General features: G+C 60.9%; 43 protein-coding genes and 1 tRNA gene. 18 read left to right on the forward strand and 26 right to left on the reverse strand.

Features of this window, described 5'->3' with window-relative positions:
• Positions 1-204 precede the first annotated feature (204 nt).
• Positions 205-1,164: an L-lactate dehydrogenase gene (locus HMPREF2879_RS08040; RefSeq protein ID WP_070635232.1), complete on the reverse strand. Its 960-nt coding sequence runs from the start codon at positions 1,162-1,164 to the stop codon at positions 205-207.
• 276 nt (positions 1,165-1,440) lie between these two features.
• Complete coding sequence (locus HMPREF2879_RS08045) at positions 1,441-2,982, reverse strand: amidohydrolase (RefSeq protein ID WP_070635235.1); 1,542 nt, start codon at positions 2,980-2,982, stop codon at positions 1,441-1,443.
• A 340-nt stretch (positions 2,983-3,322) separates the two neighbouring features.
• Between HMPREF2879_RS08045 and HMPREF2879_RS08050 the strand changes: the two genes are divergently transcribed.
• Complete coding sequence (locus HMPREF2879_RS08050; protein WP_049362194.1) at positions 3,323-4,408, forward strand: 2,3-butanediol dehydrogenase; 1,086 nt, start codon at positions 3,323-3,325, stop codon at positions 4,406-4,408.
• Positions 4,409-4,610: 202 nt separating this feature from the next.
• Here the strand turns inward: HMPREF2879_RS08050 and HMPREF2879_RS08055 are convergent.
• Positions 4,611-4,696: transfer RNA gene (locus HMPREF2879_RS08055), tRNA-Leu, on the reverse strand.
• Between the two features lie 222 nt (positions 4,697-4,918).
• On the opposite strand from HMPREF2879_RS08055, the gene pepN reads away from it, so the two are divergent.
• The gene (gene pepN, locus HMPREF2879_RS08060) at positions 4,919-7,591 is read left to right on the forward strand and encodes an aminopeptidase N (protein WP_070635236.1); all 2,673 of its coding nucleotides are present in this window, start codon (positions 4,919-4,921) and stop codon (positions 7,589-7,591) included.
• A gap of 388 nt (positions 7,592-7,979) precedes the next feature.
• Positions 7,980-9,236, forward strand: coding sequence for an HIRAN domain-containing protein (locus tag HMPREF2879_RS08065; RefSeq protein WP_049362196.1), 1,257 nt, complete (start codon positions 7,980-7,982; stop codon positions 9,234-9,236).
• Between the two features lie 191 nt (positions 9,237-9,427).
• On the opposite strand, the gene HMPREF2879_RS08070 is transcribed toward HMPREF2879_RS08065, so the two are convergent.
• From HMPREF2879_RS08070 to HMPREF2879_RS08095, 6 genes are all read right to left on the reverse strand, one after another.
• Entirely contained in the window at positions 9,428-10,615 is a 1,188-nt protein-coding gene (locus HMPREF2879_RS08070; RefSeq protein WP_049358335.1) for an LCP family protein, read from the reverse strand.
• 325 nt (positions 10,616-10,940) lie between these two features.
• Complete coding sequence (locus tag HMPREF2879_RS08075) at positions 10,941-11,195, reverse strand: type B 50S ribosomal protein L31 (protein WP_005506069.1); 255 nt, start codon at positions 11,193-11,195, stop codon at positions 10,941-10,943.
• A 250-nt stretch (positions 11,196-11,445) separates the two neighbouring features.
• Positions 11,446-12,324, reverse strand: coding sequence for a TrmH family RNA methyltransferase (locus tag HMPREF2879_RS08080; protein WP_049358336.1), 879 nt, complete (start codon positions 12,322-12,324; stop codon positions 11,446-11,448).
• On the reverse strand, positions 12,321-13,109 hold the full coding sequence (locus tag HMPREF2879_RS08085) for an ABC transporter ATP-binding protein (protein WP_005506071.1): 789 nt from the start codon (positions 13,107-13,109) through the stop codon (positions 12,321-12,323). The genes HMPREF2879_RS08080 and HMPREF2879_RS08085 overlap by 4 nt, the downstream gene beginning before the upstream one ends.
• Before the next feature lie 226 nt (positions 13,110-13,335).
• A complete protein-coding gene (locus HMPREF2879_RS08090; RefSeq protein WP_012903562.1) occupies positions 13,336-14,079 on the reverse strand; it encodes an SDR family oxidoreductase in 744 nt (247 codons plus the stop codon).
• 72 nt (positions 14,080-14,151) lie between these two features.
• Positions 14,152-14,868, reverse strand: a complete 717-nt coding sequence (locus HMPREF2879_RS08095; protein WP_005509097.1) for a beta-ketoacyl-ACP reductase — start codon at positions 14,866-14,868, stop codon at positions 14,152-14,154.
• A gap of 286 nt (positions 14,869-15,154) precedes the next feature.
• On the opposite strand from HMPREF2879_RS08095, the gene HMPREF2879_RS08100 reads away from it, so the two are divergent.
• Both HMPREF2879_RS08100 and HMPREF2879_RS08105 read left to right on the forward strand, forming a co-directional pair.
• On the forward strand, positions 15,155-15,382 hold the full coding sequence (locus HMPREF2879_RS08100) for a hypothetical protein (protein ID WP_012903564.1): 228 nt from the start codon (positions 15,155-15,157) through the stop codon (positions 15,380-15,382).
• A gap of 155 nt (positions 15,383-15,537) precedes the next feature.
• The gene (locus tag HMPREF2879_RS08105) at positions 15,538-16,266 is read left to right on the forward strand and encodes a metal-dependent hydrolase (protein ID WP_012903565.1); all 729 of its coding nucleotides are present in this window, start codon (positions 15,538-15,540) and stop codon (positions 16,264-16,266) included.
• A 787-nt stretch (positions 16,267-17,053) separates the two neighbouring features.
• Here the strand turns inward: HMPREF2879_RS08105 and HMPREF2879_RS08110 are convergent.
• A complete protein-coding gene (locus HMPREF2879_RS08110) occupies positions 17,054-18,652 on the reverse strand; it encodes an ABC-F family ATP-binding cassette domain-containing protein (protein WP_070635238.1) in 1,599 nt (532 codons plus the stop codon).
• Between the two features lie 291 nt (positions 18,653-18,943).
• On the opposite strand from HMPREF2879_RS08110, the gene HMPREF2879_RS08115 reads away from it, so the two are divergent.
• The 3 genes from HMPREF2879_RS08115 to HMPREF2879_RS08125 are packed head-to-tail and all read left to right on the forward strand — an operon-like array spanning position 18,944 to position 21,173.
• A complete protein-coding gene (locus tag HMPREF2879_RS08115; RefSeq protein WP_070635240.1) occupies positions 18,944-19,585 on the forward strand; it encodes a biotin transporter BioY in 642 nt (213 codons plus the stop codon).
• 30 nt (positions 19,586-19,615) lie between these two features.
• Positions 19,616-20,497 carry an energy-coupling factor ABC transporter ATP-binding protein gene (locus tag HMPREF2879_RS08120; protein WP_049334157.1) on the forward strand — a complete coding sequence of 294 codons (882 nt, stop codon included), beginning with the start codon at positions 19,616-19,618 and terminating at the stop codon, positions 20,495-20,497.
• Complete coding sequence (locus HMPREF2879_RS08125; protein WP_049346992.1) at positions 20,487-21,173, forward strand: energy-coupling factor transporter transmembrane component T family protein; 687 nt, start codon at positions 20,487-20,489, stop codon at positions 21,171-21,173. The genes HMPREF2879_RS08120 and HMPREF2879_RS08125 overlap by 11 nt, the downstream gene beginning before the upstream one ends.
• A gap of 105 nt (positions 21,174-21,278) precedes the next feature.
• Here HMPREF2879_RS08125 and HMPREF2879_RS08130 read toward each other — a convergent pair whose 3' ends face one another.
• The gene (locus tag HMPREF2879_RS08130) at positions 21,279-22,133 is read right to left on the reverse strand and encodes a DUF4253 domain-containing protein (RefSeq protein WP_049346994.1); all 855 of its coding nucleotides are present in this window, start codon (positions 22,131-22,133) and stop codon (positions 21,279-21,281) included.
• Positions 22,134-22,710: 577 nt separating this feature from the next.
• Here HMPREF2879_RS08130 and HMPREF2879_RS08135 point away from each other — a divergent pair.
• Entirely contained in the window at positions 22,711-23,211 is a 501-nt protein-coding gene (locus tag HMPREF2879_RS08135) for an HD domain-containing protein (RefSeq protein ID WP_049346998.1), read from the forward strand.
• 101 nt (positions 23,212-23,312) lie between these two features.
• On the opposite strand, the gene HMPREF2879_RS08140 is transcribed toward HMPREF2879_RS08135, so the two are convergent.
• From HMPREF2879_RS08140 to HMPREF2879_RS08165, 6 genes are all read right to left on the reverse strand, one after another.
• Positions 23,313-23,882: an Ltp family lipoprotein gene (locus tag HMPREF2879_RS08140; RefSeq protein ID WP_070635241.1), complete on the reverse strand. Its 570-nt coding sequence runs from the start codon at positions 23,880-23,882 to the stop codon at positions 23,313-23,315.
• 274 nt (positions 23,883-24,156) lie between these two features.
• Positions 24,157-24,486 carry a metal-sulfur cluster assembly factor gene (locus HMPREF2879_RS08145; RefSeq protein ID WP_049342815.1) on the reverse strand — a complete coding sequence of 110 codons (330 nt, stop codon included), beginning with the start codon at positions 24,484-24,486 and terminating at the stop codon, positions 24,157-24,159.
• A 40-nt stretch (positions 24,487-24,526) separates the two neighbouring features.
• The gene (gene sufC / locus HMPREF2879_RS08150; RefSeq protein ID WP_049334152.1) at positions 24,527-25,285 is read right to left on the reverse strand and encodes a Fe-S cluster assembly ATPase SufC; all 759 of its coding nucleotides are present in this window, start codon (positions 25,283-25,285) and stop codon (positions 24,527-24,529) included.
• A gap of 18 nt (positions 25,286-25,303) precedes the next feature.
• Complete coding sequence (gene sufD / locus HMPREF2879_RS08155) at positions 25,304-26,578, reverse strand: Fe-S cluster assembly protein SufD (protein ID WP_049342816.1); 1,275 nt, start codon at positions 26,576-26,578, stop codon at positions 25,304-25,306.
• Positions 26,578-28,035, reverse strand: coding sequence for a Fe-S cluster assembly protein SufB (gene sufB / locus HMPREF2879_RS08160; protein ID WP_070635243.1), 1,458 nt, complete (start codon positions 28,033-28,035; stop codon positions 26,578-26,580). Before sufB ends, sufD begins: the two co-directional genes overlap by 1 nt.
• A gap of 197 nt (positions 28,036-28,232) precedes the next feature.
• The gene (locus HMPREF2879_RS08165) at positions 28,233-29,087 is read right to left on the reverse strand and encodes a helix-turn-helix transcriptional regulator (RefSeq protein WP_070635245.1); all 855 of its coding nucleotides are present in this window, start codon (positions 29,085-29,087) and stop codon (positions 28,233-28,235) included.
• 177 nt (positions 29,088-29,264) lie between these two features.
• Between HMPREF2879_RS08165 and HMPREF2879_RS08170 the strand changes: the two genes are divergently transcribed.
• From HMPREF2879_RS08170 to HMPREF2879_RS08210, 9 genes are all read left to right on the forward strand, one after another.
• Entirely contained in the window at positions 29,265-30,398 is a 1,134-nt protein-coding gene (locus HMPREF2879_RS08170) for an ABC transporter ATP-binding protein (protein WP_049356997.1), read from the forward strand.
• Positions 30,395-31,345, forward strand: coding sequence for an ABC transporter permease (locus HMPREF2879_RS08175; protein WP_049353109.1), 951 nt, complete (start codon positions 30,395-30,397; stop codon positions 31,343-31,345). Before HMPREF2879_RS08170 ends, HMPREF2879_RS08175 begins: the two co-directional genes overlap by 4 nt.
• Positions 31,346-32,047: 702 nt before the next feature.
• Positions 32,048-34,150 carry a transketolase gene (gene tkt / locus HMPREF2879_RS08180; RefSeq protein ID WP_070635247.1) on the forward strand — a complete coding sequence of 701 codons (2,103 nt, stop codon included), beginning with the start codon at positions 32,048-32,050 and terminating at the stop codon, positions 34,148-34,150.
• A gap of 171 nt (positions 34,151-34,321) precedes the next feature.
• Complete coding sequence (gene tal, locus HMPREF2879_RS08185; protein ID WP_070506337.1) at positions 34,322-35,422, forward strand: transaldolase; 1,101 nt, start codon at positions 34,322-34,324, stop codon at positions 35,420-35,422.
• 393 nt (positions 35,423-35,815) lie between these two features.
• Positions 35,816-37,363 carry a glucose-6-phosphate dehydrogenase gene (gene zwf, locus HMPREF2879_RS08190; protein WP_070635249.1) on the forward strand — a complete coding sequence of 516 codons (1,548 nt, stop codon included), beginning with the start codon at positions 35,816-35,818 and terminating at the stop codon, positions 37,361-37,363.
• Complete coding sequence (locus HMPREF2879_RS08195; protein WP_070635251.1) at positions 37,360-38,346, forward strand: glucose-6-phosphate dehydrogenase assembly protein OpcA; 987 nt, start codon at positions 37,360-37,362, stop codon at positions 38,344-38,346. The genes zwf and HMPREF2879_RS08195 overlap by 4 nt, the downstream gene beginning before the upstream one ends.
• The gene (locus tag HMPREF2879_RS08200) at positions 38,339-39,430 is read left to right on the forward strand and encodes a 6-phosphogluconolactonase (protein WP_049357007.1); all 1,092 of its coding nucleotides are present in this window, start codon (positions 38,339-38,341) and stop codon (positions 39,428-39,430) included. Before HMPREF2879_RS08195 ends, HMPREF2879_RS08200 begins: the two co-directional genes overlap by 8 nt.
• A 129-nt stretch (positions 39,431-39,559) precedes the next feature.
• Positions 39,560-39,811 (forward strand): toxin HicA, encoded by a 252-nt coding sequence (locus HMPREF2879_RS08205; protein WP_049337750.1) that lies wholly within the window; start codon positions 39,560-39,562, stop codon positions 39,809-39,811.
• Entirely contained in the window at positions 39,804-40,148 is a 345-nt protein-coding gene (locus tag HMPREF2879_RS08210) for a type II toxin-antitoxin system HicB family antitoxin (protein WP_070635253.1), read from the forward strand. Before HMPREF2879_RS08205 ends, HMPREF2879_RS08210 begins: the two co-directional genes overlap by 8 nt.
• Positions 40,149-40,307: 159 nt before the next feature.
• On the opposite strand, the gene HMPREF2879_RS08215 is transcribed toward HMPREF2879_RS08210, so the two are convergent.
• From HMPREF2879_RS08215 to HMPREF2879_RS08255, 9 genes are all read right to left on the reverse strand, one after another.
• Complete coding sequence (locus tag HMPREF2879_RS08215) at positions 40,308-42,926, reverse strand: hypothetical protein (protein WP_070635255.1); 2,619 nt, start codon at positions 42,924-42,926, stop codon at positions 40,308-40,310.
• Positions 42,927-43,430: 504 nt separating this feature from the next.
• The gene (locus tag HMPREF2879_RS08220; protein ID WP_070635257.1) at positions 43,431-46,394 is read right to left on the reverse strand and encodes an endonuclease; all 2,964 of its coding nucleotides are present in this window, start codon (positions 46,392-46,394) and stop codon (positions 43,431-43,433) included.
• A 78-nt stretch (positions 46,395-46,472) separates the two neighbouring features.
• The gene (locus HMPREF2879_RS08225) at positions 46,473-49,244 is read right to left on the reverse strand and encodes a DUF6493 family protein (RefSeq protein ID WP_070635258.1); all 2,772 of its coding nucleotides are present in this window, start codon (positions 49,242-49,244) and stop codon (positions 46,473-46,475) included.
• A gap of 69 nt (positions 49,245-49,313) precedes the next feature.
• Positions 49,314-50,723, reverse strand: coding sequence for an SWIM zinc finger family protein (locus tag HMPREF2879_RS08230; protein ID WP_070635260.1), 1,410 nt, complete (start codon positions 50,721-50,723; stop codon positions 49,314-49,316).
• A gap of 190 nt (positions 50,724-50,913) precedes the next feature.
• Positions 50,914-51,171 (reverse strand): preprotein translocase subunit SecG, encoded by a 258-nt coding sequence (gene secG, locus HMPREF2879_RS08235; protein WP_012903590.1) that lies wholly within the window; start codon positions 51,169-51,171, stop codon positions 50,914-50,916.
• A gap of 108 nt (positions 51,172-51,279) precedes the next feature.
• Entirely contained in the window at positions 51,280-51,744 is a 465-nt protein-coding gene (locus HMPREF2879_RS08240) for a hypothetical protein (RefSeq protein ID WP_060824834.1), read from the reverse strand.
• Positions 51,745-51,971: 227 nt separating this feature from the next.
• On the reverse strand, positions 51,972-52,748 hold the full coding sequence (gene tpiA, locus HMPREF2879_RS08245; protein WP_005509126.1) for a triose-phosphate isomerase: 777 nt from the start codon (positions 52,746-52,748) through the stop codon (positions 51,972-51,974).
• 244 nt (positions 52,749-52,992) lie between these two features.
• On the reverse strand, positions 52,993-53,550 hold the full coding sequence (locus HMPREF2879_RS08250) for a hypothetical protein (protein ID WP_070635262.1): 558 nt from the start codon (positions 53,548-53,550) through the stop codon (positions 52,993-52,995).
• Between the two features lie 64 nt (positions 53,551-53,614).
• The coding region (locus HMPREF2879_RS08255; protein WP_246822937.1) for a DUF6318 family protein at positions 53,615-54,174 on the reverse strand (560 nt) is incomplete at its 5' end.

Here is a 54,174-nt window from a genome sequence, read left to right on the forward strand (position 1 = left end):
GCACACATGGCACGCACCCAGCCCGTACCCCCGCATAGAAGACCTTACAGACACAGCGAACCCGCCGTCCCCAGCTCCCCCACTCCTCAAGGGAGCAGGTGCCGGGTGCGGCGGGTTCTTCTGTCGGTTAGCTCAGCTTGACGCTGCGCCTACTGAATGTTTGCTTCTTGCGGGTTGAGCCCGAGAGAATGAGAAGCCGGGTTTTTAGAAGCCCAGGGAAGCTGCGGATGCGCGGATTGCCTCAGCGGATGCCTTCAGCTGTGCCAGCTCAGCCTCGTTCATGGGAACCTCGAGCACGCGCTGGATGCCCTGACGGTTCACGATGGTGGGCAGGGACAGTGCAACGTCCTTGAAACCGTACAGCTCGCCTGCAATGGTGGTGGAGACGGGCAGCACTGCGTTCTGGCCGCCGAGGAATGCCTCAGCGATACGTGCGCCGGAGATACCGATTGCGTAGTTGGTGGAACCCTTGCCCTCGATAACCTTGTATGCTGCGCGCATAGCTTCGGTTGCGAGCTCTGCACGGACCTCTTCGGTGAAGACAGGCTTGCCGTCCTGCTCCCACTCGGTCAGGGGAACCATACCGATGTTTGCTGCGGACCAGACGGGGAACTCGGAGTCGCCGTGCTCGCCAACAACGTTTGCGTGAACGCTCTTGATGGAGACGCCAGCCTTGTTAGCAATCAGCCAACGCAGGCGGGAGGAGTCCAGAACGGTACCGGAGGACAGCACGCGGTTTGCGGGCAGGCCGGTAATCTTCTGGGCCACAACGGTGAGAACGTCACAGGGGTTGGTGACGAGCATGATAATCGCGTTGGGTGCTACGGACAGAATGTTCGGCAGCAGCTTCTCGAGGATTGCGACGTTTGCGCCTGCCAGTTCGAGGCGGGGCTGACCCGGCTTCTGGCGAGCACCAGCGGTGATGATGACCATGTCGCAGTCGCGCAACAGCTCGATGTCGTCGCCACCGGTTACGGTTGCTTCGTGTGCGAACATTGCACCGTGTGCGATGTCCAGTGCTTCAGCGTGTGCGCGCTTGCCGTCGATGTCGTACAGGACGATTTCGTCTGCGGAGCCGCGGACCATAGCTGCGTATGCGGTTGCGCTACCGACGCCGCCTGCACCGATGACGCCGAGCTTGGTGGGGTTGTTGACACCGTTCATTGCTGTATGCCCTCTTTTCGTGAGAGTTATCCGTGTGGTGCGAGAGGATTCTCGCGTGGTCTATAAGGAAGCGGGTGTGTGCCTCGGGGTTGAATTTCCTTGGGCGGGCGTCCTTCCCCGGTGAGCTTGCTTCGTTATGTTCTATTATGCCGCAGATTTTGCGTTTTGTGTTGGGTTATTTTGCTTTTTTCGATGGGTGCTGGTGACTTTATGGGCTATGAGGGGTGTTTTTCACTCACAAAACCAAATAATGACGTTCTGACCTTTTGAGCAAGCTCACATGCCGCTAAAGTAGCCCTCCACATCCACGGCGCCGCCGGAAGCCTCAAAATCAGCACGAACCGCATCCGCCAGCTCGTCGTCGACCAGGAAGTCCAAAGCCACAGACGCCAGACCGAACGCCGCATCCAGAGCAGCATCCACCGCCGCCGGAGTGTCAGCACAGTGCGCGAACTCCACCGTGTGCATACCGGTACCCTCGGGCGCAATCTGAATCAGCGGGTGAATACCGGGCACGCGCAGGCTCACATTACCGAAATCAGTAGAAGCCGCCAGGGTGTCACTGACCGTTCCGGGCGGGTACGGGTGGCGACCCACCGAACGCTGAGCCGAAACCCAACGCTTCAACAGCGGACGGTTCGTACGCACCGGCATGGTCATCGGCGAAGAATCCCACGTCACCTCCGCACTCACGCCAGCCATGAGCGCCGCACCGCGCAGCACCTCCTCAACCCGTCGCGACAGCGCACGCAAAGTCGGCGCGTACTTAGAACGGATATTAATATGCAGGCTCGCGGAGGCAGGAATCAGATTCGGGGCGTCCCCGCCGTGGTCAATAATCGCGTGAATACGGTCAGAACCAGGAATCTGCTGACGCAACAACCCCAGGCCCTGATACGCCAAATTCGCCGCATCCAGTGCGTTACGACCCATAAACGGGTGCGAGGAAGCGTGCGCGCTCACGCCCGTATAGGTCACGCGACATTCACGGCGACCCAACCACGCCTGATCAGCCACATCCATAAAGTAGGGGTGCACCATGATGGCGGCATCCACCTGCTCGAACGCGCCGGCGCGTGCCATCAGCTCCTTACCGGCGTCGGATTCCTCGGCGGGCGTGCCGTAGTAGAGGATCCTGCCGCTGAACGCCTCGGGGCCGGTAGCGAGCGCATCCGCCAGGGCAAGGAAAGCGCCCAGCCCGGATACCGCGATGACGTTGTGGCCGCAGCCGTGACCGATGCCCGGCAGCGCGTCATATTCGGAGAGAATCGCGATGGTGCGGTGTGTGGCGGGGTCGTAGTCGGCACTGGTGAGCTCCACTTTGAACGCGGTATCCAGACCGAAGGCGGGGTACTCGATCCTGAGGTTCGGGTAGGCTTCGCGGACCGCATCAACGAGCGTGCGGGAGGCAAAATACTCCTCGTAGGCAGTCTCAGGGTGCGCGTGAATCGCCTTGAGAATTGCGGTCAGGGAGTCCGCGCGCGTGGCTACGGATTCGGCGAGGTCGCGGCGAATATGCGCCAGCCCGCTGTCTTCGTCGAGGCGGTGCCCGTGATGCTTGCCGTGACTACGTTCCTGCTCGGGATGCGCATGGTCGGGGTGCTTGTGCCCGTGCTTGCGGCGGTGCTCAGCGGCACGCTTACGCTGCTCGGTTTCGAGGGCGAGGATTTCGGAGTACTCGCTACCGCGCACGCAATCAGCGTCGGGTGCGTCGTAGTGGCGGGTTGTTGCGGCGGGTCGGTTCGGTGCCGTTCGACCGGAACTGTCAGAAGTAGGCTGGGTGTGGGCGGCGGTGCCCTGTGCGTTCGCGTCAGTCATGCTTCTACGCTACCGTCTGCGCTCGCCGGGCGCTAGATGCTCGGGCGTGATGGAGTCGAAAACACCCAAAAAGAAATATCTGTCACATAAAAGAAATTTTGTATATATCCTAGGAATCTTTGATTTATAGGAGTAGCGTTAAGCACATGGGAGCGACAATCCAGCCGCACCCGTCACCATCCGGCGCTAGCGATGCGAATGCCGGCAGGACAGTTCACAACCGGTCCAAACCATGTCGTTTGGGCCTCTGTCAATACAGTGACAGACCCAAGGACGCGAACCGTACCGGCAAGCACACACCGCAGTGAGCGCCACAACCACGCTAAGGAGCTCCAATCCCATGAAGGCAGCACGCTTCTACGACCGTAACGACATCCGCATTGAAGACATCCCCGCACCCGAAGCAGCTGCGGGCGAGGTTCTGATTAAGGTCGCCTGGTGCGGCATTTGCGGTACCGACCTGCACGAATACCTGGACGGCCCCATCTTCTGCCCCCAGCACGGTCACCCCCACCCCATTTCTGGCGAGGACTCCCCCGTCACCCTCGGTCACGAATTCTCCGGTGTTGTTGAGGCACTGGGCGAAGGCGTAGACGACCTTGAGGTTGGCGACCACGTTGTCGTCGAGCCCTACATCATTCGTGATGACGTCTACACCGGCCCCGACTCCAAGGACTACCACCTGTCTAAGGACATGAACTTCATTGGTCTGGCAGGTCGCGGTGGCGGTCTGTCCGAGAAGGTTGCTGTCAAGCGTCGCTGGGTTCACAAGATTCCTAACAACATTCCCCTGGACGAGGCTGCACTGATTGAGCCCCTGAGCGTTGGCTACCACGCTGTTGAGCGTGCAGGCGAGTTCGAAGAGGGCGCATTCGCACTGGTGACCGGTGCTGGCCCCATCGGTCTGCTGACCTCCGCAGTTCTGAAGGCTAAGGGCGCTAAGGTTATCATCTCTGAGCTGTCCCCGCTGCGCCGCCAGAAGGCTCTGGACTCCGGCGTTGCTGACTACGCTTTCTCCCCCGCAGAGGTTGACGTTCTGGCTGAGATTCACAAGCTGACCGACGGCCGTGGCGCTGATATCGCGTTCGAGTGCACCTCCGTTCAGCCCGCACTGGACCTGATTCTGGATGCTCTCAAGCCCACCGGTAAGGTCGTCATCGTCTCCATTTGGGGCAAGCCCGCTTCCCTGGATGTTCAGAAGGTTGTGCTCAAGGAGCTCGATATCCGCGGCACCATCGCATACGTGAACTCCCACCCGGAGACCATCAAGCTCGTTGAGTCCGGCAAGATTGACCTCAAGCCCTTCATCACCGGCAAGATCGCTGTGGAAGACCTGATTGACAAGGGCTTCGACACCCTGATCAACCACAACGAGACCGCTGTGAAGATTCTGGTCACCACCGACCCGGAGCGTCTGGCTGAGTAATCTCTCTGAGTGCTGAGTAATTCAGTTTCAGCTGATGCAGCTACTCTTCTAGCTTCCTTAGCGTAGCTAGTGTGGGGTGAGGTTCCTTTCGAGGAGCCCCACCCCACTACTTTTTTGTACGCTTTTTACCGGGTGCACAAAACCGGGAATACAAAACCGAGCATACAAAAATCCCCGGTTCCGAAGAACCGGGGATTATCTGTGCGCGAGGGGGGACTTGAACCCCCACCCTCTAATACGAGGACTAGCACCTCAAGCTAGCGCGTCTGCCTATTCCGCCACCCGCGCAGGTGACTTTCGAACGTTTTCCTTTCGGTGCCGTTCGAAGCAACACGTAATACTATACGGGCTTTCTGGATACTCCGCAAATCGAAAGAGTATGTTCTGCATCACATATTCGAGGTTGGTTAGTTCCCCACACCCCGGGTAATCTTCTCGCACCTTGAGTAATATGACCGGCACGCCCACTCAACTGCCATATTTGCGGTCATAACGACTAGAATAAAGAGCATGAATAATGAGAACCTCTCCCGCGAAGAAGCCGCAGAACGTTCGGCTCTCATCAGTGTCGACACCTACGACGTGCATGTTGACCTGACTAACGCCAAGGACCCCGAATTCGAGTCCTACCCCACCGTCACCACCGTCCGATTCTCCTGCGACACCCCCGGTGCAGAAACCTTCATCGACTACATCCACCACAGCGTCGACTCCGTTAAGCTCAACGGCACCGAACTGACCCTGGCCGATGTCGTCAACGGCGCACGCATCACCCTGCCCAACCTGCAGGCAGAAAACGTGCTCACCATCCACGGTCGCTCCTACTACTCCCGCTCCGGCGAAGGTATGCACCGCTACTTCGACCCCTCCGATGGTCGCATCTACCTGTACACCCAGTACGAGCCCTCCGACTGCCGCCGAGTCTTCCCGAACTTCGAGCAGCCCGACCTGAAGGCAGTCTTCAACTTCCGCATCACCGCACCCAAGGACTGGGTCGTCAGCTCCAACGGCGTACTCGAATCCCAGGTCGTAGACCCCACCGACGACTCCATCACCAAGCGAGTCTTCTCCCCCACCGCAAAGATCTCCACCTACATCACCGCAATCGTTGCCGGCGAATACTTCACCGCAACCACCACCTACAAGCCCAAGAGCAAGGTCAACAACGGTGACATCCCCCTGGTTGTCTACTGCCGCCAGTCCCTCAAGCCGCACTTCGACTACGACCACATCTTCAAGGTCACCGAAAACGGCCTGGACTTCTTCCAGGACCTCTTCGACTACCCCTACCCGTACCCCAAGTACGAGCAGGCATTCGTGCCCGAATACAACATCGGCGCAATGGAGAACCCCGGCCTGGTCACCTTCACCGAAGACTACATCTTCGTCTCCGGCGCAACCGAGGACGACCTCGAAGGCCGCACCAACACCATCTGCCACGAAATGGCACACATGTGGTTCGGCGACCTCGTCACCATGAAGTGGTGGGACGACCTGTGGCTCAAGGAATCCTTCGCAGACTTCATGGGCACCCTCGGCGCCAAGGAAGCCAACAACTTCAACGACGCCTGGGTCACCTTCGCGAACAACCGCAAGGCATGGGCATACATGCAGGACCAGCTGCCCACCACCCACCCCATCGTCGCTGACATCCCTCACCTGGAAGCAGCATCGCAGAACTTCGACGGCATCACCTATGCAAAGGGCGCATCCGTGCTCAAGCAGCTGGTCGCCTACGTCGGCTTCGACACCTTCATCGAGGCAGCACGCGTGTACTTCAAGCGCTTCGAGTGGGGCAACACCTCCCTGAACGACTTCCTGCAGGTACTCAACGAGGTATCCGGCCGCGACATGCAGGCATGGGCTAACGCATGGCTGCAGACCTCCGGCGTGTCCGCACTGGGCACCAAGCGCGTCTACGGCGAAGACGGTCAGCTCACCAACCTGGTCCTCACCCAGGAACTGCCCGCACAGCAGCCCGCAGGTCTGGGCCGCCCCCACGTGGCAAAGCTGGAAACCTTCGCGCTGACCGACGGCAAGCTCGTCTCCACCGGCCTGCTCTCCCTCGAGTACCCGGCAGAGCCCGTCTCCGAGTACCGTGTGGAGCTCACCGACGAGCAGAAGAAGCTCGTTGGCGAAGCAGACCTGCTCATGCTCAACGCAGAAGACCACACCTACGCCAAGGTTGCCCTGACCGACGAAGACGGCCTGCAGGCAGCTATCGAAGGTGTCTCCACCCTCGAATCCGCACTCTCCCGCGGCCTCATTTGGGGCTCCCTCTGGGAGAACGTGCGCGATGCACGCCTGCCCGTCACCACCTACGTCGACGCAGTCGTCCGCAACGTCTCCAAGGAACCGAGCGCATCCCTGCTGGGCACCATGGTCAACAACGCACAGGTCGCTATCGCAACCTTCTCCGCACCCACCGGCCGCGAGCGCCTCTACGACGCCCTCTACGACGCATTCGCAGCCGCACTGGCGCAGGCTAAGCCCGGCTCCGACGAGCAGCTGATTCTGCTGCGCGCCCTGATTTCGGTCTCCACCAACGCGACCAAGGGTGAAGAGCTCTGCCGCGATATTGCCCGCGGTGCTTTCGAAGACACCACCGGCGATATTGCTGACGCAACCGGCATTCCTTACGACCAGAACCTGGGTTGGAGTGCACTGGGTGCGCTCGCAAGCCGCAACCTGGTGACCGTTGAGGAGCTGGAGCGTGCCTCCAAGTACAGCCCCTCCTCGATTTCCTCGAACGGTTACGCGTACGCAATGGCCGCTCTGCCGAACGCCGAGCGTAAGGCTGCCGCGTACAAGACCATCATGGAAGACGAGTCGCTGTCGAACGACGCTCTGGCTTCGACCATTAACGGTTTTGCTCGCGGTCCGGTTGAGCTGCGTGAGTCCTACTACGACTCCTACTTTGAGGCTCTGCTGCCCATTTGGGCGTCCCGTTCGATTGGTATGGCGACCCGCATTGTGCGTGGCCTGTACCCGAAGGCTCCGTACAACACCGGCTCCACCGAGGGTCTGGGCGTTGAGGGTAACCCCTCCGTTGCGCTGGCTCAGAAGTGGCTGGAGGCGAACCCCGAGGCTCCTTCGGCTCTGCGTCGTCTGGTTCTGGAGGCTCAGGATCACGGCCACCGTTCGATTGTGGCTCAGAAGTTCAACGCCTCCCTGCAGGACTAAGCTGCATGGTTTGAGGGCTTGTGGCGGGGTGTGAGCCGGTATCTAGACTAGGTTCCGCTCTCCCCCGCTAGATTCTCTAGCCTCTTTGAGAGACTGCCGTTCGGCACGCCCCCGGTAACGTACCGGGACGCGCCGGGCGGTGGTCTTTTTCTGGCTCATCTATAGAATTCATAGCGGCGGTATGCCGTCTAAATATTTCCCTCATACAGTGGTTCACATACTGACAAGGGCACTTATTACCGGGGCAGTTTCACCAGGGCACAAAACTATATGCACCCGGTGCTAAAAGACAGATAAATGTCACCCGTTTTTGTGAGCTGTCCGCTCTGAAAGCATGAGAGAATAGACTAGGTATCCGCTCGCTTAGACATATCAGAAGGAGTTTTCAGTGGTCGATTACGCACTCGGTGACCGCGGTAGCGTTGACATCGTCACCGATGATTACTACGAAGCAGAAACCCTCCAAATTTTCGAGGAACTGCACATCGACCGTGAACGGATCTGGTACGGTGAAGCGCGCCTGGTTCCCGAACCGGATAACCCCTACGAGCCCAATAGCATCGCCGTCTACATTGACGAATTCAAGGTAGGCCGCATGAGCGTGGAGGACTCCGCCGCGTACTGGGATTCCATTACCCGCGTGGTCGCCTCCGGCTACGAACCTATCGCGCATCTGCAGCTCTCCGCTGTTGCCGTACGCGCTGAAGGCGGCAGCATGCACGTGAAGAGCACCGGTGTGCTCTCCCTGTCCGCACCCGGTTCTCTCTTCCCCCTCAACGACGCACCGACCCGCGCAACCCTGCTGCCCCAGGGCCCGTCCATGAAGGTGCTCGACGAGAAGGAACACTCCGAATACCTGCACAGCATCCTGCCGCCCAGCGGTGAAGGCCGCGTGATCCTGACCCTGGAAGCGAACCAGCTCAAGACCTCCGACGGCCGCGTTGTTGACAGCGTGGAGGTGCGCCACGACCGTAAGCTCGTGGGCCGCCTGAGCACCCAGATGTCTGAGCAGCTCGCACCCGTGATTCGCTACGCGTTCGAGAACGACCGCCTCACCAGCGCATGGGGCACTATTCGCGGTAACACCCTCGAGCTGTCCCTGACCGTTCAGGCTGCACGCCCTGCCGATATTCCGCAGGAATGGTACGAGACCCTGCCCAACAACGTTCCGGCTCTACTGCCCGTTGGTGAAGACTACGAGGTGCCCCCGGCATTCGTGCCCACCGAAGGCGAACGCCACTACCTGGAGTCCTCCGCACAGCAGGCGCCGAAGAAGCGTCGCGGTTTCATGAGCTCCCTGACCGGTGGTTCCTCCGCCCCCGAGCCGACCCGCAGTGAACCCGCCGCAGAGAAGCCGGTTATCGAGTACAGCATTGAGGAAGAGGAATACTACGAGCCCTCCGAGCGCGAGCGTCTTCTGAACCTGGTTAAGGGTGCAGGCCTCGCAGTTCTGGTCGCCGGCCTAATCTCGATGCTGTGGACCCCTATGCTCGGCATCCTCATCGCGATTCTGGGCGGCGCTGTCGCGGCAGTTGCCTTCTACTTTGGTCGCCAGCCCTACTACGAGGACTACGAAGAATACGACGAGTACGAGGAAGAATACGAAGAGACCGACGAGGCTGAAGAAGTAGACTCGAAGGCATAAACTCCTCCACGACAGAGCGTAAAGATACAACGCAAAGATACAAAAGGGGCGGCTACCCCACCATCACGGTGAGGTAGCCGCCCCTTTTGTGTGCCTACCATCCTGAGCATCATGAGCTACGCGTGGAGAGCCGATTAAAACCAGCGGGGGTGAAAGCCTCATCAGCTTTCACCCCCGTAAGGAGTCAGATCTTAGTCCTGACCATAAGTTGCCATGAACTGATCCATGCTGTCATGTTGCAAAGCATAGGACAGGTTAGCGTTCGCAGCCTGGTTCACGATAACAATCGACTGACCGTCGTAAGACCAACCCGGACCCGCGTTCGGCAGGGTAGTCATGCGCATCGTGGTGTCACCACTGGTCAGCACCGGAGCCGCAATCTGAGCAATCTGTGCAGCATCCAGACCGGAGTCCACACGCATGTAACCAGCGATGGACTCAACAGCAGACTGGAACGAACCCACGTTGCTCAACGCGCCCTTCGCCTTCATCGTGTTGTACAGGCCGCGCAGGAACGCACGCTGGTTACGAACACGCTGGTAGTCACCATCAGCGAACTGGTAACGAGCACGCACGAAGGCAAGTGCCGCGCCGCCGTCCATGTGCTGCATACCCTGCTTGAAGGACCAAATGTTGATATCAAAGTTGAAGGGGACCTGAACGTCCACGCCACCAACAGAATTCACCAGAGCCTTGAAGCCCTCGAACTCAATCTCAGCCACGTGATCAATCTTGATGCCCAGCAGGTTCTCAACGGTTGCCACCTGCAGAGAAATACCACCGTAGTTCAGCGCCGCGTTAATCTTTGCCGAACCGTAGCCGGGGATGTTCACCCAGGTATCACGCATAATCGAGACCAGGTACACGCCCTTGCCGTCAGCCGGGATGTGCATGAGCATGATGCTGTCCGCACGGGAGCCGCTCACCTGAGCAGCTTCAGAACCGGAACGGGTGTCACTACCGAGCAGCAGGATGTTCTTACCGGGGCCCTTCACGACATCGTAACTGTAACCGTCATCCAGGATGCCGTCGCCATCCTTATCGTGTTCGCTGGCGTTTGCTGCAAGAGCCGCAGCAGCATCGGAGCCGTTAGCGTTGGTACCGTTCTTGCCGGTATCCGAGTTGGTGACGGTTGGAGCCTTCAACTCCGTCACGTTCAGGGGCTTAGCTTCGCCAAGCTTTTCCTTAATTTTGGCCTGATCTTCATCCACCTTAGTGATGGAGTCGAACTTCTCGGTCTTGCTATCCCAGGTATGGCCAGCACGCCAGATAAAGAAACCAATACCGAGAGTAATAACCAGCAGAAGAATCAGCAGAATCAGCAGAATACGCTTGACCCATTTCTTCTTCTGCGACGGTTCAGAGTGAGCGTCGCTCATAGGTTGTCCTTTGTTTGAGGTGGTGATACGCGAGGTGCACAGCGCATCCAGCGAAGTCTCTAGAGTGCAGAGAGCCGGAAAATAACCCGCCGATATGGGGCGGCGCTGGAGGGCACAGAAAATGCACAGCTCGCAAAATACTTTCCCATTGTAACGCCGTCAGCGGGTCTACGCACCGGTGAACGAAAGGTTTTACATTACAACTTTCCTCACGTTCACGCGAACCATTCTGCTACCCGCATAGAACGCGCAATGCCCCGCCTCCCTGAAAACCAAGGAGAACGGGGCATTGATCTCGCTAAAAAGCAAAACTGGGAAAGAAGATTTACTTCTTGCCGAAGTTGCCGAAGCGTGCGTTGAAGCGCTCGACGCGACCTGCGGAGTCCATGATGCGCTGCTTACCGGTGTAGAACGGGTGCGACTCGGACGAGATTTCAACCTCGACGATCGGGTACTCGTTGCCGTCTTCCCACTTCTCGGTCTTGTCCGAGGTCATGGTGGAACGGGTCAGGAAGACCTTGCCGGATGCGAGGTCGCGGAACAGAACCAGGTTGTAGTCCGGGTGGATTTCTGCCTTCATTGATTACCTTCTTCTGCTACTGGATTTTGCCAGTAGCCCTTATATAGATGGAGTAGGTTTTCGATGTGCAGCTATCGAGAAAATCTCAGAGCGCATCACCATTGTGCCCGCATAGGGCGTGCACAACCCATTAAGGGTACCACCTTCACGGATTAAATCCCAGTACGTTCCCTCACAGGCACCAACCCACACACCGCAAGGCACCCGAAGAAGGCACTCACGCGGGTTTAGAATCAGGTGAGAACTCAGGTTATGAACGCGGGCGGGTCTCCCAGAACGCCACGGCACTCGCCGCCGCAACATTCAAAGAATCCACGCCGTGCGACATCGGAATCATCACCGTATCGTCACACGCCGCCAAGGTGCGGGGTGACAGGCCGTGCCCCTCCGTGCCCAGAATCAGCGCAAGCTTCTCATCTCGGCGAGCAGACAGCTCCTCCAGGGTCAGCGAGTCCTCCTCCAAAGCCAACGCCGCGCTCTTAAAGCCCAGCTCGTGCAGGGTCTGCAGGTCGGCAGGCCACGACTCCAAGCGAGCCCACGGCACCTGAAAAACAGTACCCATCGACACGCGAATCGAGCGGCGATACAGCGGATCAGCGCACCGCGGAGTCACCAGCACAGCATCCACGTTCAGCGCGGCAGCCGAACGGAAAATAGCTCCCACATTCGTGTGGTCCACAATATCTTCCAAAATCGCCACGCGAGAGGCACCCTGCAGCAACCGCTCCAGAGGCTGCGGCGCCGGACGAGCCATCGCCGCCAACGCGCCACGATGCAGATGAAAACCGGTCACCTGCTCCAGCTGCTCCTCACTGCCCACATACGCGGGAGTGTCAGGATGGGCGCACAGAACATCCGCCAAATCATCAGCCCACTTCTCACTCATCAGGAAAGAAACGGGCTGATGACCGGCAGCGAGCGCACGACGAATCACCTTCGAGGACTCCGCAATGTAGATACCCCACTGCGGCTCCATGGCGCTACGGAGCTTCACATCGGTCAGCTGCGTGTAGTAGCGCAAAGCCTGCTCGGGTGCCTGCGCCAGAGCCGTGACCGACTCGATGGCGTAGACACGCTCGGCACGCTCAGCGATCTGTTCGGCGCTCAGCTGCTTCGGGGCACGGCTCATGCGCGCTTGAACGCGGAGTAACGACCCGCGGAGGTGACGGTCAGAGCCAGGTCCATGTCGTAGGTTGCGGCGAGGTTCGCCTCGGTAATGGTGGACAGGATCGGGCCGGCAGCAACCACGCCACCGTCACGGACCAGCAGAGCGTGGGTGAAGCCCGCCGGGATTTCCTCGAGGTGGTGGGTGATGAGCACGGTAGCCGGTGCGTAGGGGTCAGCGGCAAGTGCGGTCAGACGCTCGACCAGGTCCTCACGGCCGGAGATGTCCATACCTGCGCCGGGCTCGTCCAGCAGCAGCATTTCGGGGTCGGTCATGAGGGCGCGGGCAATCAGTGCACGCTTGCGCTCGCCGTCGGAGAGGGAGCCGAAGGTGCGGTCAGCGAGGGTATCGACACCCCATTCAGCCAGTAGCTCGGTTGCACGCTCGTCGTCCATGACGTCGTATTCTTCCTTCCAGCGGCCGGACACAGCGTACGCTGCGGTCACGACAACGTCGGAAACCTTCTCGTTGGCGGGAATCTGGGTAGCCGAAGCACCGGAGGACAGACCAATGCGCGGGCGCAGGTCGAATACGTCAACAGCGCCGAGGGTCTCGTCAAGGATTTCAACCTCGCCGCTGGTCGGGTGCAGGCGGGCTGCCGCAATCGAAAGCAGAGTGGACTTACCGGCGCCGTTGGGGCCCAGAACGACCCAGCGTTCACCTTCGTTCACAGTCCACGAAACGTTGTTAAGGATGGGGCGGCCGCCGCGAATCACGGAGACATTCTGAAGGTTGAGTACGGTGCTCATGGTTCTTCTTCCAGTGAGTTAGATGGATGGGATGCGCCCCCACCCCGCAACCCGTGCCGGGTTATCGGAGTGGTTGGCGCATAGTGCGCGGGTACCCCACATTGGGTTCCTCGCGCGAAGCCTTAGGGCTATAGGTGCCGCCGCGTCAGGGGCGGCGCGCCTCATCAAATGTACCTTGTCAGAGGGGCGGGCGCATCCGCGACGGCACCTATAGCAGCTGAAGTTATTAGTCGATGAAGCCGCGTGCGCCGCCGACCAGCTCAACGTGGCCGGTCTCAACGTCTGCGGTGACCATCTTCGCGATTTCCTGCGCGAACTCGTTGACGGTGTAGAGCTTGCCGGCGGTCTCACGGCGCTGCTCAATAGCGCCGGGGTGCAGGCGGTTCAGCAGGGTTGCGGTGACGGTACCTTCAATCATGTCAGCGGACACGACGACCAGGGAGATACCCTTCTCGGAAAGTGCGGGAATCTCGGCGATCAGTGCGTCTTCGCCTGCGCGCTTGGACTCTGCGACGGGCTTGTACTCGTCCATGGTCTCAACCTCGCGGATGAAGTGCGCCTGGTGGCTGGTCACGAACACGATGCGTGCGCCTTCGGGCATCTTCTCTGCAGCCAGGCGTGCCAGGTTCAGCTGTGCGTCACGGTTCAGGCGCATTGCGTAGTCTTCGCCCATGCCGGATTCCATGCCGCCCGAAGCGTTCAGAATCAGGTAGTCCAGGGAGCCGAAGGTCTCCACGGCGGTGTTGACGAGGTTCTGCAGGTCCTCATTGTTGGTCACGTCAGCCTGTACTGCGATTGCCTTGCCGCCAGCCTCTTCAATAGCCTTGACGATCTTGTTCGCGCGCGGTGCCTTGGAGCGATAGTTCACCACAATGTTCGCGCCCTCAGCGGCGAGAATCTGTGCGGTGTCTGCGCCAACACCGCGGGAGGAGCCGGTAATGATAATGGTCTTGCCGGTCAGCTGTGCCATAGTTTTATGTCCTTAAAGTCTAGAAAGGGTGCGCCCACGCTCAGGCGCTTCGTGCAGTCCGTACGGGTGGGGTTAGTGACCCATACCCAGGCCGCCATCAACGGGGATGACAGCGCCAGAAATGTAGCTAGCCTCATCGGATGCGAGCCAGCGAATCACGCGAGCGACCTCTTCTGCCTCCGCGAAACGACCAGCGGGGATGGACGCCAGGTAGTTCTTCTTGGTTTCCTCGGGCAGAACCTCGGTCATTGCGGTGTTAATGAAGCCCGGTGCCACCACGTTAGCGGTGATGTTACGGCCGCCCAGCTCACGGGTGATGGAGCGTGCCATACCGACCAGTGCAGCCTTAGATGCGGAGTAGTTGACCTGGCCGGGGGAACCGTACAGACCCACCACGGAGGAAACCAGGATGATGCGGCCGCGCTTGAGCTTCAGCATGCCCTTGATGGCGCGCTGAACCACGCGGAAAGAACCGGTGAGGTTGGTGTCGACCACGTCGGTGAAGTCGGATTCCTTCATGCGCATCAGCAGCATGTCGCGGGTGATACCTGCGTTGGCGACCAGCACCTCCACGGGGCCGAACTCTGCTTCAATTTCCTTGAATGCTTCGTTAATGCTGTCGGCATCGCGTACATCTGCCTTGACGGCGAAAAATTCTTCGGGGGCTTCACCGCTACGGTAGGTGATGCAGACATTGTGTCCTGCTGCCTGGAATTCCTTGGCAATTTCGTAGCCGATGCCTCGGTTGCCGCCGGTGACCAGCACGGTCTTGGGAGTGTTCTCGCTCATGAGCTTCCTTGATGAGTCGACCCCTCGCGATCGGAGCCGATGCAGCGGCTACGCGGTTGGGGTGTGGACGGATGGACAGACAAACCCTATTTTACCGCGTTTTAGCGCAAAGGTGCCGCAGGCTACACTCCGCTCTTGAACACTGAACACCCGCTCCCCTTCTTTTACATGCCTCATCGGGCGCGTACACTAGCTGAAGCGGAACAGCCCGCACCCCTTTTCTGCCCGGTCTCGCGGGCACGGAATAACACCGCACGTCGAGGCGCAATAGTAAGGATAAGAAGACATGGATCTGCTCGGTTCACTTTCTCAGGATGCACAGCCTGAGTACGCCAAGTGCTCCCGCAAGGGCTGCCAGCAGACGGCAGAATTTCAGCTGCTCTGGAACAACCCGAAGGTGCACACCCCCGAGCGCCGCAAGATTTGGTTGGCGTGCTCCGAGCACGTGGGCTGGCTGGAGAATTACCTGCGCGAGCGCGAATTCTGGAAGCAGACTCTTCCGTTTGAGAGGTAGTGCCGATTGAGAAGTGATGCCGCTTGAGGGGATAACCCCACCTATCGAAAGTAATTTCGATATATGCTATATTTGTTCTAATTAGTTCGAGTGAACATCCCGGAACCCAGGCAACCACACTCGCAGGGCAATCACATTCAAGGAGGCACCTCCCCATGATGGGCTATTCGCACACCGTCAGCGCCGCAGCTGGCTGGCTAGTGCTCGTCGAGACGGGAGTGGTGCAGGTTCCCGATACCCCCACCCTCATCGTGACCACCCTGGCGTGCGCCGGTGCGGGCATGCTCCCGGATATTGACCACCACAACGGCAGTATCGCCAACTCCATCCCACCCCTTTCACGCTGGGTAGCACGTATTGTCGGGGCGGTCAGCGGCGGACACCGCAAGGGAACGCACTCCATTTTGGGTCTGATAGCTTTCTGGGCGGTTGCCTATTTCAGTGCCAACCTGAGCTACAACGGAATCCCCTGGGCTTCACTGCTTCTTGCCGCATTCTCGGGCGGTCTAGCCTTGCGCGTGCTCGGCGCACCGGGTGGATGGATCGGTGCCGTTGCCCTTGGATACGCAGCCTATACAACCGATTCGCTGGCGCTGCTCCCCTGGGCTATTTCAGTTGGCGCCACCATTCACCTGATTGGCGACCTGCTGACAACCCGCGGCCTGCTGCCCCTCTACCCCATTGTCATCAAGCCCCTGGTGGCATCCCCCCTATGGAAAAAGAGCGGCTACATGGCGCTGCCACTCCTGGGTGATGCCGGCAGCGTACGCGAGAAGGCACTCGTTCTAGCACTGACCGGGTACATCGCCTGGTACGCGGCAGCCATGATGGGCTTTACCGAATACCCCCTACAAATGTTCGGACTGGGTATTCACGCCGCATAACTAAATTCTCACTGAGGACAGCAAAGCGCCCCGTCACTTCCCTATGGAAGCGGCGGGGCGCTTTTCTAATCCTTATCCCGACCTATCGGGGTGAGAGATTAAGCGTCCTGGATGGGCCAGAAGACGTCAACCTCAACGTTCTCTTCACCGGAGGTGGGGTACTTCTCGAACTCAGTGTTGTGCATTGGCAGTTCTCCTTCGTGAGCGGGCGGGAATCTCTTCTCCCCCGCGCTAGCTCACCATCGGTAGTGAGCCCTAATGTTTCGCGTTTGCGTCCTCGCAGTGGCGGGAACAGTTACAAGTCTACGCCCCATGTATGTTGTGTTTCTACCATTTTTCCCACAATGTATGTAGAGACACATGAAAAATTCAAAAAGCCCACACAGACCCCCCGAAATATCGCCTGAGAGCTTTTCTTTCCCTCAGAAAAACCCACAAGGCAACATTATTTCCCGTCAAATACGCCGCAAGTTTTATGTGTCAGAACCCACAAATCACATGCACGGGAACGCAATTACACCACATATGATCAGAAAACAATACAACCCCACGGGTCAGGTCACATTTTTCCGCACTATTCGCGAGAAAAATACCGACAATATCTCCGCAACACATTTTCAGAACACAAAAAACACGCCCTGGACAATACACCCCGGCCAATACGCCACAAACAATACGCCCCGGACAATAAAACAACGCGCAATACACGTAAAGAGGCCCCGGCACCACACGGTACCGGAGCCTCCCCCGTACTTTCATGTCGGCTTTGATGTTCAGCGGATATTGCTTACGCCAGCGAAATCAGGTCCTGGTATTCCTTCGACCATAGGTCCTCCACCGCATCCGGCAGAAGCAGCACACGCTCGGGGTCGAGCGCCTCCACGGCACCCTCATCGTGAGAAACCATCACGATAGCGCCCTGGTACGCCTTCAACGCGTTCAGAATCTCCTCACGCGAGGCGGGGTCCAGGTTGTTGGTCGGCTCATCGAGCAGTAGCACATTCGCACTCGACGCCACCAGGGTCGCCAGGGACAGACGGGTCTTCTCACCGCCGGAAAGCACACCGGCAGGCTTATCCACGTCATCACCGGAGAACAGGAACGAACCCAGAATCGTGCGCACGCGGGTGTCATCCAGATCCGGCGCGGCAGACTTCATGTTCTCAAAGACAGTGCGGTCGCCATCAAGAATTTCGTGTTCCTGCGCAAAATAGCCCAGCTTCGCGCCGTGACCGTACACAACCTCACCCGTATCAGGCTCGGTGGAACCAGCCAGCATGCGCAGCAGAGTGGTCTTACCGGCACCGTTCAGGCCCAGCACCACCACTCGCGAACCGCGGTCAATCGCCAAATCAACGTCCGTGAAAATCTCCAGAGAGCCATAGGACTTCGACAGGCCCTGCGCAGAGAGCGGAGTCTTACCGCACGGCGCCGGATCCGGGAAGCGAATCGCCGCAACCTTATCGCTCTGACGCTCCTCCTCCAGGCCGCGCAGAAGCTTCTCAGCACGCTTAATCATCTGCTGAGCGGCAACAGCCTTCGTCGCCTTCGCGCGCATCTTATTCGCCTGCTCCATCAGAGCATTCGCCTTCTTCTGCGCATTCGCACGCTCACGCTTGCGGCGGTGCTCATCCTGCTCACGCTGAAGCAAGTAGTTCTTCCAGCCCATGTTGTACTGGTCAATCACGCAGCGGTTCGCGTCCAGGTAGAAGACGCGGTTGACGACCAGCTCCATCAGGTCAACATCGTGGCTAATGACCATCAGGCCGCCCGAGAAGTTCTTCAAGAAGTCACGCAGCCACATGATGGAGTCAGCATCCAGGTGGTTGGTCGGCTCGTCCAGCAGCATGGTGTCTGCATTGGAGAAGAGGATGCGCGCCAGCTCCACGCGGCGACGCTGACCACCCGACAGAGTAGACAGCGGCTGGGCAAGCACACGCTCCGGCAGGTCCAGGTTGGAGGTGATGACCGCCGCCTCCGACTCAGCCGCGTAGCCGCCACCGGCAATAAACTCTGCCTCCAGGCGGTCGTAACGGCGCATGCCCTTAGCGCGCACCGCCGGGTCCTCGCTCGCCATGTCCTCCTGCGCCTGACGCATCTTGCGCGCCACACCGTCCAGGCCACGCGCCGAAAGGATGCGGTCACGAGCCAGCTGGCTCATGTCGTCCACCTTCGGGTCCTGCGGAAGGTAACCGATAGTGCCGCTGCGGGTCACCGTACCGTCAGCGGGCAGGGTCAGACCGGCAAGCACCTTAGTCATAGTGGTCTTGCCGGCACCGTTACGGCCCACGAGACCAATCTTGTCACCCTTATCAATGCGGAAGGTGACCTCTTCCATGAGCAGGCGCGCGCCTGCACGCAATTCGAGGTTCTGTACAGCAATCATGGGTGCCTTTCCGGATGGCGGTCTGGTGTGTGGGTTGATAGTGCTCGGTAGGCGGGATTCGCCGGGTTAGAAGCGGCGAGCGCGCAGAGCACCTCATCAATTTTAGTGCAGGTGTGCCGAGTGCGCATGTGGGGCACCTTTTGTTTTTGTGGTGTGCGGTGTACTATACATACCGAACACCATTCATAGAACATTGTTCAAAACTGGGTTGTGACAAGCAGTCAACCACCGCCACCCTCAACTCTGTAGAAAAATCTACAGAGCAATACGTATCAAAGGAGTACCACCCCAATGACCGATTCCGTGCGCGAATCAGCCCAGGCACCGCAGGCAACCCAGGCACCGCGCCGTAACGTAGCGGCAAAGACCTCCCTTGCCACCGACCTCTCCCTCATCGCAGTGTTCGCTGGCTTCATCGCCGCGCTCGCCATCATGCCCGCCGTCAGCCTGGGCGGCGTCGCTGTCCCCTTCACCTTCCAGACCCTCGGCATTTACATCACCGCTCAGGTGCTCGGCGGCAAGCGTGCCACCGCCTCCGTGGCGCTGTACCTGCTGGTTGGTTTCGCGGGTCTGCCCATCTTCGCTAAGGGCGGCGCCGGTTTGGGTACGCTCGCCTCCCCGAGTGCCGGCTACCTGCTCGGCTTCCTGCCCTTCGCCGCTATTGCCGGTACCCTCGCCTACCTGTTTACCCGCAACACCCGCTCGGTAGGTGCGACCTTCCTCATGGCTCTGCTTGCGAACTTCTGCGGTTTTGTGGTTCTGACCGCCTGCGGCATCGCCGGTATGATGGTGAACGCCCACATGAGTTTTATCGCCGCGTTCAACGCGGCAATGGTATTCGTCCCCTGGGATCTGGTGAAGTCCGTCATCGCGGTTCTGGTCGGTTTGTCGGTGCGCCGCGCCTTCCCGTCCCTGACTTCCACCCAGCGTTAGAGACGCCTCCAAACTACCCGAGAGGAAGCTATGTTTTTCCGCCGCTCCCCGCGCCAGAGTACACCGCAGACCGTGCAGGGCGAGCAGGCGGATAGCGCCTCCACTAGCATGCCCGCCCTCGAGCTCGAGTCGGTGAGTGTTTTCACCGAACTGCCCGAAGGCGGGCATCGCCGTATCCTCAAGAGCGTGAGCCTGCGCTTCACCGCGAAGCGCACCGCGGTGCTGGGCCTCAACGGTAGCGGCAAATCGACCCTGCTGGGGCTTTTTAACGGGCTCACCCACCCGGACGAGGGCATTGTGCGCGTCAACGGCGTGGACACCCTGCAGGCGCCGAGCCGCGGCTCCAACGGTATCGGCTCGCAGGGCGCTTTCGAGGGCGTGGGGATGCTCTTCGCTCAGCCAGAGGCGCAGCTCATCATGCCCACCGTCGCAGAAGATATTGACCTGAGCCTGCGCCGCGCCGCGGCCGTTGAGAGAACCGCGCTCAACGGCGAGCAGCGCCGCGAGCGGGTTCGTGAGCTCCTGCGCGAGCGCGGCCTCGAGCGGCTGGAGAACCAGAGCGTTTTCACCCTCTCGGGAGGCGAAAAGCAGCTGGTGGCCCTCACCAGCGTTCTTGCGGCTGGCCCGCAGATCCTTCTGCTGGATGAGCCGACTACCCTGCTGGATCTGCGGAACCGGGCGCGGTTGCTGAAGCACTTGGAGTCCCTGGACCAGATGCTGGTGCTCAGCACGCACGATCTGGATTTGGCGGCGTCCTGCGATGAAGCCGTAATCATTCACGACGGGTGCCTGCTCGCCCGGGGGGATGCGGCGCAGATGGTGCAGCGGTACCGGCTGTGGTGTGCCGAAGGGTTCCCGAATGAGGGGGCAGCCGAAGGTACGGATTCAGCGGGAGGCGCGCATGAGCGCTAACACGCCGCGCGCGAACCCCCGTGTGAATCCTCGCCCCGCCTCCCGGGGGTCCGGCTTCAACCCCGGCACCCTGCTGGTGGGTTTCTACCAGCCGCTGAACACGCCGGTGCATCGGGCGCCACTGTGGCTCAAGGGAACGCTTTTCTTTGGGCTGTTCATTGTGCTGGCGGTGACCGGCTGGCAGGTGGCGCTGGTGGCTTTGGCCGCGGCCACGCTGTGCGCGCTGTGGGCTGGAGTGTCCGCCTCCCAGCTGTGGCTGGTGGTCCGAACGCTGGCGCTATTGCTGCTGATTATGGCCGCCTACTACGTGCTGACGGGCCAATACGCTTCCGGTGCGGATGCCATCGCGACCATGCTGACGGCCTTCTACGCTTCCCGTACTCTGCTGGTGAGTACTCCCCTGCCGGTTCTGATTGACGGTTTTGTGCGGCTGTGCTCGCCCCTGCGTTTTATGGGTCTTTCACCCGAGCGCCTGGGGTTGCTGATTGCCCTCATGATTCGTTCCATCCCGGCGCTCGTGGACCGCTGGGGTGCCCTGCAGCGGGCGGCGGTGGCGCGTAACCTTCCGCGCCGCATGTATTGGCGCCTACTGATTCCCTGGGTGGTGCAGGCGGTGGATTACGCGACGGCGACCGCTCGGGCTTTGCGGGCGCGTCGTGTGGACGAGCTGAAATAGGCGGATTGGGGCGGTGACGCACGGTAAACCCGCGCAGAGAGTAAGGGCGGGGTGAAGATTCACCCCGCCCTCTCACTTTTACCCCCGGGTTGAGTTCAGCCGCCTTTAGGGCGTCTCGACGACCACTGCCGCCGGGAGCTGCTCCCACCACAGGTACCAGTCGTGCTGGCCGTAGAGTGCCTCCACGAGCTTGTCAAAGCCGCGGTAGACGCGCACCGGCATTGCCGAGGAGACCATCGTGTGCTCGACCGCCAGAATCTCGGCGTCGCGGCGGGTGGTCACGGGAACCGGCGTGTAGAACTCGATGAATTCGGCCGCGATGACCGCCGGGTAGGCGTCGTCGCGTTCCAGCCAGTAGCGGGCGATGGCCAGCATGGTTTCGGGGGCAGGGCTGACGTCCCAGCCGCCGAAGGGGAAGTACGCGAAGACGTCGGAAGCAACCTGAACCGGCATGTCCACGATGAGAAGTTCGGAGGCCCGCTCGATATCGGTGGCCTTGACCTTCTCATTGAGGACCCCGGCGGTCAGCTCGAAGGGGTATTCCGCGTCCAGCGGTGCGTTGAGGTCTTCCTCGCTGAGCTCACCGTGTTCCATGAGGTGCCGGTAGACGTTCAGGTAGGTGGTCTCGTTGAGGCTCCGGAAAGCCTCGTGCGCGGCCCGCTCCACGCCAACCTGTCGCAGGTGTTCGTGCTGGGCCACGAGGAGCCCAACCGCGTACTGCTGAATCGTGTCGGCAGTAATCTCCCCGACGGGTGTTGAGGTGCGTATGGATACGTTGTTCTCAATGGTCCCGAGCAGGGTGGAGTCAAGGGCAACCACGATGGGGGTTATTCCCTTATTCTTGCCCTCGTAGAGGTGTTCGAGGTATCGCCGGTTGAGTTCGGCTCGTGGGGCGCCGTGGCGGATTCGCTCGTGGGGGTAGGGATACAGGGCGACGAAGCGCTCGTAGAGCTCTGCCATGGTGTTCTCCGATGTTTGGTTACCCCAAGTTTAGCGCTTATTTCCGGGGAAAAAAGGGGGTTTTTAGTGCCCCGGAGCACCCCTCCGAATCGCGCGTTTTTTTCGTTTGATGAGCTGCTATCGGTGAGGTCCAAACGGGTCTAAACGTTCGTTGTATTGGGCGGTTTCGGCGAACAAATCTTCCGAAAAAAGTTTGGAATTTTTTGGTCGGCTGCTGAGACGAAAGGGCGGGTCGTGCTCCCCCGTCGCGGGGGCCTACCGAGCGGGACTGAGCCGGCGCCCGGTTGGGCCGCCCGACCCCGCGCCCGCGTTCGTTCCCGAGCGCTCGCAAATTTCGCGCACAGCGCCTCCCGCCCTCGAGCGCATCTTCCCTGGAATGATACCCAACGTCAGGTGCGGGCGATAAGCTTCCCGATTCTCCCGGCTAGCCCGTCATATTTACGTATTTACGCGCTCTTATGGCGTTTCTCTGGTGGTATTTGACAGGGTGCCGTACAGTAGGGGTACCAGCTATCTATACCTCGGTTTATATAGCCGGTAGCGTCAATTGATCGAGTCGTAACCAACGGAGGTTCTCGTGACGAATAGCTACTACAAAGAGATGATTCGCCTGGCAGACAGCATCGCTGATAAGGCGCATGAGGGACAGACGGACCGCAACGGCTGGCCTTACATCTCTCACCCTCGTCGTGTTGCCCTGGGGGCACGCAAGCTCGTTTCTGAGATGGCATCCTCGACCTCTCCCGACACTTCCCTGGAGGAGCTGAAGGCTGAGGTACAGATTGTCGCCCTGCTGCATGACACGGTGGAAGATACCGGAGTGTCGCTGCCCTACCTGGCTCGCTACTTCTCCCCTCAGATTGTGGACGCCGTCGAGGCGCTGACCCGCCGCCCCGGTGAGTCGCGCGTTTCGTACCTGGGACGCGTGCGCGCCAACGATTTGGCCCGCCTGGTGAAGCGCGCCGACATCATGGACAACCTGGACCCGCACCGTCTGGCAAAGCTGGACGAGCCGACCCGCTCCTGCCTGCACATCAAGTACGAGCACTCGCTGGAGCTTCTGGGCCTGGGCGAGTAACCTGTCTAGCCGCGGCGAATAGCGTCTCGGAGCATAACAAAGCCGCCCGGTGTGTGGATACTGTATCCACGCACCGGGCGGCTTCTAAATTATCTGTTGAATTAGTTCAGATGGGAGACTGCGTAATCGGCCTCTTCCTCGGTGAATCCTTCAATCGAAGAAGTCAGCTGAGAACGAATTGCCTCGGGAGACATACTCATCGTCTTCTGGTAGCTCTTAGCCTTCTCCAGGGCATTTGCGTTCCAGTCAGCCTTCACGTTGTCCACAGCGTACTGGGCCGCCTCGGGGCTAAACTTCTCAAATTCACTGGTGAGCTGGTTATAGATACCCTGCTTAGACATGTGCATGGTGCGAGAGTACGATTCAGCCTTCTTCAAAGCAGACTTATATTCGGTGGGAACGTTGTTATCGTTCTGCTTCGTGTTGGGTTCTGCCGCGCCTGCAGAGGAAGATTCACCGCCAGATTCCTGAGAAGCTTCAGCAACGGCAGAAGAATCGGCAGCCGCCGAAGATGAAGAAGCGCTCGTAGACTTGCTGGAGCCACCACCCATCACCGAAGCGCAACCACCAAGAAGAACAAGAATAACGAGAGTGATGAACCACCAACGGAGGTAGAAGGGCTTCTTCTTAACGTAGACAGAACCGTCAGCGGCGATAATCTTTTGTGCCATGATTTCCTTTCGGCGTCCTCAAGCGGCCGTTGCATGAGGAGCCTAGTATGACGTGAGTGTATGATTCACAAGGAATCATACTTGGACCCCCCCCCCAGTCAAATTGTCCTAATTATCAATAAAAAATCTATCCTTGTTGTCACCGCATAATCCTCAGCCTACAAAACATAGCGCTAGGTCTTTGCCCTAATTTTTAACAACATAAAAACACCCGCCGGGTGCGGAGAGTATATGCTCTCCACACCCGGCGGGTGTCTATTCAGCGTCTAGGAGCTTAGATGTTGAAGCCCAGCGCGCGCATCATGTCGCGGCCGTCCTCGGTGATACGCTCCGGACCCCACGGCGGCATCCAAACCCAGTTCACACGCCAGGAATCCACCACGTTCTCCAGGTTGGCCTGCACCTGCTCCTCAATCACTTCCTGCAGCGGGCAGGCTGCGGTGGTGAGGGTCAGATCCAGGATGAGGGTACCGTCCTCATCCCAGCGCAGACCGTAGAGCAGGCCGAGGTCAACAATGTTGACGCCGAGCTCCGGGTCAATGACCTCCTTGAGGGCTTCCTCAATATCTTCCTGAGGAACACGACCCTGCACAGTCTCAGTCATAGTTCAATCTTTCTTGTCGAATCCGGTGACGGAAAGCAGGTTACTTCTTACCCACGTAAGAGACGTAGCCCTCTTCTTCCAGGCGGTCAGCCAGCTCGGGGCCGCCCTGATCAACCATCTTGCCGTCCACGAACACGTGCACGAACTGCGGCTTGATGTAGCGCAGGATGCGGGTGTAGTGGGTAATCAGCATGACGCCCATGTCGTTAGCCTCGTGAGCGCGGTTCACGCCCTCGGACACAATCTTCAGAGCGTCGACGTCCAGGCCGGAGTCGGTCTCGTCGAGAATGGCGAACTTGGGCTTGAGCAGCTCGAGCTGCAGAATCTCGTGGCGCTTCTTCTCACCACCGGAGAAGCCCTCGTTCACGTTACGGGAGATGAAGTCGGGGTCAATCTCCAGGTTCTTCATGGCTTCCTTAACGTCCTTGGTCCAGGTACGCAGGGAGGGAGCCTTGCCGTCCACTGCGGTCTTTGCGGAGCGCAGGAAGTTCGACATGGTCACGCCGGGAATCTCAACCGGGTACTGCATTGCGAGGAAGAGGCCAGCGCGGGCACGCTCGTCAACGCTCATCTCGGTGATGTCCTGGCCGTCCAGCAGAATCTGGCCGGAATCAACCTGGTACTTGGGGTGGCCGGCGATGGTGGAAGCCAGGGTGGACTTACCGGAACCGTTGGGGCCCATGATGGCGTGAATCTCGCCCGAGTTGATGGTCAGGTTAACGCCCTTGAGGATGGGCTTGGTGGTTTCGTCATCGAGGATGACCGAGACGTGAAGGTCCTTGATTTCAAGAGTAGACATTATTTCTCCTGGTAAAGCTTAGTTGTTGCTGAGTGCGAGCTCTGCCTCAAGGGCCTCGGTGAGCTGCTCTTCAAGTTCGGGAACGCGAATCTGCTGAATGACCTCGTTCAGGAAGCCGCGCACCACCAGACGGCGGGCCTCAGCCTCCGGAATACCGCGAGCCTGCAGGTACCACAGGTGCTGCTCATCGAGCTGGCCGGTGGTGGATGCGTGACCGGCGCCCTCAATCAGGCCGGTCTCAATCTCCAGGTTCGGCACGGAGTCGGCGCGGGGGCCAATTTCCAGCAGCAGGTTACGGTTCAGCTCGTAGGTGTCGGTGCCTTCAGCGTCCTTACCAATCAGAACGTCGCCAACCCACACCGAGTGTGCACCCTTACCCTGCAGCGCGCCCTTGTAGGTCACGCGGGACTTGCAGTTGGGCACGGAGTGGTCCACGAACAGACGGGACTCAATGTGCTGGCCGGCATCCACGAAGTACAGGCCGTACATTTCGGTCTCGGCGCCGGGAGCGGTGAACTTGGTCGAGGGGGTCACGCGCACCAGGTCGCCACCGAGGGAAACCACCACGTGCTTGAAGCGGGAGTTGCGGCCCAGCTTAGCGTACTGTGCGGAGGTGTGGATGGCGTCGTCAGCCCACTGCTGGACGGACACGACGTTCAGCTCGGCCTCGTCGTCCACCACGAACTCGATGTTCTGTGCGAGCACGGTGGAGCCGGTGTGGCGGATGACCACGACGGCCTTCGAGAAGGGCTTAGCCTCAATCACGATGTGCTGGGCGGCGGGCTCGTTGCCGGTGCCGTCGATATCAATCTCGACGTGCTCGGACAGCTCGGCCTCGGCGGGGATGGTCACCACGGTTGCCTCGGAGAAGCTGGACCAGGCGTTAGCCGCCACGCGATCCTCGGGAACACCGGCGGAGCCGATGCGCTCGTCCTCGCGGGAGACGGTCTCAACCTTGACCTGCTCGGGTGCGGTCACCTTCGGTGCCGGTGCGGTGCCGGTCAGCTTCTCCAGGTGCAGGCCACCCAGACGCTTCAGCGGGGTGAAGCGCCAATCCTCTTCACGGCCGGTCAGCGGAGCGAAGTCCTCCACGTTGTAGGAGGTCTTACGCTCGGCGCGGGATGCCTCCAGCACCTTCTGGATGTTGTTCGGGTTGGAGCCCTGGTGGTGTGCCTCGGTGGCACGGTACAGGGTGTCATCGTGGGCGAACTCGGTGGCGAGCTTCTCGCCCTCCTGGTCCATACCGGGGATGATCGGGGAGTGGTAACCCAGAGTTTCTTCGTTGGTCGGCATTAGCCCACAGATCCTTCCATCTGAAGTTCGATCAGGCGGTTCAGTTCGAGTGCGTACTCCATCGGCAGCTCGCGGGCAATAGGCTCAACGAAGCCGCGAACAATCATCGCCATTGCTTCTTCTTCGCTCAGGCCACGCTGCATCAGGTAGAACAGCTGGTCTTCAGAGACGCGGGAAACCGTCGCCTCGTGACCCATGGTCACATCGTCCTCGCGCACGTCCACGTAGGGGTAGGTGTCAGAACGGGAGATGGTGTCCACCAGCAGGGCGTCACACACCACGGAGGACTTGGAGTGCTTAGCACCCTCGCGCACCTGAACCAGGCCACGATAAGCGCTACGGCCACCGTTACGGGCCACGGACTTCGACACAATGGTCGAGGAGGTGTTCGGTGCAATGTGAACCATCTTCGAACCGGTGTCCTGGTGCTGGCCCTCGCCAGCGAATGCGATGGACAGGGTCTCACCCTTGGCGTGCTCGCCGACCATGTAGACGGCGGGGTACTTCTGGGTGACCTTCGAACCGATGTTGCCGTCCACCCATTCCATGGTGGCACCCTCGTGCGCAACAGCGCGCTTGGTCACCAGGTTGTAGACGTTGTTCGACCAGTTCTGAATCGTGGTGTAGCGAACGCGGGCGTTCTTCTTCAGCACGATCTCAACCACTGCGGAGTGCAGGGAGTCGGACTTGTAGATGGGGGCGGTGCAGCCCTCGATGTAGTGAACGTAGGAGCCCTCGTCAGCGATGATCAGGGTGCGCTCGAACTGGCCCATGTTCTCGGTGTTAATACGGAAGTACGCCTGCAGCGGAATCTCAACGTGAACTCCCGGGGGAACGTACACGAAGGAACCACCGGACCACACGGCGGTGTTCAGCGCGGAGAACTTATTGTCACCAATCGGGATGATGGAGCCGAAGTACTCCTTGAACAGCTCGGGGTACTCGCGCAGACCGGTGTCGGTGTCGACGAAAATCACGCCCTGCTTCTCCAGGTCCTCGCGAATCTGGTGGTACACGACCTCGGACTCGTACTGTGCGGCCACACCCGCGACGAGGGAGTTACGCTCCGCCTCGGGAATGCCCAGACGCTCGTAGGTGGTGCGGATGTCCTCGGGCAGTTCCTCCCAAGAGGTCGCCTGACCCTCGGTCGAACGCACGAAGTACTTGATGTTGTCGAAGTCAATTTCGGAAAGATCCGCGCCCCAGGTGGGCATGGGCTTACGCTCGAAGAACTTCAGCGCCTTCAGACGCATGTCCAGCATCCACTGGGGTTCGTTCTTCTTTGCAGAGATGTCGCGCACGACGTTCTCGTCCAGGCCGCGCTTTGCTACCTGGCCTGCTTCGTCGGAGTCTGCCCAACCGTACTCGTAGTTGCCAATGCCCTCGAGTTCGGGGTTCATCTCCAGGATCTCTGAAATGACGGTGTCGTTGGCGTTCTGCCCAACTTTCTCAGTCATTACGGCCTTTCTTCGATGGTTATTACATTTCTCGCCGCCACCTGCCGGTTGCAGGCGCGGTAGTTGAGGGGGCTGATGCCGCACTCAACCACAATGCGTGATGCGGTGTACGTGGTGTGGTTGCGGGCGGGTTTCAGCGTGCGGGTCGCACCCTTGAGGGGGGCATCGGGGTGCGCCGCTGCGTACTGCGGTAAGCGTTACGCGGAAGGTTCTTCTGCGTTCTTCTCGCTCTCGGCGGTGATACGGTTCAGGGGCACGTGCGTGGTACACACGTGAGCGCCCGAAGCCATGGTTGAAAGCCTACGGACATCAACGCCGAGCAGGTCAGAAATAATCCCGGTTTCCTGCTCGCAGAACACTTGGAAGTCTCCAGCAAGGTCGCGCACCGGGCAGTGACCCTGACAGAGCTGAATACTTGCCAGAAAATGCTCGGGAACAGTTCGTCCTGCAGGAGGCGCGGTGACCTGAGCGGTCGCCACGAAACCGTCCTTACTCATTGCCTCTGCGAGCGCCTGCGCTCTGGCTGCCACATCGTCACCGGCGGCTTCTACGACGGGTCGGTAGCGGGCTTCCATTTCTGCGGCGCGGGCGGAGGCGAAAGCTTCGAGGGCTTCCTGACCAACCGTGTCGCGGAGCATTTGCAGGGCATTGCGGGCAATGATTAGGTAGTCGTTGCCGAGGCGTTCGTGGCCCTGGGGGGCGATCACGTAGCGGCGGGCGGGTCGTCCAGCTCCGGCGCCGTGCTTTTTGATGGGTGCGACCTCGATCATGTTGTTGGATTCGAGGGCGTCGAGGTGGCGGCGTACCGCTGCGGGGGTGAGGCTGAGGAGCTCACCGAGGGTTGCTGCGGATACGGGGCCGTTATTGAGGACTTCACGCAGGACGCGGTCCCTGGTGCGTTCTTCTGCCTCGGCTTTGCGCTTGGATGTGCGTGCCGCGGAGGACTTTGTACTGGAAGCACCAGTAGAGCCCGATGCGGCGGTTCGGGTGCCGTTTCGGGTCTGCGCCTCGTTCGTTGAGGCGCGCTGAGGGGTCTTATTCACGGAATACACAAGTAAAGTATGTCCTAATTAGTTTTTCTTTGGCTAGTTAGGTACCCCTACTTGCTAACTTTTCTACCTTAAAGTGAACTTTTGAGTCGTAACGAGCGTGCCTTAGACGTGAGTTAGGGCATAAGATGAAGGGGGCACACACACGCTCATCATCGAAAAAATCGAAAGTGACTGTCTATGGAGACCACCACCGCGGGCCAGCAGGACCACCCTGGGCGTGCATCCGCCGTACCAACGGCACACACTGAGCACCACACGGAGCCCAGCGCCTCACCCACCGCACGACGACGCATCGTCACCGAAGAACCGGCGCTCACCATTAAAGACCTCATCAAAGAGTTCAAACCCTCACGCGCCTTCCGCACCAAATACCCCGAACGGCTCACCGCCAGCGGGCTCTACCGCGCCGTCAACAAGGTCAACCTGCGCGTCTTCCCCGGTGAAGTGGTCGTCCTCCTCGGAGCCAACGGTGCCGGCAAAACCACGACCCTCGCCTGCGCCCAGGGCCTACTCAAACCCACCCGCGGTACCGTGCGCCTCCTTGGTGAAAACCCGCTGCAGGCGGACCCGGAGCTGCGCGCCAAGGTCGGCATTATGCTCCAGGACGGCGGCCTGCCCAACGCCATGCACCCCATTCCGCTACTCGAGCACATCTCGACCATGTACACCGACCCGTACCCGGTCGAAGAGCTCGCAGAACGCCTCGGCATTGATGCCTTCAACGGCACTACGATTCGCCGCCTCTCGGGTGGTCAGAAGCAGCGCGTCTCCCTCGCCGCCGCCCTCATCGGCCGCCCGGACGTGCTCTTCCTCGACGAGCCCTCCGCGGGCCTGGACCCGCAATCCCGCAACGTCGTCTTCGACATCATTCGTGAACAGCGTGAACTTGGCACCGCAATCGTGCTCACCACGCACCTGATTGATGACGCGCAGAAGCTCGCCGATTACGTCTACATCATTGAAAACGGCGCCACGGTTCAGGAAGGTACCGTCTCCGAGCTCATCGCCAGCGACGGCACGAACCGCCTGCAGTACACACTGGATGCACCCACCCCCACCCGTGAGCAACTGCTGCCCGCACATCTGCGTGCCGGTGTGGAGCTCATCGAGAAGGTGCCCTACACCCCGGCTCGTGACGGCGCACCCTCCGTGCCCGGCGCGTATGAGCTGGTCGGCGCACTACGCCCCGAGCACCTGGCGGCGTTCACCTCAGCGCTCGCCGAACGTTACCTCATGCCGATTTCTCTCACCATGGAACCGAAGACTCTTGAGGATGTCTTCCTCGACATTTCAGGACGTGATATCCGATGAGCAACACCGCACGCACTAACAACAACCGGGCGGCCAACAACCGGGCAACAGAAAACCAAGTAAAAGAAAAGCCTGCAGAAGAGAGCCGAGCGGAAGGGAACCGAATGGAAGAACGCGCCGCGAACACCCGTTCCGCCGTAGACACCCGCCCCAAGGTCTCTTCTATTGACGAAGATGAGGAGTACATTCCCCCGCGCGCGAACTACCCGCTCGTGCGCGTAATCGAGCAGGGCCGCTACGAGACGATGGCGATGCTCCGCAACGGCGAGCAGCTGATGCTCAACATTATTTTTCCCGTCATGGCACTCATTGCGTTGCGGTTTACCGGCCTGATTGATGAGTACGCGAACTCGGTCGGGGTCTCCCGCATGGACGCGGCGGTCCCCGGCGTTCTGGCGCTCTGCGTGATTTCTACGGCGCTGTCCGGCCAGGGCATTGCCACCGGTTTTGATCGCCGCTACGGCGTGCTGCGGTTCCTGGCGACCACTCCCCTGGGCCGTAACGGCCTGATTATGGGCAAGTGCATTGCGGTGCTGGTGGTCGTGGCGATTCAGTTCACCCTGGTGGCGGTTCTGGGGTACGGCCTGGGGTGGCGCCCGGACGCTATCGCCGTCTCCCGCTCCATCATCACGATGATCATGGGTGCTGGCGCATTTACGGCGCTGGGCCTGCTCATTGCCGGTACGGTGCGCGCGGAGGCGACCCTCGCCATCGTGAATATTGCCTGGGTCATTCTTGCCGGTGCCGGCGGCGTGGTGTTCCCGTTGAAGTCCTTCCCCGACTGGTACGCCGGAATTGTGGCGTGGTCGCCCTCGGCGGCTCTGGGTGATGCGTTGCGCGGTAACTTCATTCAGCATCAGTGGCTTGCCGACCCGCACTGGGTCCTCATTGTGTGGACCGTGGTCATTGGGTTTGTTGCCTCACGTAAGTTCAAGTGGTCCGACTAGAGGCAGCACAAATACAGACAGTGCAAGCGCAGACAGTGCAAGAGCAGACAGAGCTTCTTCTCATCGCAAATTAAAAGACGGGCGCCGGATATGTTCCGATCATATCCGGCGCCCATACATATAACACAAACCTTTAGTCTCAACCACGCACAAAGTGCACGGTCCGAGACTAAAAGAAAGCACCCTCCTCCAGAACCTTTTATCTCACCACCACAGTAAGATAATCAACGGTTCTTACGCGGAGGAGGGGCTTCAATCACCGAGATGCAGACCGACCCAACCACTGTTTCGGTCTACAACCTTCCTGCTCAACCTTAACATGAGCTTCACCACTTACACAAAAATTGTTACGTTACTGAACAATATTCAGCGCATAGCTCAGAAACACAGCTCAAACGTGCACCGCGAAATCCGCGGAGCCCGCGTTGTAGCGTCGCTTTTTTCTCCATCTCAGCCCCGTATCACCCTGTGAATGTCTGCATTCACACACCGGATACTTCCGCCCAGTGAACTATCCTGTTAAAACGAAAGGGTCGAAACAAACCTCCAGGCTCCCCGCACCTACCGGGTACTTACCAAGGCACCTACCCGGGTACCTACCGGCGCGGGAATAAGCGCCCCCGAAGGCACGTTACACCCGATGAACAGCGCGCTAGCACACGCCTGCTGGCGCATCCACTCACGTTGTGAAAGGACACCCACGTGGCAGAGAACTTCCAGTGGACAGAAACCGACCAGCGCGCCGTAGATACCGCACGTATCCTCGCCGCAGACGCCGTAGAAAAGGTCGGATCCGGCCACCCCGGCACCGCAATGAGCCTGGCGCCGGTCGCCTACCTGCTCTTCCAGAAGGTCATGAACCAGGATCCCTCCGACGACCGCTGGGAAGGTCGTGACCGCTTCATCCTCTCCCCCGGCCACACCTCCCTCACCCTGTACACTCAGCTGTTCCTCGGCGGCTACGGCCTGGAAATGAAGGACCTAGAAGCCCTGCGCACCTGGGGTGCCCTCACCCCCGGCCACCCCGAATACAAGCACACCAAGGGCGTAGAAATCACCACCGGCCCGCTCGGCCAGGGCCTGGCATCCGCCGTTGGCTTCGCCTACGCACAGCGCCGTATGCGCGGTATGTTCGACCCCGAAGCAGCGCCGGGCACCTCCCCCTTCGACCACCACGTCTACGTCATCGCCTCCGAGGGTGACGTGCAGGAGGGCGTGACCGCCGAGGCGTGCGCGCTCGCAGGTCACCAGGAGCTCGGCAACCTGATTGTCGTCTGGGACCGCAACCACATCTCCATTGAGGAAGACACCGACGTCGCCTTCACCGAGGACGTGGCCAAGCGCTACGAGTCCTACGGTTGGGACGTTCAGCGCGTGGATTGGACCCGCACCGGCGAGTACGTCGAGGACGTCGCCGAGCTGTACGCCGCCATCGAGCGCGCGAAGGCCGTCACGGACAAGCCCTCGTTCATCGAGCTGCGCACCATCATCGGCTACCCCGCACCGCACAAGCAGAACACCGGCGCAGTGCACGGCTCCAAGCTCGGTGCTGAAGAGGTCGCCGCAACCAAGGAGGTGCTCGGCTTCGACCCCGCCAAGAGCTTCTTCATCGAGGAGAACGTGCTGGCACACACCCGTCAGCTCGTTGAGCGCGGTGCTGCGGCACACAAGGCATGGGACGAGAAGTTCGAGGCCTGGGCCAAGGCTAACCCCGAGCGCGCCGAACTGTACAAGCGCCTCGTCGCAGGCGAACTGCCCGCAGACTACAAGGCTGCCTTCCCTGTGTTCGAGGCTGGCACCTCCGTGGCAACCCGCGCGGCGTCCGGCACCGTCATCAACGCTATCGCTGACACATTCCCCGAACTGTGGGGCGGCTCCGCTGACCTCGCCGGCTCGAACCTGACCACCATCAAGGGTGCAGAGTCCTTCAACCCGGCATCGCACAGCACCGAAGACTGGACCGCGAACCCCTACGGTCGCGTGCTGCACTTCGGTATTCGTGAGCAGGCTGCCGCAGCCATCGTCAACGGCATCGTGCTCTCCTCCCCGACCCGCGCGTTCTCGGGCACCTTCTTCGTGTTCTCCGACTACCAGCGTCCGGCTGTTCGTCTCTCCGCGCTGATGGGCGTTCCCGCACTGTACGTGTGGACCCACGACTCCATTGGTGTGGGCGAGGACGGCCCCACCCACCAGCCGATCGAGCACCTCTCCTCTCTGCGCGCTATCCCCGGCTTCGACGTGGTTCGCCCCGCGGACGCTAACGAAACCGCCGTCGCATGGCGCACCATCCTGGAGAAGTCCGACCGCCCCGCAGGTATCGTGCTCTCCCGTCAGAACCTGCCCGTCTGGGCTCGTGAAGACGTGCACGCAGACGCTGAGGGTGAGAAGTTCGCTTCCGCTGAGGGCACCGCACGCGGCGGCTACATCATGGCTGACACCGAGGGCACCCCGGACGTCATCCTGATCGCTACCGGCTCCGAGGTTGAGCTCGCTGTTCAGGCTCGCGCAACCCTCGCAGAGCAGGGCATCGCGGCTCGCGTGGTCTCCATGCCCTCGCGTGAGTGGTTCGCTGAGCAGGACGCAGAGTACCGCGAGTCGGTTCTGCCCTCCTCGGTTGTAGCCCGCGTCTCCGTCGAGGCTGGCCTGGCGATGAGCTGGTACGACCTGCTCGGCACCGCCGGCCGCGCCGTATCCATCGAGCACTTCGGTGCATCCGCCGATGCGAAGACCCTGTACCGCGAATTCGGTATCACTGCGGAGGCTGTCGTGGCCGCCGCTAAGGATTCCATCGACGCCGCTAAGTAGGCAGTAACAACGCCGCGGTAACTGCCGCGCACACTGCGCTCCCCCTGTACGGGTGGGGTGCGGACGCAACGGGTAGGCTCCGGCTGACCGCTCAGCCGGAGCCTCCCGCCGCCCAGAAGATTTCACTGATATCTCAAATTTCAATTTCGACAAAGAATCGAAGGTTTTCACATGTCTGAGTCCACTCAGAAGCTTTCCGACGCCGGCGTCTCCATCTGGCTTGACGACCTCTCCCGTGAGCGTCTGACCAGCGGCAACCTCGCCGAACTCATCAAGACCCACAACGTCGTCGGTGTGACCACCAACCCCACCATCTTCGCTGGCGCGCTCTCCAAGGGCGCCGCATACGCCGAGCAGATGCGTGAACTTGCCGCCGCCGGCGCAAGCGTTGAAGAGGCAGTCTTCGCCGCAACCTGCGACGACGTGCGCGCAGCCTGCGACGTGTTTGCACCCGTTTACAAGGCATCCAACGGTTTTGACGGCCGCGTCTCCATCGAGGTTGACCCCCGCCTGGCACGCGACGCCGAAGGCACCGCCAAGATGGCACGTGAACTCTACGAGCGCGTGGGCCGCGAAAACGTCATGATTAAGATCCCCGCAACCCAGGAAGGCCTGCGCCCCATCGCGGAAACCCTGGCTGCTGGCATCAGCGTGAACGTGACTCTGATCTTCTCCCTGACCCGCTACCGCGAGGTCATCAACGCCTACATGCTCGGCCTGGAGCAGGCGCTGGAGAACGGTAAGGACCTGTCCACCATCCACTCGGTCGCATCCTTCTTCGTCTCCCGCGTAGACACCGAAATCGATGCACGCCTCGAAGCTGCCGGCGGCGACGCTGTGCAGCTCAAGGGCAAGGCAGGCCTGGCAAACGCACGCCTCGCCTACGAGGTGTTCGAGGAAATGTTCTCCTCCGAGCGTTGGGCACGCCTGCAGGCACACGGCGCAAACGTACAGCGCCCGCTGTGGGCATCCACCGGTGTGAAGGACCCCTCGCTGCCGGACACCCTGTACGTCACCGGCCTGGTCGCACCCAACACCGTGAACACCATGCCCGAGGCAACCCTGAACGCTGTTGCCGATCACGGCGAGGTTACCGGCAACACCATCGTGCCGAACTACTCCGAGTCCAACAACGTTCTGGACGCTATCTCCGTTCACGTCTCCTACCCGGAGGTCGTGGAAAAGCTCGAGGTTGAGGGCCTGTCCAAGTTCGACGTCTCCTGGGAAGAGCTGCTGCAGACCGTCCGCGAAGCACTCGAGCAGGCTAAGTAAAACCAGGCGACACAGCCGAATCTACAGCTGCTGAAATTCGGAAGCCACTGAAGTTCAGCAGCCGCTGAAATATAGCGCATGACCAATGCGTTCCCGGTGTGCACCACCCGACGCACACCAACCGATATGCACGCCCAACATATTGTGGGCACAGCACCAATCCGCCGGGATTCTCGTAGAGATTCTGACCGGGATTTTCGCCAGGGTTCCCGCAGGGCTTCACCGCCCGGGGCGTCCCAGGGAATCTCGGCGAATTAGGGTGCCACTGAGACAATCCCGTCAAAACCGGTACAATACAGGGTACACACCTTCCAGAATGCGGCATCGCCTCCGCGCGACAAGGTACGAACCGCGCGCCGCACGAACCAACCAAGGCAATCAAAGGAATATATTGTGACTATCGGTCATGAAGCGAACCCCCTCAGGGACACTCGCGACCGCCGCATTACCCGCATTGCGGGGCCGTCCGCGCTCGTCTTCTTTGGCGTAACCGGTGACCTGGCCCGCAAGAAGCTGCTTCCGGCAGTGTATGACCTCATGAACCGCGGTTTGCTCCCCCCGAGCTTCGGCCTTGTCGGCTTCGGCCGCCGCCCCTGGAGCGATGACGATTTCCGCTCCTACGTACGCGAATCCGTTGAAGCACACGCCCGTACCCCCTTCCGCGAAGACGTATGGAACCAGTTCCAGCAGGGCATGCGATTCGTCGTAGGTGCCTTTGACGACGACGCAGCCTATGAACAGCTCAAGAGCACCCTCGCCGAACTCGACGAGCGTGGCGCTCACGGCAACCACGCCTTCTACTTGTCGATTCCCCCGAAGGCATTCGAGCAGGTCCTCACCAAGCTCGCCGAACACGACCTCGCATCCCGCGATAACGACACCATCAACCCCGTCGACGGTTGGCGCCGCGTGGTCATTGAGAAGCCCTTCGGTCACAACCTTGAAAGCGCACGCGAACTGAACTCCATCGTGGAGGCAGTCTTCCCGCCCGACGCCGTGTTCCGAATCGACCACTACCTGGGCAAGGAAACCGTTCAGAATATCCTGGCGATGCGTTTCTCCAACCAGATGTTCGAACCCCTCTGGAACTCCCACTACGTGGATCACGTCCAGATCACCATGGCAGAAGACATCGGCATCGGCTCCCGCGCAGGCTACTACGACGGCGTGGGTGCGGCCCGCGACGTCATCCAGAACCACCTGCTGCAGCTGCTCGCCCTCACCGCCATGGAAGAACCCCTCAGCCTCGATGCTAAGCACCTGCGCGCCGAGAAGGCGAAGGTCCTCGAAGCAGTCCGCATCGACGACCTGCCGAACTCCTTCGCGCTCGGCCAGTACGCCGCAGGCTACCAGGGCGGCGAGCACGTCAACGGCTTCTTCGACGAAAACGACATCCCCGCAGACTCCCGCACCGAAACCTTTGCAGCGCTGAAGGTGTCCATCGCAAACCGCCGCTGGGAAGGCACCCCCTTCTACCTGCGCGCCGGCAAGCGCCTGGGCCGCCGAGTTACCGAAATCGCCGTGGTCTTCAAGAAGTCCTCCGACCGTCTCTTCGGCGAAAGCGAAAACCAGCAGGCAGGCCAGAACGCCGTCGTTATTCGTGTGCAGCCCGATGAGGGTATGACCATCCGCTTCGCAGCGAAGGTCCCCGGCACCCAGATGGAAATCCGCGACGTCAACATGGACTTCGGCTACGGCCATTCCTTCACCGAAGAGTCCCCCGAAGCCTACGAACGCCTCATCCTGGACGTTCTGCTCGGCGAACCGCCGCTGTTCCCCCGCCACGAAGAAGTTGAGCTCTCCTGGAAGATTCTCGACCCCTTCGAAGAGTACTGGGAAGAAAACCGCATTAAGCCTGAACCCTACGAGTCCGGTTCGTGGGGTCCGCGTTCAGCACACGAGATGCTTGAGCGTGACAACCGCGCTTGGAGGCGCCCGTGATCTCGCACCTGCATAACACCACCGTTTCCGCCATCAACAAGGAACTGAGCAACCTGGCTGCAGCCAACGGTAGCCTCAGCAGCGGACGAGTACTCACCCTCGTTGTCCTCGCGGAAAAGGGCCACTCCCGCGAAGCGATGCGCGCCGCAATTCGTGCCTCCCACGAACACCCGAGCCGCATTATCATGCACATCTCCCACGACCCGCTCGACCCTGACCAGCTGGATGCAGAAATCCACCTGGGCGGCGACACCGGTGCATCCGAGATGATTGTTCTGCGCGGCTGGGGTAGCGCATCTCGCCCGACCGAAGCACTGATCTCCGGTCTGCTGCTGCCGGACTCCCCGATTGTGGTCTGGTGGCCGCACTCGGTGCCCGAGAACCCGGCACAGCACTCCATCGGTCGTATCGCGCAGCGTCGCATTACCGACTCTGCACGCGCCGACGACCCGAAGGAAGCACTGCGCAAGCTCACCGACGTATTCCGTGCAGGCGACACCGACCTGGCGTGGACCCGCCTCACCCTGTGGCGCACCCAGCTGGCAGCGCTCATGGAGCAGATGCCTTCCTCCCCCGTACGCCGCGTGGTTGTGTGGGGTTCGGGCAAGTCCCCGTCCGTGGTACTGCTCGGTACGTGGCTCGGCTGGAAGCTTGAAGCGCCCGTACACCTCGCCACCATTGGTGCGGCAAACCGCGGCCTGTACCGCGTCAGCATTGAGCGTGAAGACGGTTCCGTGACGATGTTCCGCCCCGGCATTTCCGTGGCAACCATCTCCACCCCGTACGCACCCGACCAGCAGATTGCGCTGCCGGTGCGTACCCTCGCCGAGTGCATCTCTGAGGAGTTGCGCCGCCTCGACCCGGACGACACCTACGGTGACGTGCTGAAACAGGCGCTGTGCACCGTCACCCTCGTCGATGACACCTGCCAGCCTGAAGACATGCTGGATCTCGAAGAATACCCGGAGGTTTTCGATGCCTAAGATTCAGAACATGGGCGCATCCACCCCCACCCTGGTGGCGCACCCGACCCGCGAGGCTCTCGCAGCGGACGCGGTGACTCGCATCCTCGACATCATTGAGCATGTGCTCTCTGAGCGCACCATCGCCCACATTTCGCTGACCGGCGGCACGATGGGTATCGCCACCTTGAAGGCGTGGGCTGAGAACGAGCGCGTGAAGGATATCGACTGGTCCCGCGTGCACTTCTGGTTCTCCGATGAGCGTTACGTGCCCGAACGCAGCCCCGAACGTAATGACGGCCAGGCTATTGAGGCACTGCTCGCTCCCCTGCTCTCGCACGGCCTGGTTGTGGGCAATGTGCACCGCATGGGCCCGTCCGATATTTTCACCGGCCTTGAGGCTGCCGCAGAGCACTACGCCTTTGAGATGCGCGACTACGCCGGTTCCGCACCGGCTGTGAGCGTGCAGATGCCCGAGGGCGCAACCGAACTGCCGCTGGCTGGCGGTCACGGTGGCGGCGCAGGTCACAAGCACGGCGGCTCCGGCGGCTGTGGTTGTGGTGGCGGCGGTTGCGGTTCTTCCGCACCCGAGCAGTCCATCGAAGAGACCACTTTGGAAGACTTCGACGCTGAGGCTGCTGAGCCCGCAGGTGGTTGCGGATGCGGCGGCGGAGGCTGCGGTGGTGGCGGTGGCCAGTGGCCCGCACCGGTCTTTGACATCACCCTGCTGGGCATGGGCCCGGATGGTCATATTGCTTCTCTGTTCCCGGGCCGTAAGCAGGTTCTGCTGGGTACCGGTCTGCCGGAGGATCCGGTTGAGGGCGGTAAGGCTGTGACCGTGATGGTGTCCGATTCGCCGAAGCCACCGGCTGAGCGTGTGTCGGTGACCCTCCCGATTATCAATAATTCGCGTCACGTGTTCTTCCTCATCACCGGTGAGGATAAGCAGGATGCGACCAGCCGCCTTCTGGCTGGCGCGAAGCTGGACGCTGAGGATCTGAACGCGGAGCTGCTGCTGGAGACCCCGGCGGTGGGTGCGCGCGGTAAGAAGCAGACCCTGATTTTTGCTACTGAGGAGTCGCTGGCTCCTGAGAACCGCCCGTAAGGTTCGGTTCTGAATCAGTTCTAACTGCATCAAGATTAAAGAGTGGAGCCCCGGATAGGTGACTATCCGGGGCTTTTCTCTATGGTTCTAAACCAGTCCGAAATGGTACTAGAAGTGGTACCATTAAGTATGCCGAGTATTGAAGATTTAGTCGCGAAGATGGCCGCCAGCCCTCAAAACGTTACTTTCACTCAACTTCAAAAGGTATGCACCCATTTCTTTGGAGCGCCGCGTATCCGCGGATCTCACCACTACTACAGCACGCCCTGGCATGGTGACCCTATTGTCAACATTCAACAGGGAAACTCTGGTAAAGCAAAGAAATACCAAGTCAAGCAGGTTCTAGCAGCCATTCGAAAACTGGAGAATAACGATGACTAACACTCTCCCCCGCCAAGAGCTTTACACCTATCGCGTCGAGTGGTCTGAAGACGACCAGGAATTTGTCGGAACCGTCGCCGAATTCCCCAGCCTCTCATACCTGGCCCCAACCTCTACCGAGGCATTCGCAGGTATTCGAGAAGTCGTCGCCGATACCCTCGAAATCCTTGAAGAAGACGGCCGCGAGGCACCCGAGCCGTTCTCCCTGCGTTCCTTCTCGGGACGATTCAACCTACGTGTTTCACCGCAATTGCATCGTCGTCTGGTTCAGCAGGCAGCGCTTTCTCACCAGAGCCTGAACCAGTACGTGAGCCAACAGCTCGAGGCAGTCGCCTAAGTAAACCAATACGTCTTCATCATCCAACGAAGATTCTAAAATGTTATGACATGACAAAAGGGTGGAGCCCCGGATAGTTTCGACTATCCGGGGCTCCACTCTTTGCTACGCTCGCCTACTGCCCGCCTACTGTTCAGCAGCGGCAGGATTCTGCGGTTTCTAATTCTTCAGCTGCTGTGCCTGCGGCTGGGCTTCCTCCGCTTCGCTCTCAAAGCCCACGTACAGTGCCGCCAGCGACGGAACCGTCGCCTCCAGCACTTGCTGCGCCTCCTCGGGGCTCGGGGTGAGCTTCGCGCCGGTCAGCTGCAGGTACTCGCGCACCGTCATGGGCTGCGCCCAGTCAAAGTGCTCACGCACGGCGGTGATGTTCGCGCCAGACTGCAGCACGTTAATGCCGTGGGCAAGACCAATATCCGTCACCTTCACGATGGCGTCGGTCTCCTCCGGGATGTCGTACGGGTCGCGGTTCTGCAGGTCCACGATGAACGGCAGCACGCCGCGGCTCTCAGCGCGCAAGGTGAACTTGGTGTGCACCTGGCTCACCTCATGCACCTCACCCACACCTACGGCGGGCACCACCATGAAGCCCGCCTGCAGGTCGTTCACCGCGGCCAGGGTGTGTGCCTCCCCGAAGCCGGAGTACAGCTGCACCACCGGCACGAGGTAGCACACCTCCGCCTTGAGCGCCTTGCGAGCCTCAATGTCGATGTACTCCCAGGCGCCTCCGGTACCGTCCGTAATGTCGCCGGAGTGGTGCGCGTAAATGGCGCCCTGGCTGTTCTTCACGGTCTGCGACCAGTAGCTGATCTTGTCCATGTAGTTGCCTTCGGCGTCGAACATCATCAGCGACAGGTCAATGTCCACGCCCTCATCCCAGAAGCAGAAGAGGCGAATCACGCCGGTGGGCGGCAGGTGCACCGTCGAGGTGTTGTAGCGGCCCATACCGTCCAGGGAGGGGCGGGCACTGCGTGTGTTCAGCGGCATGATTGTATCGCCCACCTCGTCGGGCAGGTAGATGGAAGTCTCGGCAAGACGGCCGGACAGGCCAATCTCGACCAGGCGCTCCAGCAGGTCCAGCACCGCCGGACTGTACTCGCGCGCCGGAATCATGGTGGCGATACCGGTCTTGGACAGGTTCATGCGCTGCGGGGCGGCAGGCTCAGCCTTCTGAGTGGAAGCCGCGGCACGCTGAGTGTTTCGCGGGCTCTCGGGGACAGAGGTGTGCGGGTTAGACAGGCCGGCGTTACGGTCGAAGAACGAGCCCAGCGGGTTCGGGATGCCCGCGTTCTGCATGAGGTTCTGAACTCTCGCGACACCTTCCGGGTTGCGGCGCGCATAGTCGGCGAGCTCCCGGTCCTCCTGCGCCGCCACCGGGTTGGCGGGGCGCTCCTTCGGCGGGTTCGCGAGCGCGTTGCGCTGCAGGGCCACCAGGTTGCGGATCTGCACCAGGATGGGCGCGGAAACGCGCGGCGCCACGGCGGCAAATGCGTCAAAGATGACCTGCTGGCCGGGACTCGGTGCGGTATCAATACCGTAGCGGGGCACCTCGAAAGCATCCAGGGCGCGCACCAGCTGGCGTGCAAACACGCCGGGACGGGTCGAGAGCAAACGTGCCACGTTCTGCGCATCCCGGGTTGCGTAGGCGCGGTCCACCAGCGATTCGAAGCTGTACACCTCGCTGCGGTACAGGTCGTCAGCCCAGCGGCTCAGCGCGGTCAGTGACGGGTAGTCGCCGGGGTGAATCGCCTTGACGAGGCGCTTGTACATTTCGGCGGCGGGTGCGCTGTCGTAGCGGGCACCAACCGGGTCAGTCTCCAGTACCCGGTTGAGCAGGTGCGCGATGCGGGTGCGTTCGCTACGGTGCAGCTTCAGGCGCGGCGCGATGCTCAGGCTCAGGTCCCCCACCGTGCCGTTGTAACGCAGGCGCGAGTAGGCGGCGGCGAGGGCGAGCGGCTCCTTCATGGTGCGCAGGTGCTCAGCGTCTTCGGGGTGCAAGCAGGCGGCGATGAACACGCGGTTTTCACGACTGGTGTTCTCCGGTCGGGCAACCGGCAGCGCGTCATGCTGGGCGAGGAAACGACGCAACGCCACAAGGTCGCGCTGGTCGGTCTGGTTGTACGCCTGCTGCTGACCGAGCAGCTGCTGGTAGAGGGCACCCGCCATGATCAGGGCGTTCTGCACGCCGCTGACCATCTGCAGGGGTCGGCGGTTGCGTTCCATGCTGGTGAAGTTGGAGCGGCTCATCGGCTGCTGCCACTCGTAGGGCACGTAGTTCTCGGGCAGGCCGCCAAGGATGCGCTCGGTGCCGTCCGGGTTGTAGTACGGGTTGGAGAGGTAGTGCATGATCTGCTCGGTGTAGCGCTGCTCGTCGGTGAGCGTCAGGGCGCGCAGATCAAAGTCGCGGCGGAATACGCGGCCGGGACGGTACCCGTATTCGTAGGACCAGATAGTCGCGAACAGGGCAAATTCGTTGGCGCTGGCGTTCAGCGCCTGGGCGAGGGACTCAGGGCTGAGGGTCAGACCGCAATTGCTCAGGACGGATACTCGCCCCAGGTCGGTGTCGAATGCGCCGGAGTGGTGCAGGTCGTTAATGCTCGAGTAGTTCGAGCGGTAGTAGGGGCCGTCCAGGTCGGTGAAGACGTACACGCCGTAGCGGCGCATCAGGATGAGGCGCACGAGGGGGCTGAGGCCCTCGGGCGCTTCGCCGTGAAGGTAGGCGGATTCGTTGAGGTAGGGTGATTCCTGCAGGTAGGGGGATGCGTCGTAGGGGGTAGTCACGGGTCGTCCTTTCCGTTGGTCTCACCCGACTGTCACCGTCGGTGGTGTGTCTATGTTCTTATCGTAGCGGCGTGGGCGCGGGTTGTCGCGGGGTTTGGTCATCGGTGACCTGCGGGGGTACATATTCGCGGGGTAACAGGCGGTTACGTATCGCGGAGCCTGGGCGGCACTTATCCGTTGCTTGTTGATCGGTCGCTTGCTGATCTGTTGGCCGCTTATCTGTCAGCCGCGTGGGAACTGGGTTAAAAGAAAAAATGGCGGGAAGCGAAGAATCCGATAAATATAGGAAAGATATTTCAGAAAGTAGGACTCTTCATGATCCGCCATTACCTATAGAGTACTCCCGCCCCGCGACGGTGGTCAAGCCGTTTCGTCACGGGGCGGTAACACGGGGCGGTGAGTGCGGTTGGGTGCACGAGGTTGGGTACACAGGGTTGCGCGCGTAGGGGTGCAGATACGGCGGCGCAGTTACGGGGTGCTCCCCTATGACTCCCCTACCGTGAGCTACCCTTCAGCGCCTACCGATGAGGTGCCCCCACCCGAGGTGTCCCCGCTCGAGGTTTCTCCACCCAGTAGCGCAAGCGCGGCCTCGCGGGCGGCAAGCGCCTCCTCAGTCACGCGCGGGGTCACCGCAGCCAGGGCGCGCAGTGCTTTCGCCAGCACCGTGGAGCCTTTCATTTTCGGCTCCAGGACGGCGGGGATCTCAACCGGCGTGCCGTACAGCTCGGCAAGCTCCACCGCCAGGCGCACATAGTCGCCGCCCTTAGTCAGCTCACCGACCATCGGCAACAGCAGGCGCAGAACCTGCAGCACACGCCAACCCGCCAGAACACCGATAGACGACACCTCACGCAGGGTCGCCACCAGGCGGTTAGGAAGAACCATCCCGTCCTCCAGAGCCCACTTCAGGGTCTCTGCGAAGGTGGATGCATCCAGCAGGCCCGCCTCAAAGAGCGCCGCAATGGCTTCTGCCGCCGCCAGACGGTACTCGGGGTTCTTCGCGCTCGCCACGTAACCGAGCAGAGTGCAGGTCGGGGCGCCCACCTGCACGGTGGACTCCCTCAGCGCGCGCATCAGCACGGGAACGGGGGTTACAGTCTTCTCCTCAACACACTGCGAAGCGGCGAACAGGAAGTATGCCGAGAGCAGGTCCGGGTTGTTCTGAAGCAGCCAGGAGGACCACTCGGTGAGTGCCGGGAGGAAGTCACCCAGCCAGCTGTCAACCCTGTCGAGATTCAGCAGATATACGAAGGGAATCAAGGCGGTGTTAAGAGCCTCGTAGGCTATGACCTCCTCGGGGCTCATGCCAGCGGTTGCGTGGCTCAGCGCCTCGCGCGCCTCATCTGCGGTATCCACGATGTCGCCCTTGACCTGCCACATGGGCTGGTACTTCACGAATTCCTCAACGTTAAAGTTTTCGAAGCCTGCCTCGCGGAGACGACCCGACCTGCTGGCCTCCTGGTATTCCCAGACCCGTTCATTGTCGAGACCACGGTTGAAGCCGCTCCAGGGCATATCCATGCCAGAAACAGTGCGATAAGTCCAGTCACTGTAGGTCAGCTGGCGGGCGGGTAGTGGTGCGCTCAGCAGGCGCACTGTACGACCATCCGTGTGGTACTCTCCCCCGGCGGCGACGGCACGCATCTGCTCGCGGAAGATCTCGTAGAGGTCACGGTAACCCTTCAACGGCTTGTAGTCAGCATTCCAGAGATGGTGTTTATTCTGAATAGTCAGACGTATCATCTCTTCCTTGCCCAGGAGCGCGTTACTCGGGCGGGCTCGTGCAACCATCTCACTACGGTCGGAATACTGCAGGAGCGGCGTCAGCTCGGGTAGCTCCCACGACTCGTATCCCGCGGCCTCGGCGTTAGCTTCCAACACGGCGCAGAGCGCAGGCATGTACGCGACGTTGTTGTAGTAATATTCGCTGGCGATCTTGCGCAGGGTACGAAGCTGCTGCTGATCCGCCGGCGCCAGCTTGTCGGTCGCGGCAAAGTGGTAGAGACGTGCCAGGTTCTCTCCTCGGGTGCTGGGAGATTCGTCCCCGGTAATTCGACCCGAGGTGGTGTTCGACTCTTCCGTAATGAGGGTGCAGAACTCTTCCAAATTTGCGATGGATGCGACGGGTTCTCGGTGCTCAACGCCGGGCAACAGCACCGGCGGTACCTCTATGGAAGCGCCCGCCGCCTCCGCCGCCTCCGCCTGGGGCAGGCGGTCTTCGGGCAGGCAGGCTTCCGCGGCACCGCGCAGTTCCAGGGGTAGCACCTCGTAGGCTTCGAGGACGCGATCAGCAATATAGTTGGCGAGCGCCACCTGCTCGGCGGTTTGCGCCTTCTTACGCTTGGCTTTGCTCACGCCGGCGTACTGGGTGGCGATGAGCTTGAGCAGGCGCAGGGCACCGCGCTGAATCTTCTTTTCGGTGCGGTAGAGGTTCGCGCCGAGTGCGTCGATGAGCTGTTCCAGGTCGACCTGTTCGAGGGGCTGCAGGTCGGGGGTCTTCTGCAGGGCGGCGGGTGCGCAGGCTTTGAGCACGTTCTGCAGCATGGTCTGGGCGAATCCGACGGAGGCGCTGGGCTCTGCGGTGAGGACAGCCATGAGCTGCCCGAAGCGTGCCCGGTTTTCTGCGTCGGTGGGCTGCAAATCGGTGTAGACGGAGTGGAACGCAGCCGAGTTGAATGCGCTGAAATCGCTGGTCAGGCCGCGTAGCAGGGCGTCCAGAATCTCGTCGCGGATGTCGAAGTATTCGCCCATGAGGCGGCAGAGTTCCGCGCTTTCACCCATGTAGTTGCCGTAGCCCTTGAAGAGCACCCCTTCGGTGCGGAAGACCGCCCAGAATTCCTGGTCGAGCAGGGTCATGTCACGGGTGAAGAAGGTTTTGAGCTGGGCGTGATTACTGGCGCTGCCCTTCTTCACGCAGGGCAGGGCCTCGTGCAGGAAAAGAACCAGGTATTCAGGGGCATCGCAGCTCAGGTTGCGGGCGCGAAGCAGCATGTAGCAGGTTTCCCAAATTTTCTTCGAGCGCGCCCAAGAGTTCGGCAGGCCCTCAATAAAACGCAGAATCCACTCATCAGGGCGTTCGGTGGCGCCGAGCAGGAACGCGTCAATCAGCTGCTGATCCGGGCGCCCCTCCCAGAGCAGGGTGCGCATGGCGCGACCAGCGGAACGGTGGTATTCCCACGGGTCACCGTCGGGGGTGCGCACGAGCGCCCCGGCAACGTAGGCGGCAAGCGGGGTGCGGTTAATGTGGTCGCTACCGATCACGCTCCTGGGGGTGAGGGTTCGGGCGAGGGAGGCGCGCTCCTCCTCGGTGGCGCCGGTGATGACGGCATGGTATTCCTGCACGTCAGTTGATTCTGCCGCCATAAGGGCTTTGAGGGCGGCACGGCGCTCTTCGAGGGTGCGCTCACCGGCGTTATGCTCACCGGCGCTGCGCTCGTTAGGGTTATGCGGCTGGGCGGTATCAGTCATCGGTACCTGCTTTCAGAGTTGATGGTGAATGGTTGCAAAGAGTTGAATGGAGGGTTTGAACGGGTGCGGGCGGGGCGGTTAGCTCTGCACCTGGTTGAGGATATTCCGGGCGTACCGCGCCTTCTGCGAAGAACCGGTCAGCGTACCCAACCAGGCACGCAGCGGCTCATCCACAAGCTCCGCACGGGTAGCAGGATCGAGAGTCGCCAACGCCTGGCTGAAGGCGCCCAGCAGCTTACCGAGCGAGTTCGCCCCGGTATCCAGGTGCGGTATGAGGCGCGCGAAGAAGCGCACTGCCGCCCGCGCATCCAGCTGGGCGAAGTCGGTGAGGGCGAGCGCCCAACGGTTCAGCATCGCCAGCGGCGCAAAGTTCACGAAGCCTGCCGTGGTGTCCTCAAGGCTGAGCTGGTCGTCCAGCACGCGGTGCATGATTTCCACGGCGAGGGAACGAATTTCGACGCGTTGCTCCGAGAAGCCCGCGGCAAACACGAACGCGCAGGCAGGACCCCACGCGCCGGGGTGCGCCGCCAACGCCAAATACAGGCTCCGGTCAAAGGCGCTGTGGTCCAAGCTGTACCAGTTGCTGCCGGCGCAGTAGTATGCCAGCGGTTCTGCCCGTGAGGGATAGAGCAGGGCGTACTGTCCTTCTTCGTCGTGGTGGGCGGTGGCGAGGCCGCGGAAAGCGTTCAGCTCGGGGGTGGAAGCACCGTGCGCCACCCCGTTCAGCTGAAGGCCCCAGCTTTTTTCCCGCTGGGCTACCGTGATGGATTCCAGGTAGGGGTTGATGCGCCCGGTGGCGAGGGTGCCATCGAGGGCGGAGCGGAGCACGCGAATCTGGGTAGGAGCAGAGCGCGGAGCCTCCTCCTGAGCGTTCTTCACGTATTGCTCTTCGAGGCTTTCAAGCAGGGTCAGCGCCTCAGCACGGCGGCTCTGGGCGTTCTGTCGCTGCTCGTCGGTAGCGTACGGAGGCAGCACCTCCGGCACGCGCACACGCAGTAGCGCCGCAGTGAAATCCTGGCGCAGGATGGGGGCTCCATCAGCCAGGTTCTTGGTGTACCGGCGCACCAGGGTATCCGGATGCACCCACCCGCCAAACAGCTCAGGGGTGGCGAGCGGGGTGTAGCTCTGCCTGCTCTGCAGCACGCCGAGGGCATCCTTGAATCCGGTGCTGAAGAACGCGGCGTGGCGGGAGTACATGTAGTGCAGGTTTGGCACCGTACCGGGGTCTTCCCTCGGGGTCATTTCCGACGCCTTCGGGCGCTCACGCAGCTTCCCGGCGGCGGCAAGAACCGTCAAGTGCGCGCGCATGTCGAACCATGTCAAACCCCAGTGGTTCAGCTTTTTCAGGCAGATAGGAACCAGCTGTTCGAGCAGTTTGGGGCTCTGCGCGACGCCGTCGGCGCTGAGCAGGTAGGCGGTGAGTAGTTCCAGCTCCAGCTCGCATCCGGCGTGCGTTTCGGGAAGTTCCGCCTCATTGAGAGTGTCAGGGGTGGCGCAGGGCGCGACCTGATGGTGCAGGAGCGCACGGGCGCGTTCTTGCACGTCGGATGCGGTCACGGGGCGCACGGGTGTGTCCCAGTACCGGTGGATTACGGCGCGGGAGGCGGCGAGCGCCTCCGCGGCGGCGGCCTCAAGGTCAGCAGCTTCAGTGAGGGCTGCGTCTTCCGTGCCGCTCCCCCGGCTATTCTCCGGGCTGTACCCATCTTCAAGCAGCGGCGAGCCATTCTCCTGGATCTGCGCCACAACCAGCGGATCCAGCTGGGAGCGGTAGTCGCGGTAGAGTTCGCGGGCACGCTCGGCAAACACGACAGCGTCGGCGCTCGCGTTGTCTGCGGCGCCCGCCTGCACCCATTCTTCGAGGTGGTTGAGGGCGGCGGCTTGAACCTGCGCGTGGGTGTGGCTGAGCGCCATGACTACAGCGTCTTCGCAGGCAGCAGCATCGAGGGTGCCCGCCCGGTACAGCGCCTGGAGCATGGTCAGAATTTTGAGCGCGTTTGCTTTGGTACCGGCACATACGGCGGGTGCCGCGTAAGCGAAGGCGGTGGCATCCAGCGCCTGCGGGTTTTTGCTCCAGAGACGGTGAATATGCTGCACACCAAGGGTTACGCTCGGGCCGATGGGTGAGGAGAAAAGCGTCAGAAATTCGCTCTGACGTGCCGCAATTTCTTCGGCGGTGAGTTTGAGACCGGTGACCAGGCGTGAGAACCAGCCGACCCGGTACGCCGGGAAGTCACTCATGAGGGAGATCAGGAGCGCATCAATGAGGCGGTCACGGCTAATCAGCCCGGTTTCGCTGGCTTCGATGAGGGCACAGGACCAGCCGGGGTTGTTGACCTTCTGCCCGGGCTTGTAGGAGTCACGCTGGGTGAGGGATACGTCCCGGTTACCTTCGACGGCGAGCATACCCCAGATGAGTTCTTCGCGGAGCTGTTCGTCCTCGCGCAGCAGCGGGAGGATCAGCTCGCGGTCGCAGTTGATGAGGGCGGTGTAGTATTCCTCGTCATGTTCGAGGCGCGCCCCGCCGTAGAGCTCAGCTAGGCGCATGGCAACGCCTCCGGTGAACCAGCCGAACTCTGCGTAGGCTTTAACGCGGTCCTGGGTGACGGTTCCGGGCGTGTTTTTACCGAGCTGGGAGCCGTAGGGGGTGGTGGTGATGTCGAAGTACTGCCAGCGGCGGTAAATCTGCTCGAGGGTGCCGCCGACCGCCAGAATGTTGGCGAGGTTGCGGTTGAAGTGCATGATGTCGCTCCAGGTTTTCTGCTGCCTGGTGAGCGGGTGAATGACTTCGCCGGGGAGCGGCTCGGTGATGACCCCTTCGGGGAAGGTGCGCGTTTCGGGGCGTTTGCTCATGGTGGTCTTTCGGGTGGAAGCTGAGGGGAGCTTTTGGGGCGTCGTCTTTTAGTGCGGTACGTAGTGTGTCTAGTTAGCGGCGTGTTCGCGGTAGAGAATACTGACCGCCAGGGCGTGCTTACAGGGGCCGCGCGTACCGCGGTACTTCAACCACCAGGGGCAGGAGCAGAGGTACCCCTCCACGGCGTACGGGTCGGCGGGCAGCACCACGGTGTACGTGTTCGCGCCGCTACGCACACTGTACTCGCCGGTGCCGTGCTCCCCCGCCCCGACCCGCTCAATAGCGCCAGAGTCGGCAAGCTTTTTCGCGCCGACCAGGCGCGGGTGCATGGCGGTCAGCGCCTCCGGATGCACGGGCAGCGGGCGGTGGAAATACTCGCCAGCGTGCGCGTCAAAACCAACCTGGCCGGAGGAAGCCAGCAGGGCGAGGGCATCGCGGGTTGCCGCCTCATCCAGGCCGGCACGGGCAGACATGACGGGCACGTCAATGCGCGGCTCGAAGGAAAGCAGCACGCTGAGCATGTCAGCGTTCTGGGCGGTGTTCGGGTTAGACAGCGCCTGCAGCACGGATCCCTCACCGGAGAACCCGCGTGACTTTTCGGGGCTCAAACCGATGCTCAGGCGTGCGCCGGGCAGGTGCGCCACCCACACGCTGGGCACGGGCGCGTTACCGGCGCTCACGGGCTCACTGTACGCGTCCAGGCGCTGAATGTGGCGGATGAGCGGCTCAAGCACGCGCAGACGTTCGGGGCCCGCCACGCATACGGATCCGGCGGTGGCGCGGGTGGCAAGTCGCAGGGAACGCACGGCACGGGTTGCCCACATGACCGCCTTGGTGCTGGAGTTACGCGGCAGGGAGTGGATGAAGGTTCGGGCGGCGGCAGCGTCCAGGCTGTGCACGGGGCTCATGCGGGATGAGAGCATCTGCGTTTCTGCAAAGCCTTTGAGCCAGCGGATGGGCAGCGGCACTTTTTCTTCCATGACGGAGCCGTCAAGGGTGGTGGTGAGCAGCCCGTCGTCGCCGACGTTCAGGTGGATGGGCTCCCCCGCCCTGAGGGAGGCGAGCGCGGCGCGCAGGGGCGGGTTGACGTCTACGTTGGTGACGCCTACGGCGCTGTGGCTGGCGTCGAGTGCGCTGGAGTCAACGTCGAGGCGCGCGTACACTCCGCAGCAGGCGCTGAAGGATTCGAAGCGTAGGCCTTCGGCAGTGCTGGTGACGACTGGGTCTGCAGCGCGTAGGGCTCCGGCGAGGGAGCTGGGCGGCACGTAGAAGCGGGTGCGGGCGACCCTGGCGACGACCAGTAATGCGGTGGCGTAGACGTCTGCTCGTTCGAGGAACCCGGAGAAGAAGTACGGGTGGGAGGCGGCACCTTCGGGGGTGCTGCCGCCGCTGGTGGCGAGGCTGAGCGCGCGGGAGTCGGCGCCGTCGATGAGGGCTGACGGGGCGGTGTACGTGTAATCGAGGGTGTAGGCGCTCATGGCTTCTTTGCCTTTCGTATGTGGTGTATACGTCCTATCATGCCGTAAAGATTCGCGTCCCGCTACCGCTTTCGTCATTGCCGTTTGGTGCATAAAAAATCCCCGGCATTCTCGGTTGAGAAGTGCCGGGGAGAAGCTCTATTGGCTCACCCTCGATGGGGTGGGCGCGGGCTCTGATGAGAGGCTCTGACTAGACCACAATCTGGCCGTTGAAGCGCAGGGCCAGGCCGTACAGGACCACTGCGATAACCCAGATGACGATTACGGTCACGGTCAGGCGAATCAGGTTCTTCGACGCCATACCGGAGGAGTTCAGGGAGTTGGTCATACCGCCACCGAACATGTCGGAGAGGCCGCCGCCCTGACCGCGGTTGAGCAGCACAAGCATCACTGCGATCACGCTGGTGATGGCAATGATGACCATGAGTACGTTCATGATGACGTCCATGGGGACCTTCCTTCGTTGTCTTCTGGTGGGGTGCCTGGACTGCGGGGTGCAGACAGACGGGTTTAACTATACGCTACAGCCGCCATTCGGTCACGTTGAGGCGGCTTTTTATGCGGCGCGGTTGCTGCGGCGCTGGTATTCGCTGGGGGTCAGCTGCAGTGCTGCGGGGCGGTCGGTGAGCACACGCTGGGCGGTGAGTTCGTCGCCTTCGGTGTCGTAGGCGCGCACGTATCCGCCGTCGATGAGGTAGTAGGTGAACTGCTGCGCGGCTGCCCAGTAGGCGCCTCCTTCAGCGTAGAAGCCCTGGTCAACCCAGTCGCGCAGGGTGAGGGTCACGGGGATTTCCGGTGAGGAGGTACGGCTGTAGAGCTGGTCGAGGAATGCTTCTCGGCGGCTCTCGAAGTACTGGTATTCGGGCGAGGGTTCCTGGTATTCTGCGCCGCCTGCGTAGCCGATGTTGCCGCCGTCATTGCCGGGTAGGCGCGGGGCACTCACTTTGCGGTTGCGCAGGTAGCTGTAGAGGATCATGCCGACGAGGGCTGCGACGACCAGGGAAAAACCAAAGCTGAACATGCCGTTAAGTGTACGGGGCGAACCGCAGGGTCGGCGTATTCTGGGTGGGTTTTGCGGTTAGGGGCGAACGCGCCCGGCTCTTACACCTGAGTCATACACCAGCCTTCCTACGCTCGTCTCTTGCCCCCCGCCGCTAACTCGGTGGCGGTTTAATGGTTCAGCGCCCGGTCGGGTGGGTACCTAACCGGGCGCCGTAACGCTATGAGACGCTGTGGTGCGTCGGGGTTTTATGCGTCGAAGCGTGCGATTGCTGCGAATTCGTCAGCCTGCAGGGATGCGCCACCGACGAGCACGCCGTCCACGTCTTCCTTGCCCATGATGGAGGGTGCGGAGGAGGACTTGACGGAGCCACCGTAGAGAACGCGGACCTTCTCTGCAACGTCTGCGGAGTAGAGCTTAGCGATTTCTGCGCGGATTGCTGCGGACATTTCCTGTGCGTCGTCTGCGGTTGCGACCTTGCCGGTGCCGATTGCCCAGACGGGCTCGTATGCGATGACGAGGGTTTCTGCCTGCTCTGCGGTCAGACCTGCGATGGAGCCGCGCAGCTGCTCGAGGGTGTACTCGACGTGGGTGCCTGCTTCGCGGATTTCGAGGGGCTCACCGACGCAGAGGACGGGGGTCAGGCCGTGCTTGTATGCTGCCTGAACCTTTGCTGCGCACAGCTCGTCGCTTTCGTGGTGGTAGGTGCGGCGCTCGGAGTGGCCGACGAGCACGAAGGTTGCGCCGAGCTTGGAGAGGAATGCGCCGGAGATTTCGCCGGTGTATGCGCCGGAGTCGTGGACGGAGAGGTCCTGGCCGCCGTAGAGGATGTCCAGCTTATCGCCCTCGACGAGGGTCTGCACGGAGCGGATGTCGGTGAAGGGCGGGAAGACGGCTACTTCGGTTGCGGAGAAGTTGAAGTTTGCGTCGTCGAGGGTCCATGCGAGCTTCTGGACGAGGGTGACTGCCTCTGCGTGGTTGAGGTTCATCTTCCAGTTGCCTGCGATGAGGGGCTTACGCGACATAGTTCGCTCCTTAGCTTTCCCGCGCGGTATACCGGGCGGGGTTGTTGTTCGGAATTTTCCTTTTCTATTTTAGAGGGTTGGCGGCATATTTTCACTGGTTCGGCGTGGTTTTATGCTTTGCGTTGACTATTCTCACCCCGCGCTCGCTGATCGTGTGGAACCCCGGATACGAAGTACCGGCAGGGTGGAGCTTAGGGGGCTCTACCCTGCCGGTATTCTGCCGGTGGTGTTTGTCTACGGTGTGTTAGTACCTGCCGCCGTTGAGAGCGGACAGCAGAAAAGAAAAGGTAATGGCGATAATGATTGCTTCGAGTGCCATCACTCGTGCGCATAAGCCGAGGGACTGTGCCCAGGGCATCTTACGGGTGGCGATTGCTTCGGTAATCCAGGTGACGAGTGCACAGTATGCGAAGGCGATACACACCCAGATAATGATGCTCGCAATAATCAGCAGGGGCGCGTTAGGCCCTGTCGTGTACGTCAGGTATAGCGACATTAGAGGTATCCCGCCGATAGACACTCCAAGGGGAACCGCAACCAGGAGGCAGATAAGCGAGTAGAGGCCCATGCGCTTAGGCTCTGCGGGCGCGGGTGCTACCGCCTCGGCGGGAGCTGCGGATGCGGTGCTTGCTAGAGCCGGGTCATGCTCGGGGCTTTGGAGGGCGGTTGCGGTAGGTACTGCAGTAGCTTCTACCGTGGTGCTTTCTGTGGCATTGTTCTGCGCAGTATTCTCCGGCAAGGGGCTGCCCTGCATGGTGCTAGCCTGCGCGGGCGCGCTGGGGTTCTGGGGTGACTGTTCCATATGTCTCCTAGTGTGGTTGGTGTGGTTATCGGTGATGTCGTGCGGTTACCGGGAAGGTGGGTTCTTATACCTCTAGCCCTTCGAGGGAGAATCCCGGAGGGTACAGCGGCGTGGCGTCCTTATCGTCTTCCACCAGCACCCAGCGGCCGCGCAGGTGCTCCGCACAGAGGAAAGCGTACTCTTCCTCACCGGTCTTCAAGAACTTATCGATGGGTAACTTCTCCCCCGTTTGGGGCACATAGAAGACAGCCTCATCACGAATACGTCGCCTTGCCTGATATTCGCTGATATTACGGCTGTTCTTTTGGCGTCTACCGATACCGGGAATCGTGACCTGTACGCGGTACACGTCCTGATTAGCAATAAGCCAGCCGCGGTTTTCCCGGTACAGCCGAAGAAGCTCAGGAGAAATGATCTCTTCGGGGTTGATCACTTCAGAGAGCGGCTTGGTATCTCCGGTGTAGTAGAAATAGTTCAGGGCGGCATAAAAGTACGCCTGAAAAATATAGAAACCACCGCGGTTATACTCATTCATTCCCGGCTGCAGAACGGGGTACGGCACATTCTGAGCGGCGCGCTCTTCGGTAGCAGGCACGTACCTGCCGTTGCGCTCGTAGGCGGTGT

Origin of the sequence: Rothia sp. HMSC069C04 (assembly GCF_001812895.1) — a bacterium.
Lineage (GTDB): Bacteria > Actinomycetota > Actinomycetes > Actinomycetales > Micrococcaceae > Rothia.

Coding starts and splice junctions, on each gene's coding strand:
- HMPREF2879_RS08105 (WP_012903565.1), top strand. CDS start 15,538: ATGATGGGCTATTCGCACACCGTCAGCGCCGCAGCTGGCTGGCTAGTG.
- HMPREF2879_RS08040 (WP_070635232.1), bottom strand. CDS start 1,164: ATGAACGGTGTCAACAACCCCACCAAGCTCGGCGTCATCGGTGCAGGC.
- HMPREF2879_RS08080 (WP_049358336.1), bottom strand. CDS start 12,324: ATGAGCCGTGCCCCGAAGCAGCTGAGCGCCGAACAGATCGCTGAGCGT.
- HMPREF2879_RS08130 (WP_049346994.1), bottom strand. CDS start 22,133: ATGGCAGAGCTCTACGAGCGCTTCGTCGCCCTGTATCCCTACCCCCAC.
- HMPREF2879_RS08200 (WP_049357007.1), top strand. CDS start 38,339: ATGCCTAAGATTCAGAACATGGGCGCATCCACCCCCACCCTGGTGGCG.
- HMPREF2879_RS08205 (WP_049337750.1), top strand. CDS start 39,560: ATGCCGAGTATTGAAGATTTAGTCGCGAAGATGGCCGCCAGCCCTCAA.
- HMPREF2879_RS08250 (WP_070635262.1), bottom strand. CDS start 53,550: ATGGAACAGTCACCCCAGAACCCCAGCGCGCCCGCGCAGGCTAGCACC.
- HMPREF2879_RS08140 (WP_070635241.1), bottom strand. CDS start 23,882: ATGGCACAAAAGATTATCGCCGCTGACGGTTCTGTCTACGTTAAGAAG.
- HMPREF2879_RS08145 (WP_049342815.1), bottom strand. CDS start 24,486: ATGACTGAGACTGTGCAGGGTCGTGTTCCTCAGGAAGATATTGAGGAA.
- secG (WP_012903590.1), bottom strand. CDS start 51,171: ATGGACGTCATCATGAACGTACTCATGGTCATCATTGCCATCACCAGC.
- HMPREF2879_RS08085 (WP_005506071.1), bottom strand. CDS start 13,109: ATGAGCACCGTACTCAACCTTCAGAATGTCTCCGTGATTCGCGGCGGC.
- HMPREF2879_RS08170 (WP_049356997.1), top strand. CDS start 29,265: ATGGAGACCACCACCGCGGGCCAGCAGGACCACCCTGGGCGTGCATCC.
- tpiA (WP_005509126.1), bottom strand. CDS start 52,748: ATGTCGCGTAAGCCCCTCATCGCAGGCAACTGGAAGATGAACCTCAAC.
- HMPREF2879_RS08110 (WP_070635238.1), bottom strand. CDS start 18,652: ATGATTGCTGTACAGAACCTCGAATTGCGTGCAGGCGCGCGCCTGCTC.
- HMPREF2879_RS08075 (WP_005506069.1), bottom strand. CDS start 11,195: ATGAAGGCAGAAATCCACCCGGACTACAACCTGGTTCTGTTCCGCGAC.
- HMPREF2879_RS08095 (WP_005509097.1), bottom strand. CDS start 14,868: ATGAGCGAGAACACTCCCAAGACCGTGCTGGTCACCGGCGGCAACCGA.
- tal (WP_070506337.1), top strand. CDS start 34,322: ATGTCTGAGTCCACTCAGAAGCTTTCCGACGCCGGCGTCTCCATCTGG.
- HMPREF2879_RS08220 (WP_070635257.1), bottom strand. CDS start 46,394: ATGACTGATACCGCCCAGCCGCATAACCCTAACGAGCGCAGCGCCGGT.
- sufC (WP_049334152.1), bottom strand. CDS start 25,285: ATGTCTACTCTTGAAATCAAGGACCTTCACGTCTCGGTCATCCTCGAT.
- sufD (WP_049342816.1), bottom strand. CDS start 26,578: ATGCCGACCAACGAAGAAACTCTGGGTTACCACTCCCCGATCATCCCC.
- HMPREF2879_RS08125 (WP_049346992.1), top strand. CDS start 20,487: ATGAGCGCTAACACGCCGCGCGCGAACCCCCGTGTGAATCCTCGCCCC.
- HMPREF2879_RS08070 (WP_049358335.1), bottom strand. CDS start 10,615: ATGAGCGACGCTCACTCTGAACCGTCGCAGAAGAAGAAATGGGTCAAG.
- sufB (WP_070635243.1), bottom strand. CDS start 28,035: ATGACTGAGAAAGTTGGGCAGAACGCCAACGACACCGTCATTTCAGAG.
- HMPREF2879_RS08225 (WP_070635258.1), bottom strand. CDS start 49,244: ATGAGCAAACGCCCCGAAACGCGCACCTTCCCCGAAGGGGTCATCACC.
- HMPREF2879_RS08230 (WP_070635260.1), bottom strand. CDS start 50,723: ATGAGCGCCTACACCCTCGATTACACGTACACCGCCCCGTCAGCCCTC.
- HMPREF2879_RS08050 (WP_049362194.1), top strand. CDS start 3,323: ATGAAGGCAGCACGCTTCTACGACCGTAACGACATCCGCATTGAAGAC.
- HMPREF2879_RS08120 (WP_049334157.1), top strand. CDS start 19,616: ATGTTTTTCCGCCGCTCCCCGCGCCAGAGTACACCGCAGACCGTGCAG.
- HMPREF2879_RS08100 (WP_012903564.1), top strand. CDS start 15,155: ATGGATCTGCTCGGTTCACTTTCTCAGGATGCACAGCCTGAGTACGCC.
- HMPREF2879_RS08210 (WP_070635253.1), top strand. CDS start 39,804: ATGACTAACACTCTCCCCCGCCAAGAGCTTTACACCTATCGCGTCGAG.
- HMPREF2879_RS08240 (WP_060824834.1), bottom strand. CDS start 51,744: ATGTTCAGCTTTGGTTTTTCCCTGGTCGTCGCAGCCCTCGTCGGCATG.
- HMPREF2879_RS08090 (WP_012903562.1), bottom strand. CDS start 14,079: ATGGCACAGCTGACCGGCAAGACCATTATCATTACCGGCTCCTCCCGC.
- pepN (WP_070635236.1), top strand. CDS start 4,919: ATGAATAATGAGAACCTCTCCCGCGAAGAAGCCGCAGAACGTTCGGCT.
- HMPREF2879_RS08045 (WP_070635235.1), bottom strand. CDS start 2,982: ATGACTGACGCGAACGCACAGGGCACCGCCGCCCACACCCAGCCTACT.
- HMPREF2879_RS08175 (WP_049353109.1), top strand. CDS start 30,395: ATGAGCAACACCGCACGCACTAACAACAACCGGGCGGCCAACAACCGG.
- HMPREF2879_RS08115 (WP_070635240.1), top strand. CDS start 18,944: ATGACCGATTCCGTGCGCGAATCAGCCCAGGCACCGCAGGCAACCCAG.